This window comes from Acaryochloris marina MBIC11017 (assembly GCF_000018105.1).
Classification (GTDB): domain Bacteria; phylum Cyanobacteriota; class Cyanobacteriia; order Thermosynechococcales; family Thermosynechococcaceae; genus Acaryochloris; species Acaryochloris marina.
Map to the genome: position 1 here is coordinate 1 of NC_009927.1, position 56,000 is coordinate 56,000.

General features: G+C 45.6%; 62 protein-coding genes and 6 pseudogenes (1 of these 68 running past the window's edge). 41 read left to right on the top strand and 27 right to left on the bottom strand.

Going from position 1 to position 56,000, the window contains the following annotated elements:
* Positions 1-65 precede the first annotated feature (65 nt).
* A pseudogene (locus AM1_RS30415) lies at positions 66-1,190 on the top strand (ISL3-like element ISAcma10 family transposase); the annotation flags it as partial.
* A 178-nt stretch (positions 1,191-1,368) separates the two neighbouring features.
* Here AM1_RS30415 and istB (AM1_RS30420) read toward each other — a convergent pair.
* The gene (istB, locus tag AM1_RS30420; RefSeq protein WP_012168214.1) at positions 1,369-2,187 is read right to left on the bottom strand and encodes an IS21-like element ISAcma26 family helper ATPase IstB; all 819 of its coding nucleotides are present in this window, start codon (positions 2,185-2,187) and stop codon (positions 1,369-1,371) included.
* 382 nt (positions 2,188-2,569) lie between these two features.
* Positions 2,570-3,622: pseudogene (gene istA, locus AM1_RS43480) on the bottom strand (IS21-like element ISAcma26 family transposase); the annotation flags it as partial.
* Positions 3,623-3,859: 237 nt separating this feature from the next.
* Between istA (AM1_RS43480) and AM1_RS44540 the strand changes: the two are divergent.
* The 3 genes and pseudogenes from AM1_RS44540 to istB (AM1_RS30435) all read left to right on the top strand — a co-directional run.
* Positions 3,860-3,985 (top strand): annotated as a pseudogene (locus AM1_RS44540) (transposase); the annotation flags it as partial.
* A 103-nt stretch (positions 3,986-4,088) separates the two neighbouring features.
* The gene (locus AM1_RS30430; protein WP_041661213.1) at positions 4,089-4,343 is read left to right on the top strand and encodes a hypothetical protein; all 255 of its coding nucleotides are present in this window, start codon (positions 4,089-4,091) and stop codon (positions 4,341-4,343) included.
* A 12-nt stretch (positions 4,344-4,355) separates the two neighbouring features.
* Complete coding sequence (gene istB / locus AM1_RS30435; RefSeq protein ID WP_012166887.1) at positions 4,356-5,213, top strand: IS21-like element helper ATPase IstB; 858 nt, start codon at positions 4,356-4,358, stop codon at positions 5,211-5,213.
* Positions 5,214-5,429: 216 nt separating this feature from the next.
* Here the strand turns inward: istB (AM1_RS30435) and AM1_RS30440 are convergent, their stop codons facing one another.
* Both AM1_RS30440 and AM1_RS30445 read right to left on the bottom strand, forming a co-directional pair.
* Positions 5,430-7,103 (bottom strand): ISL3-like element ISAcma23 family transposase, encoded by a 1,674-nt coding sequence (locus AM1_RS30440; RefSeq protein WP_012166248.1) that lies wholly within the window; start codon positions 7,101-7,103, stop codon positions 5,430-5,432.
* 319 nt (positions 7,104-7,422) lie between these two features.
* A complete protein-coding gene (locus AM1_RS30445) occupies positions 7,423-7,962 on the bottom strand; it encodes a hypothetical protein (protein ID WP_148215844.1) in 540 nt (179 codons plus the stop codon).
* Between the two features lie 355 nt (positions 7,963-8,317).
* Between AM1_RS30445 and istA (AM1_RS43485) the strand changes: the two are divergent.
* Both istA (AM1_RS43485) and istB (AM1_RS30455) read left to right on the top strand, forming a co-directional pair.
* Positions 8,318-9,187: pseudogene (gene istA / locus AM1_RS43485) on the top strand (IS21-like element ISAcma38 family transposase); the annotation flags it as partial.
* A gap of 616 nt (positions 9,188-9,803) precedes the next feature.
* Complete coding sequence (istB, locus tag AM1_RS30455) at positions 9,804-10,553, top strand: IS21-like element ISAcma38 family helper ATPase IstB (protein ID WP_012166892.1); 750 nt, start codon at positions 9,804-9,806, stop codon at positions 10,551-10,553.
* 464 nt (positions 10,554-11,017) lie between these two features.
* Here istB (AM1_RS30455) and AM1_RS30465 read toward each other — a convergent pair whose 3' ends face one another.
* The 7 genes from AM1_RS30465 to AM1_RS41505 form a co-directional block, all read right to left on the bottom strand.
* Positions 11,018-12,238 (bottom strand): S1 family peptidase, encoded by a 1,221-nt coding sequence (locus tag AM1_RS30465; protein WP_012166895.1) that lies wholly within the window; start codon positions 12,236-12,238, stop codon positions 11,018-11,020.
* A gap of 334 nt (positions 12,239-12,572) precedes the next feature.
* The gene (locus AM1_RS30470; RefSeq protein WP_012166896.1) at positions 12,573-13,772 is read right to left on the bottom strand and encodes a winged helix-turn-helix domain-containing protein; all 1,200 of its coding nucleotides are present in this window, start codon (positions 13,770-13,772) and stop codon (positions 12,573-12,575) included.
* Positions 13,769-13,837, bottom strand: coding sequence for a hypothetical protein (locus AM1_RS44545; RefSeq protein WP_390610079.1), 69 nt, complete (start codon positions 13,835-13,837; stop codon positions 13,769-13,771). The genes AM1_RS30470 and AM1_RS44545 overlap by 4 nt, the downstream gene beginning before the upstream one ends.
* 31 nt (positions 13,838-13,868) lie before the next feature.
* On the bottom strand, positions 13,869-15,227 hold the full coding sequence (locus AM1_RS30475; RefSeq protein ID WP_238549345.1) for a PAS domain-containing protein: 1,359 nt from the start codon (positions 15,225-15,227) through the stop codon (positions 13,869-13,871).
* The gene (locus AM1_RS43490; RefSeq protein ID WP_012166898.1) at positions 15,197-15,592 is read right to left on the bottom strand and encodes a PAS domain-containing protein; all 396 of its coding nucleotides are present in this window, start codon (positions 15,590-15,592) and stop codon (positions 15,197-15,199) included. Before AM1_RS43490 ends, AM1_RS30475 begins: the two co-directional genes overlap by 31 nt.
* Before the next feature lie 93 nt (positions 15,593-15,685).
* Positions 15,686-16,039: a hypothetical protein gene (locus AM1_RS30485; RefSeq protein WP_012166899.1), complete on the bottom strand. Its 354-nt coding sequence runs from the start codon at positions 16,037-16,039 to the stop codon at positions 15,686-15,688.
* Between the two features lie 31 nt (positions 16,040-16,070).
* Positions 16,071-16,217, bottom strand: a complete 147-nt coding sequence (locus AM1_RS41505; RefSeq protein ID WP_148216032.1) for a nucleoside/nucleotide kinase family protein — start codon at positions 16,215-16,217, stop codon at positions 16,071-16,073.
* A 118-nt stretch (positions 16,218-16,335) separates the two neighbouring features.
* Here AM1_RS41505 and AM1_RS30490 point away from each other — a divergent pair, with 118 nt between their 5' ends.
* The 4 genes from AM1_RS30490 to AM1_RS44315 all read left to right on the top strand — a co-directional run bounded on the left by AM1_RS30490 (position 16,336) and on the right by AM1_RS44315 (position 18,413).
* On the top strand, positions 16,336-16,674 hold the full coding sequence (locus AM1_RS30490) for a DUF1816 domain-containing protein (protein WP_012166900.1): 339 nt from the start codon (positions 16,336-16,338) through the stop codon (positions 16,672-16,674).
* Between the two features lie 412 nt (positions 16,675-17,086).
* Positions 17,087-17,710 carry a lipid-binding SYLF domain-containing protein gene (locus tag AM1_RS30500; protein ID WP_238549347.1) on the top strand — a complete coding sequence of 208 codons (624 nt, stop codon included), beginning with the start codon at positions 17,087-17,089 and terminating at the stop codon, positions 17,708-17,710.
* A 127-nt stretch (positions 17,711-17,837) separates the two neighbouring features.
* Positions 17,838-18,182, top strand: coding sequence for a phosphoribosyltransferase (locus AM1_RS44310; protein ID WP_012166903.1), 345 nt, complete (start codon positions 17,838-17,840; stop codon positions 18,180-18,182).
* A 12-nt stretch (positions 18,183-18,194) separates the two neighbouring features.
* Positions 18,195-18,413, top strand: coding sequence for a phosphoribosyltransferase like protein, putative (locus tag AM1_RS44315; RefSeq protein ID WP_012166904.1), 219 nt, complete (start codon positions 18,195-18,197; stop codon positions 18,411-18,413).
* Between the two features lie 45 nt (positions 18,414-18,458).
* Here the strand turns inward: AM1_RS44315 and AM1_RS30510 are convergent, their stop codons facing one another.
* Positions 18,459-18,716 (bottom strand): DUF1816 domain-containing protein, encoded by a 258-nt coding sequence (locus tag AM1_RS30510; RefSeq protein ID WP_012166905.1) that lies wholly within the window; start codon positions 18,714-18,716, stop codon positions 18,459-18,461.
* A 489-nt stretch (positions 18,717-19,205) separates the two neighbouring features.
* Here AM1_RS30510 and AM1_RS30515 point away from each other — a divergent pair, with 489 nt between their 5' ends.
* Both AM1_RS30515 and AM1_RS30520 read left to right on the top strand, forming a co-directional pair.
* A complete protein-coding gene (locus AM1_RS30515) occupies positions 19,206-19,853 on the top strand; it encodes a ParA family protein (protein WP_012166907.1) in 648 nt (215 codons plus the stop codon).
* Entirely contained in the window at positions 19,846-20,796 is a 951-nt protein-coding gene (locus tag AM1_RS30520; RefSeq protein WP_012166908.1) for a ParB/RepB/Spo0J family partition protein, read from the top strand. Before AM1_RS30515 ends, AM1_RS30520 begins: the two co-directional genes overlap by 8 nt.
* Positions 20,797-21,007: 211 nt before the next feature.
* On the opposite strand, the pseudogene AM1_RS44550 reads toward AM1_RS30520, so the two are convergent.
* Positions 21,008-22,206: pseudogene (locus AM1_RS44550) on the bottom strand (ISAzo13 family transposase).
* A 290-nt stretch (positions 22,207-22,496) separates the two neighbouring features.
* Between AM1_RS44550 and AM1_RS30535 the strand changes: the two are divergent.
* The 7 genes from AM1_RS30535 to AM1_RS30565 all read left to right on the top strand — a co-directional run bounded on the left by AM1_RS30535 (position 22,497) and on the right by AM1_RS30565 (position 26,925).
* Positions 22,497-22,967 carry an ASCH domain-containing protein gene (locus AM1_RS30535; protein ID WP_012166912.1) on the top strand — a complete coding sequence of 157 codons (471 nt, stop codon included), beginning with the start codon at positions 22,497-22,499 and terminating at the stop codon, positions 22,965-22,967.
* A gap of 24 nt (positions 22,968-22,991) precedes the next feature.
* Positions 22,992-23,510 (top strand): GNAT family N-acetyltransferase, encoded by a 519-nt coding sequence (locus AM1_RS30540; protein WP_012166913.1) that lies wholly within the window; start codon positions 22,992-22,994, stop codon positions 23,508-23,510.
* 180 nt (positions 23,511-23,690) lie between these two features.
* On the top strand, positions 23,691-24,281 hold the full coding sequence (locus tag AM1_RS30545) for a TetR/AcrR family transcriptional regulator (protein WP_012166915.1): 591 nt from the start codon (positions 23,691-23,693) through the stop codon (positions 24,279-24,281).
* 108 nt (positions 24,282-24,389) lie between these two features.
* A complete protein-coding gene (locus AM1_RS30550) occupies positions 24,390-24,797 on the top strand; it encodes a hypothetical protein (RefSeq protein WP_012166916.1) in 408 nt (135 codons plus the stop codon).
* Positions 24,798-24,892: 95 nt separating this feature from the next.
* Complete coding sequence (locus tag AM1_RS30555) at positions 24,893-25,516, top strand: carbonic anhydrase (RefSeq protein WP_012166917.1); 624 nt, start codon at positions 24,893-24,895, stop codon at positions 25,514-25,516.
* A 121-nt stretch (positions 25,517-25,637) separates the two neighbouring features.
* The gene (locus AM1_RS30560) at positions 25,638-26,090 is read left to right on the top strand and encodes a hypothetical protein (RefSeq protein WP_012166919.1); all 453 of its coding nucleotides are present in this window, start codon (positions 25,638-25,640) and stop codon (positions 26,088-26,090) included.
* Positions 26,091-26,187: 97 nt separating this feature from the next.
* Positions 26,188-26,925, top strand: coding sequence for an SDR family NAD(P)-dependent oxidoreductase (locus AM1_RS30565; RefSeq protein ID WP_012166920.1), 738 nt, complete (start codon positions 26,188-26,190; stop codon positions 26,923-26,925).
* A 166-nt stretch (positions 26,926-27,091) separates the two neighbouring features.
* On the opposite strand, the pseudogene AM1_RS41515 reads toward AM1_RS30565, so the two are convergent.
* A pseudogene (locus AM1_RS41515) lies at positions 27,092-27,232 on the bottom strand (transposase); the annotation flags it as partial.
* Between the two features lie 191 nt (positions 27,233-27,423).
* On the opposite strand from AM1_RS41515, the gene AM1_RS30570 reads away from it, so the two are divergent.
* The gene (locus AM1_RS30570) at positions 27,424-28,518 is read left to right on the top strand and encodes a GNAT family N-acetyltransferase (protein WP_012166921.1); all 1,095 of its coding nucleotides are present in this window, start codon (positions 27,424-27,426) and stop codon (positions 28,516-28,518) included.
* A 250-nt stretch (positions 28,519-28,768) separates the two neighbouring features.
* On the opposite strand, the gene AM1_RS30575 is transcribed toward AM1_RS30570, so the two are convergent.
* A complete protein-coding gene (locus AM1_RS30575) occupies positions 28,769-29,176 on the bottom strand; it encodes a RidA family protein (protein WP_012166923.1) in 408 nt (135 codons plus the stop codon).
* Positions 29,177-29,498: 322 nt separating this feature from the next.
* On the opposite strand from AM1_RS30575, the gene AM1_RS30580 reads away from it, so the two are divergent.
* The 4 genes from AM1_RS30580 (at position 29,499) to AM1_RS30595 (ending at position 32,441) form a co-directional block, all read left to right on the top strand.
* Entirely contained in the window at positions 29,499-29,756 is a 258-nt protein-coding gene (locus tag AM1_RS30580) for a hypothetical protein (RefSeq protein WP_012166924.1), read from the top strand.
* Between the two features lie 447 nt (positions 29,757-30,203).
* A complete protein-coding gene (locus AM1_RS30585) occupies positions 30,204-30,623 on the top strand; it encodes a hypothetical protein (protein ID WP_012166927.1) in 420 nt (139 codons plus the stop codon).
* A 46-nt stretch (positions 30,624-30,669) separates the two neighbouring features.
* On the top strand, positions 30,670-31,224 hold the full coding sequence (locus tag AM1_RS30590; protein WP_012166928.1) for a hypothetical protein: 555 nt from the start codon (positions 30,670-30,672) through the stop codon (positions 31,222-31,224).
* Positions 31,225-31,466: 242 nt separating this feature from the next.
* Positions 31,467-32,441, top strand: coding sequence for an ABC transporter ATP-binding protein (locus tag AM1_RS30595; RefSeq protein WP_012166930.1), 975 nt, complete (start codon positions 31,467-31,469; stop codon positions 32,439-32,441).
* Positions 32,442-32,616: 175 nt separating this feature from the next.
* Here the strand turns inward: AM1_RS30595 and AM1_RS30600 are convergent, their stop codons facing one another.
* Positions 32,617-33,333 carry a hypothetical protein gene (locus AM1_RS30600; protein WP_012166931.1) on the bottom strand — a complete coding sequence of 239 codons (717 nt, stop codon included), beginning with the start codon at positions 33,331-33,333 and terminating at the stop codon, positions 32,617-32,619.
* A 15-nt stretch (positions 33,334-33,348) separates the two neighbouring features.
* On the opposite strand from AM1_RS30600, the gene AM1_RS30605 reads away from it, so the two are divergent.
* The gene (locus AM1_RS30605; protein WP_041658446.1) at positions 33,349-34,404 is read left to right on the top strand and encodes an IS630-like element ISAcma14 family transposase; all 1,056 of its coding nucleotides are present in this window, start codon (positions 33,349-33,351) and stop codon (positions 34,402-34,404) included.
* Between the two features lie 73 nt (positions 34,405-34,477).
* On the top strand, positions 34,478-35,788 hold the full coding sequence (locus tag AM1_RS30610; protein ID WP_012160919.1) for an IS701-like element ISAcma8 family transposase: 1,311 nt from the start codon (positions 34,478-34,480) through the stop codon (positions 35,786-35,788).
* On the opposite strand, the gene AM1_RS38275 is transcribed toward AM1_RS30610, so the two are convergent.
* Complete coding sequence (locus tag AM1_RS38275; RefSeq protein ID WP_063710576.1) at positions 35,760-36,503, bottom strand: hypothetical protein; 744 nt, start codon at positions 36,501-36,503, stop codon at positions 35,760-35,762. The genes AM1_RS30610 and AM1_RS38275 overlap by 29 nt on opposite strands.
* Before the next feature lie 63 nt (positions 36,504-36,566).
* On the opposite strand from AM1_RS38275, the gene AM1_RS30620 reads away from it, so the two are divergent.
* From AM1_RS30620 to AM1_RS30640, 6 genes are all read left to right on the top strand, one after another.
* Positions 36,567-37,238, top strand: a complete 672-nt coding sequence (locus tag AM1_RS30620; protein ID WP_012166934.1) for an ABC transporter permease — start codon at positions 36,567-36,569, stop codon at positions 37,236-37,238.
* Between the two features lie 4 nt (positions 37,239-37,242).
* Positions 37,243-37,779 (top strand): ABC-2 family transporter protein, encoded by a 537-nt coding sequence (locus AM1_RS44095; RefSeq protein ID WP_012166935.1) that lies wholly within the window; start codon positions 37,243-37,245, stop codon positions 37,777-37,779.
* 16 nt (positions 37,780-37,795) lie between these two features.
* Positions 37,796-38,038, top strand: a complete 243-nt coding sequence (locus tag AM1_RS44555; RefSeq protein ID WP_390610081.1) for an ABC-2 family transporter protein — start codon at positions 37,796-37,798, stop codon at positions 38,036-38,038.
* Between the two features lie 45 nt (positions 38,039-38,083).
* Positions 38,084-38,911: an alpha/beta fold hydrolase gene (locus tag AM1_RS30630; protein ID WP_041661255.1), complete on the top strand. Its 828-nt coding sequence runs from the start codon at positions 38,084-38,086 to the stop codon at positions 38,909-38,911.
* A gap of 48 nt (positions 38,912-38,959) precedes the next feature.
* Positions 38,960-39,508 carry a GNAT family N-acetyltransferase gene (locus AM1_RS30635; RefSeq protein ID WP_012166938.1) on the top strand — a complete coding sequence of 183 codons (549 nt, stop codon included), beginning with the start codon at positions 38,960-38,962 and terminating at the stop codon, positions 39,506-39,508.
* Positions 39,509-39,659: 151 nt separating this feature from the next.
* Positions 39,660-40,262 (top strand): SMI1/KNR4 family protein, encoded by a 603-nt coding sequence (locus AM1_RS30640; RefSeq protein WP_012166939.1) that lies wholly within the window; start codon positions 39,660-39,662, stop codon positions 40,260-40,262.
* A 43-nt stretch (positions 40,263-40,305) separates the two neighbouring features.
* Here the strand turns inward: AM1_RS30640 and AM1_RS30645 are convergent, their stop codons facing one another.
* Positions 40,306-41,457 (bottom strand): acyl-CoA dehydrogenase family protein, encoded by a 1,152-nt coding sequence (locus AM1_RS30645; RefSeq protein ID WP_012166940.1) that lies wholly within the window; start codon positions 41,455-41,457, stop codon positions 40,306-40,308.
* A 119-nt stretch (positions 41,458-41,576) separates the two neighbouring features.
* Between AM1_RS30645 and AM1_RS30650 the strand changes: the two genes are divergently transcribed.
* Entirely contained in the window at positions 41,577-42,299 is a 723-nt protein-coding gene (locus tag AM1_RS30650) for a winged helix-turn-helix transcriptional regulator (protein WP_012166941.1), read from the top strand.
* Positions 42,300-42,495: 196 nt separating this feature from the next.
* The gene (locus AM1_RS30655) at positions 42,496-43,740 is read left to right on the top strand and encodes an ISL3-like element ISAcma10 family transposase (protein WP_012166942.1); all 1,245 of its coding nucleotides are present in this window, start codon (positions 42,496-42,498) and stop codon (positions 43,738-43,740) included.
* A gap of 24 nt (positions 43,741-43,764) precedes the next feature.
* Here AM1_RS30655 and AM1_RS43510 read toward each other — a convergent pair whose 3' ends face one another.
* Together AM1_RS43510 and AM1_RS30670 are read right to left on the bottom strand one after the other, a co-directional pair.
* Positions 43,765-44,835 carry a GNAT family N-acetyltransferase gene (locus AM1_RS43510; RefSeq protein WP_012166943.1) on the bottom strand — a complete coding sequence of 357 codons (1,071 nt, stop codon included), beginning with the start codon at positions 44,833-44,835 and terminating at the stop codon, positions 43,765-43,767.
* Positions 44,836-45,181: 346 nt separating this feature from the next.
* On the bottom strand, positions 45,182-46,267 hold the full coding sequence (locus tag AM1_RS30670) for a hypothetical protein (protein WP_238549348.1): 1,086 nt from the start codon (positions 46,265-46,267) through the stop codon (positions 45,182-45,184).
* Between the two features lie 330 nt (positions 46,268-46,597).
* Here AM1_RS30670 and AM1_RS30675 point away from each other — a divergent pair, with 330 nt between their 5' ends.
* The 4 genes from AM1_RS30675 to AM1_RS30690 all read left to right on the top strand — a co-directional run bounded on the left by AM1_RS30675 (position 46,598) and on the right by AM1_RS30690 (position 49,860).
* Positions 46,598-47,008: a VOC family protein gene (locus AM1_RS30675; protein WP_012166946.1), complete on the top strand. Its 411-nt coding sequence runs from the start codon at positions 46,598-46,600 to the stop codon at positions 47,006-47,008.
* Between the two features lie 44 nt (positions 47,009-47,052).
* Entirely contained in the window at positions 47,053-47,565 is a 513-nt protein-coding gene (locus AM1_RS30680) for a DUF1579 domain-containing protein (RefSeq protein WP_012166947.1), read from the top strand.
* A gap of 11 nt (positions 47,566-47,576) precedes the next feature.
* On the top strand, positions 47,577-47,936 hold the full coding sequence (locus tag AM1_RS30685; protein WP_041661220.1) for a VOC family protein: 360 nt from the start codon (positions 47,577-47,579) through the stop codon (positions 47,934-47,936).
* Between the two features lie 463 nt (positions 47,937-48,399).
* Positions 48,400-49,860 (top strand): hypothetical protein, encoded by a 1,461-nt coding sequence (locus AM1_RS30690; protein ID WP_012166950.1) that lies wholly within the window; start codon positions 48,400-48,402, stop codon positions 49,858-49,860.
* Here AM1_RS30690 and AM1_RS42540 read toward each other — a convergent pair.
* The 6 genes from AM1_RS42540 to AM1_RS30715 form a co-directional block, all read right to left on the bottom strand.
* The gene (locus tag AM1_RS42540) at positions 49,857-50,072 is read right to left on the bottom strand and encodes a hypothetical protein (protein ID WP_187152982.1); all 216 of its coding nucleotides are present in this window, start codon (positions 50,070-50,072) and stop codon (positions 49,857-49,859) included. The genes AM1_RS30690 and AM1_RS42540 overlap by 4 nt on opposite strands.
* Before the next feature lie 229 nt (positions 50,073-50,301).
* Complete coding sequence (locus tag AM1_RS30695) at positions 50,302-50,766, bottom strand: DUF488 family protein, N3 subclade (RefSeq protein ID WP_012166951.1); 465 nt, start codon at positions 50,764-50,766, stop codon at positions 50,302-50,304.
* On the bottom strand, positions 50,766-51,143 hold the full coding sequence (locus AM1_RS30700) for a hypothetical protein (protein WP_012166952.1): 378 nt from the start codon (positions 51,141-51,143) through the stop codon (positions 50,766-50,768). The genes AM1_RS30695 and AM1_RS30700 overlap by 1 nt, the downstream gene beginning before the upstream one ends.
* Before the next feature lie 233 nt (positions 51,144-51,376).
* Positions 51,377-51,910, bottom strand: coding sequence for a hypothetical protein (locus tag AM1_RS30705; RefSeq protein WP_012166953.1), 534 nt, complete (start codon positions 51,908-51,910; stop codon positions 51,377-51,379).
* A 702-nt stretch (positions 51,911-52,612) separates the two neighbouring features.
* Positions 52,613-52,828: a hypothetical protein gene (locus tag AM1_RS30710; protein ID WP_041661221.1), complete on the bottom strand. Its 216-nt coding sequence runs from the start codon at positions 52,826-52,828 to the stop codon at positions 52,613-52,615.
* A 76-nt stretch (positions 52,829-52,904) separates the two neighbouring features.
* Positions 52,905-53,087: a hypothetical protein gene (locus AM1_RS30715; RefSeq protein WP_012166956.1), complete on the bottom strand. Its 183-nt coding sequence runs from the start codon at positions 53,085-53,087 to the stop codon at positions 52,905-52,907.
* Positions 53,088-53,375: 288 nt separating this feature from the next.
* Here AM1_RS30715 and AM1_RS30720 point away from each other — a divergent pair, with 288 nt between their 5' ends.
* Positions 53,376-53,780 (top strand): hypothetical protein, encoded by a 405-nt coding sequence (locus AM1_RS30720; RefSeq protein WP_041661222.1) that lies wholly within the window; start codon positions 53,376-53,378, stop codon positions 53,778-53,780.
* A gap of 84 nt (positions 53,781-53,864) precedes the next feature.
* Positions 53,865-54,932: a PDDEXK nuclease domain-containing protein gene (locus tag AM1_RS30725; RefSeq protein ID WP_041661260.1), complete on the top strand. Its 1,068-nt coding sequence runs from the start codon at positions 53,865-53,867 to the stop codon at positions 54,930-54,932.
* 168 nt (positions 54,933-55,100) lie between these two features.
* Here AM1_RS30725 and AM1_RS44320 read toward each other — a convergent pair whose 3' ends face one another.
* A complete protein-coding gene (locus AM1_RS44320; protein ID WP_315897253.1) occupies positions 55,101-55,274 on the bottom strand; it encodes a DUF2949 domain-containing protein in 174 nt (57 codons plus the stop codon).
* Positions 55,275-55,531: 257 nt separating this feature from the next.
* Here AM1_RS44320 and AM1_RS30730 point away from each other — a divergent pair, with 257 nt between their 5' ends.
* A protein-coding gene (locus tag AM1_RS30730) for a hypothetical protein (protein WP_012166960.1) crosses the window boundary here: on the top strand, positions 55,532-56,000 show its 5' portion. 2 nt of this gene lie beyond the right edge of the window; 469 of the gene's 471 nt are visible here — the first part of the coding sequence; the start codon lies at positions 55,532-55,534; only part of the stop codon is in view: it crosses the right edge, with 1 base visible at position 56,000.

Genomic DNA, 56,000 nt, shown 5'->3' on the forward strand with positions numbered 1-56,000 from the left:
TTTAGTGTGTTTCCTTTTTCATCCCTATGGAATGATCTGAGGTAGTACTTCAGAGCAATGGCGTAATGGATAACTCAATTCGCATCCCGCTCAACCTTCCTGATATTCGAGTTCTAGAGCTATCGAAGACTGAGAGAGGGGATTGGCTCATCAAGATTGAGAGTACGCTTCAAGGAACAACCTGTCATCAATGCGGACGTGAGATTACTGACCTCCATTGTCATGATCAGCCTTTTCGGATTCGTCACCTGCCATTATTTGAAGTCCCCGTTTACTTAGAAATTCGGCCCAAGCGTTATCGATGCAAGTATTGCGATGACCATCCCACAACAACTCAACATTTAGAATGGCACGAACCTCGCAGTCCCAATACAAAAGCATATGAGCGTTGGCTTCTGCGAATCTTGATCAATTCAACGGTCTCAGATGTTGCCAGAAAACTAGGCGTTAGTGAGGATATCGTCAGTGGAATCATTGATCGTTGGATTGCCGCTCAAGTTGACTGGAGCGAATATGCAGACCTCAAAGTTATGGGGATGGATGAGATTTCTCTCAAACGAGGCCATCGTGATTTTGTGGTTTTGATCACGATTCCTACGACGGATGGGGTGGATATATTGGCAGTTCTAGCCGACCGTAAACAGCAGACAGTGGCAAATTTCCTTCAATCGATTCCCATTGATTTACGCCAAACCATTGAGCGCGTCTGTACGGACATGTACCAAGGATTTGTCAGTGCAGTCCGAGAACAATTGCCGCAAGCCAAAATTGTCATTGACCGCTTTCATGTGACCAAAGCCTATCGTAATTGTGCTGATACGGTTCGTAAACGTGAGGTCAAACGTCTACGACGAGAGCTCTCTAAGCAAGAGTATGACAGCATCAAAGGCGCGATGTGGCCTTTTAGAAAACGACCAGAGAATCTGAAAGAGTCAGAGCAACAACTCCTTGAGCGATTGTTTGCTTATTCTCCACAACTGAAACAGGCGTACAACCTCCGAGAGAAACTCACGCAGATATTTGAGGGCAGGTACACCAAGCACGGAGCTAAATGTGCCATCCGTGCTTGGTGTAAACAAGTACTCAAGAGTGACATCAAGGAATTCGATTGTTTTCTGACCACTATCAATAATTGGATGGACGAGATGACCAACTATTTCCTGGAGGGGTGGACCAGTGGTTTTGTGGAATATTGGATGTCAACCCCATAGGCGATGTCGCGACAACCACAAGGCGGATCAACCCCCAAATTTGAACCGTATTATTTGGCGTACACTCCCTTTGCGTTAGCTCTTTTTCAGACCTCATACGATACCTTCAGAACAAAACGACAACCCGTGATCGAAATGACAACCAGTGATCGCTCGATTATTTGGACTGGGATTTTTGAGGTTGAGACTGAGTTTGAGCCGTTCTCTGAGTCGCTGATTTGCGCCGATAACTATCGGCTTGAATTTCGATAATCAAGCCATGATGAATTAAGCGATCAATGGCAGCCACCGCCATCATCGAATCAGTGAAAATGTCATCCCATTGGCTGAAGGGTTGATTCGCTGTAATCAACAAACTTTTTCGTTCATAGCGATGCGCAATTAATTCAAACAGAACGGACGTTTCCGCTTCCGACTTTTTGCAATAGCCCAAGTCATCCAAGATCAACAGATCATAGCGGTCCAGTTTTTTGAGCATTGGATGCAGCTGCAGTTGGAGCTTCGCCTGTTGCAGTTGCTGGACCAATGCGTTGGCTGCAAAGAACTTCACCCGCTTACCGAATTCCAGCATCTTTTTGGACACCCCAGTGGCCAGATGTGTTTTTCCAACACCCGAGGGCCCCAGAATAAGGCAATTCTCGGCGCGCTCCAACCAACCCGGATCTGCGGCTAATTGCATCAAGGGAGCTGGATTGAGCTGGGGACAATGGCTAAAGTCAAAGTTGGTAAAACTTTTTGCGTTTGGGAGCCTGGCTTCGGTGAGGGCACGTTTTAGACGAGCTTGTTCTCTTCGTTGGGCCTCCGTTTCGCACAAGGCTAGTAAGAATTCCGCATAAGACCAGTTTTCCTGCATGGCTTGGGATTCGATAGATTCCCAATGGGTCAACATGTGGGAGAGCCTGAGCTTTTTTAAATAGAGGCTCAGGTGCTGGTAGGGGCTCAGCGGGGACTGAGCAGGAGGGGAGGAGTTTGTCATAAAGTTCAAGTGAATGTTGTTCAATGCTGAGTTCAGGAACCTGCTTCATCTGAGGCGGCTCAAACTGTTTTTTCAGGCGATTGAGGGTAAGGCTGGATGAGCGAAGCTGCTGCTGTAAGTACACTGCTACGGCCTGTTCTTTATCTTGAACCGCAGCAATATACAGGGCTTCCACGATGATCTTGGCAGCCTGCTCCAGGTCAAATTGGGCTTTGAGCTGTTCCCAGATTTGGCGGTATTCAGGATTGGGAAGTAGGTCTGATTGCCAGGTGCAATAGATAAAAGCACGAGGCTTCAATCGCATTGAACCAATAACATGGCGATAGTTGATGCAACGGTCGCGACGTTTGCCTTTGCCACTGACGCGCTTCCTCGGCAATTCCACCACCGGGTGTCGCTCCAGATAGCCGACAATCCGGTCATGGTATAGATGCAGTTCCAATTGACGACCAATCAGTCGAGAAGGGACGGTGTATAGAATGCAGCGAACATCGATGGTGCTGCGTTTGCTGACTTTAGCCGTGAGCACTTCATAGTCAGGGGTTCGATATTTGGGCAGTGGTTGTAGATGGTCTTTCTCTTGCTCATACTTGGTTTGGCACTGCTGATTCAACTTGGCAACCTGTGCATCAATTAAGGCTTGATACTCAGCAACGCTCGTAAAATCTGCACTGCCGCGCAGATAGATCGCCTGCTTAATTCGGTTCTTCAGATGACCATGGGGAGATTCAATGGAGCCATTCTCATGGGCTACACCTTTGTTGTTACGAGTGGGTTCTAGCCGATAGTGGTCACACAGTTCGTCGTACAGACGAGTGAGGTTTTTGGACCGGCGGCCGCCCATGTTGCGATAGGCTGCACTCAAACTATCAGTACGATGCTGTGTAGGAACACCTCCACAGGCTGCAAAGGCATTTTGCAATCCTTCTGAGAGGGCGACAAAGCTTTCGCCTCCTTCGATGATCTGGGCATATCGCCAGCCGCTGTATCCCAGACGGTAATGGTAAATCAGGTGCTCAAAGGGTTTGCCGGCAATGGTAATCGTGATGCCTTTGAGTTCTGTAAAATCGGAGAACCCTTGTACCCCTGGTTCATGACGCAATTCAAACATCACTTCAGGGCTTGGTCCATGTAAGGCTTTCCACGTTCTCACCCGACGTTGTAGGGTCCGCAGGACTTGGGGATACTGGCCTGGATACTTATCCTGCAGGTACTCATACAGGGTCATGGGTTTGAGGCGTGGGTCTCGACGCAGCATTGGTTCTAGCTCGTCTTCCCACACATCAGCTAAGGGGTCGGGAACGGTGCGTTGGTCCTGAAGGCGGCCGCGATTAGGTTGATGGGTGCCGGCCTCAATTCGTTGTCCGGTTCTTGTAGATATTTCGGCAATGTAAGCTGCATCAGCTTGTTTTAAGCCGAGGTCTCTTCCGTTCATATAAACACGAGTATGATAGGAATCAATTCTTTTGTTAGGCACTTGTACAGCCCTCTATTGATTAGGGATGTAAAAAGTGTCTTTTTTCTTGAGATTGAATTCTAGAAACGCGATCTCACACATCATTTCTAGGGAATTGAGATCTAGTTTTATCCTTCTCAGGGGATGCCTGGTTTCTTCATAGCTATAGCCGACGTGACATCGTCATTAATCCGTCAGCTCGATTGTCGTCTAATAGTGGAAGGATTTAATAACCGAGTCAAAGTCTTAAAAAGACGATGCTACGGTATTTTCGATATTGAAAGACTCTTCCAAAGGATTTCTCTTGACCTCAATGGGTATCAGACATTCGCTGTGACCTAAACACTATATCTAGCGGCTACCACGCTAATTCCCGGAGAGCCAGAAGTTTCTGGCATGGGCCCAGCAAGTTGGCCCAGCGACCCAGCAGCAAGTAACGGACATTTTGGATAAGAAACGCTATGACGAACAAGCCTTTCGGACCCTTCGAGGGGTCCAATCTCTCAATACAGCCTATGGCCCAGAGCGATTGGAAGCGGCTTGCAAACGAGCTAATGCCTTGGGGATGGTGGGCCGACGCTATCTCGAGTCCATGCTCAAACACAAACTCGAATCAGACCCATTACCCGGTGAGGAGCATCAGGTGGTCCCCCTTCACCATGCCAATCTCCGAGGGTCTGAATATTATCAATCGACGTAGGGGGAGACAACGATGCAAGCGATGATTGAACAACTGCAACACATGAAACTCACGGGCCTCTTGGAGGCTTGGCGAGAACAGCAGGCACTGCCTACCTATCATGATCTGTCCTTCGATGAACGACTGGCTCTAATGGTGGAGCGTGAATACATCCGACGACAAAACCAACGGATGCAGCGCCGACTCCGGCAAGCTCGACTACCGGTGCATGCCACCCTCGATGCGGTGGATTTCGATGTGCCCAGAGGACTCAAAAAGATCCAGTTCCTTGAATTTGCCCAAGGCCATTGGCTCCAAGAGAATTTGTCATTGATTTTTCTGGGCCCCACCGGAGTTGGGAAATCTTTCTTGGCGGCCGTACTGGCCCATCACCTGTGTAAGCAGGGCCATACCGTACGCTATATCAAAACCGCTGATCTACTTCTGGAGCTGAAACTCACTAAAGCCGATGGATCCTATCCTAAGCTGCGCAAGCAATTAGCGGCCTACGATCTATTGGTTCTTGATGAATGGCTCAGAGATCCCCTATCCCTCTACGAGGCCAGGGAAATTCTCGATGTCTTAGACGAGCGATTCCGCAAAGCATCGTGTCTATTCGCCACTCAGATCCCGGTGGAGCAATGGCATCCACAGATTCAAGATCCGACGCTGGCCGATGCCATTCTCGACCGCATTGTCCATGATGCGATGAAGGTCTCACTCCGAGGTGAATCCATGCGGAAACTGACCAGTAAATTGATACCCCAAAAGGAGAACGACAACCCTGCTCTATCTACAAAACAACAGGAGAATAAGACGGATGCAAAACCCAAAAATGAAACCTCTGCAAAATCGAAGGCTAAAGGACTACAGGAAACGACTGATGATTAAGCCTCACTCTGCTTTTCATGTTATGAATGATTTAGGCAATTCCAATGCCATTTGATTGAGATAAAGGGACACCTTCTGACCTGCTAATTCTAGATGCCGATATTTTTTTATCGGAAGGTGCCGAAGCAAATGGTCACTTACATGCCGAGGTTAGGATCTAGTCCACTTTTGGTGATGCTTGAGAAAATGCACGCAAAGCTATAAGCAGCAACTACTTCAGCTCATAAGCACCAAGCGTTTATTCAAAAGGTCGAGACCAGCCCTCCCATACATTTGGCGCTTCACCATTTTCAATCGATTATTTTGTCCTTCAACCTGGCCATTACTCACTTCCAGTGTTAGGGCAGCTTTGACCGCTTCGTAGTCGTCTAGGAGCCCTTTCGCAAAACTCTGAAAAGGTTTCAGTGCACTATTTTTAGCTCTGTCCAACCACGGGTCTAGATGTTGAGGTAATCTCTTCCTGACGATGAAGAGCAAGCTTTGAGCCAGATCAATGGCTTTTGAGAGTTCAGGTTGACTACTCAGCTGTTCCAAAATTGTCTCATCCTCTTCCGTTAGATTTTCCACCTTGCGCATCACCAACCAAGCCGCCCTCTGAACTGTCAAAGGCTTTTGGATGAGCTCTTGAGCCTCAGGAACAGGTCCTCTTCCTGGTAGCTCATTGAGGGAATCTCGTGGAGGCTGCGGGGGTAGAGACTGACGCAATTTGTGAGTGTAGCGAACGACCATCGTATAACTGCCCTTGAAGCCCTGCTGCTGAATCTCTGCTAATAATTGTTTGGAATTCTGACGACCTTTATTCCATTGTTCAAGCAGGTAGGCTTTGTAAGGGTTAAGACCACTCCATCCTCGTCGGGGATGGGTTTTATACTCTTGAAATGTATCAGCAGCTAGGTAGGTATACACAGTGCGTTTGCCAATCCCCAGATGATGAGCAATATCTTTGATCAGGTAACCTTGCTTGCGTAAAGCATGAGTCTGCTCGTATTTTTCCAATCTTCGAGCCCGATTTTGAGCCTTACGAGAATTAGGATCAACTTGAGGTTTCACCACAGGCTGGCTCATTGCTTCTGTGTCTTGATGCTCAGCAAGTGTAGCTTTCAGCAGGGTGTACTCGACTGTCTTGATTACTTGGGAATGAGAGCTAAACACGTTTTCTAGAATTTCTTCAAGGTTCTGGAGTAGATGAAAGCGGTCTGCAACCTGCAATGCATCAGGTGCCCCTTCACTTGCTCCTGATTTATATGCCTTGGAGCGATCACGAGAAATGACTTCGACACCAGGGTGCTCGTTCAACCAATCTGCTAACGTGTCTGCTTTGCGATCTGTTAACAAGACAATAGGTTGATGCTTTTCAAGGTCCACAAGAATGGTGCCATATTCATGGCCTCTGCGAAGTGCAAAATCATCCACCCCTAATATTTTGGGCGTTGTCACTGAGGGAAGTGGAAGCTTGAAGAGGGCTCTCAACATAGTATTGCGACTACTTCCATAATTGATTTGATAACTCAGCCGGGCTGCAGCTGCACCACCAAGGGCCAAGCCAATCGAACTAAGGTGTTCTGCAAAGCGAACTGTCCTCCGAGCCCAAGGAACCGCGACCTGGGGTAGTCGCTCAGTAAAAATGCGACGCTTACAAGTTTTATTGGAACAGAAGAACTTGCAAACTTGAAGCAGAATAGTCAGACAGAATTCCACACAGGGAAGATCTCTCAAGGTCCGCTCATAGCGACTGTGAACCCGGTGTGATGTTTGATGGCAGACTGGGCAACAAGCCAAAGCTTGAGTTGAAGAAACATGGAAGGTCATCTGATGGTTTGTGGAGTCAAGATCCCAACTGTCCAAGTGAAGGGTGTCTTGGCACGGAAGGAATTGTTGGAAGAGTTCCATAACCAGACCTGGCAAGGGTTTACTCCTCTATCCTCTACCGCATAGTTGGCATCACCAAAAGAGGACAAGAGCCCGAGGTTATAAAAATCAGTCAAATTGGTGAGGATTTCAGTGATTTTCCTGCTGGATATTTAGGATGGTTAAAGATCTGCCTTCGAATAATCACTTGATTCCTAATGTCAATGCAACGCCAAGATTCAATCACTGGTACGTTGAGTGATGTTGTGCTGGATGCTGTTAGCGTGGGCTGAGAATGTTCTAAATAATAATAGATCCTAAACCCCTAATGACGTGATTTTCCTACTGTCCAAAGAGTCTGCTAATCATCAATTTCAAACCTATCATCTTGGTCTGATTGGTCCACTTCAAAGGGTAAGGATGGTGCAGGGCGTTTAAGAATAGGAGGAGTAATGACGATGGAGGGTTTCTGAACTGTAACGTGGGATGGGACAGGTTGGGTGGCAATCACAGGCTTAGGAAGTGGTGCAGGCCGAACATTCGGCTGAGACGGTGGAGTTTTTTGCGACGGCTCAGGTTGGATTTCAGCGACAGGCTGAGTCGTGGACGGTTCTGCTGGCTTGGCTGGAGAGGACTCAGGTTTGGCTGGCGAAGTAGCAGGCAATGAGGTTGGAGGAGTCATTTGGATAATAATCGGCTCAGCTTGAGGTGCTTGAGGACTCACATGAGGTCTGTAGCCTAAGGCCGTCCCGGTAATCACACCGCCAATACCAACAAAGGTCAAAAAGCGTTTCACGTAGGTTTCGCCACCGTTATAGGCTTTCAACATTTCATCGACAATGCCGAAACCGGCTTTTGCACGTTCTTTCGGCCCTGGTTGTTGTGGGACGGTTTGATTCATGATCATCACCCGTTTTGTTCTTGATGTGTTTGGCATAGGCTGCTCACCCAGCCCTTTGGGTTGTAGACAAAGACCTTCCGTTATCGGTTTACGTCAGTGCCCACCTCTGCGTCTTACCCTTTAAGATCACGTCTGGCCAGTTGAGTGACAATTACGTAGACAGAGGTTGTCAATTGCATAGTCTTCTCTAGGAATCAGAATCTAGTTCAATCCAGAGATCACATCTGCAGAGAGAGCATCAGTCACTTTCGATTTTTGATAGCCCCATACAGGAAAGACACTAGGGTTTGTACTCCTACGCAATTAGGAACCTCTAGTGCCAGCTCCTATTAAACCTCAACAGGTTCATCTTTATATGCAGACAAAGCAATCCGGCTCTTCTCAAGAAACAGCAGCTGCTAAAGCCGGCATTTCTACCCGCACAGCCCACCGCATTGATAGTGGTACTCATCGTCCCCAACGAGGCCGCCCTCATGACTGGAAAACCCGTGAAGATCCGCTGGATGGATTATGGGAATTAGAACTTGAGCCGATGTTAGAGCGTGAGCCTCGATTAGAAGCGACTACTCTATTTGAGACCTTACAAGAGAACCATCCTGGGCAATATGATGACAAGATCAGAACCGTGCAACGCCGAACCGCTAAATGGAAGGCAGCTCATGGCAAGCCCAAAGAAGTGATGTTCAAAATTCAACATCATCCTGGGGAGATGGGACAGTCAGACTTCGCTCAGCTCAAAGGTTTCAGTGTGACGGTTCAGGGTGAAGCCTTTCACCATATCTTGTATCACTATCGACTGAGCTATAGCGGCTGGCAGTACGTGCAGGTGATTCAAGGCGGAGAAAGTTTTATCGGCTTATCCCAAGGGCTACAAAATGCTCTAACCGCCTGTGGTGGCGTGCCCAAGATTCATCGTACCGATAGTCTGAGTGCGGCTTATCGCAATACTGGCGGCCGCAATCCCCAGCTGACCCAGTTGTATTCGACTCTGTGTGACCATTACCGGATGCAGCCAACACGCAACAATCTGGGTGTCTCTCATGAGAATGGCGGAATAGAGGGGTCTCATGGCTATTTCAAACGACGCCTGTGCCAAGCCCTATATCGTCGAGGCAGCTTTGACTTCGAATCCGTGGCCGCGTATCAGCAATTCATTGAGCAAGTCATCGCTAAGCTGAATGCCAAGTGCCAAAAAAAGTTTGCACTGGAGCTGCCCACCTTACAGCCCTTGCCCAGATACCGAACTCCTGATTATGAAGTGCGCAGTGCCAAAGTCAGCTGCAATAGCACGATTGCCGTCCGCTGTGTCCTTTACACCGTCCCCTCTCGCTTAATTGGCCACCGCTTGAAATTACACCTATACCATGACCGCATTGTCGGTTTCTTAGGCACCACTCCCGTAGTGGAATTGGCGCGGGTCCATGTCCATGGCTCTGAGAAGAAAAGACGCGCTCGCAGCATCGATTACAAGCATGTGGCAGAAAGTCTCAGGAGAAAGCCAAATGCATTTCTCTACTGCCAATGGCAATCAGAGTTACTGCCCAATCTTCAGTGGCATCAGCTGTGGGAATCACTCAAAGCTAGCTTTGAGCGGGACCAGGCCGCACGATTAATCACCGAAGCCCTCTACATCGCCGCGACCCAAGATCAAGAATCCCAGGTGGCCGACTACCTGCAAACCCAACTGGACCAGTCCACCCTGACTTTGAGCGGGTTAAAACAGGCCTTTGAGTTCCAGCTTTCGACTGAGCAATACCCTGACGTCCCTTCACAGCAGCACAATTTATCTGACTATGACCAATTCCTCACCCTCGGATCTGGACAACCCATACCAGTTGCTGATGACAACCCTCAAACAGCTCCGGTTAAGACATTTCCTCGACGAGTGGCAGAGCATCGAGCATCAAGCAACTCAGGAGAATTGGTCCTACGCCCAGTTTCTATTGGCTTTAGCTCAAGGCGAAGCCAGCCGCCGAGAACAGAATCGGATCTCCCGCGCGCTGTCCGAAGCGCAACTTCCTTACGGAAAATCCTGGACCAATTTTGAGTTTGACCATATTCCCAGTCTCAATCCAGCTGCTCTGATGGAGTTTTCCCAAACAACCCACTGGTTAGAGTCAGGTAGTAACATTCTAATTTTTGGGCCGAGCGGAACAGGGAAAACACACGTCAGTTCAGCCTTGGGGACTTCCATGATTGAGTTGGGCAAGCGGGTAAAGTTTCTCACCGCCACAGCGCTGGTGCAACAACTGCAGCTGGCCAAACTTCAGCTGGAATTGCAAAGTCTATTATCCAAGCTCGACCGCTATGATCTGCTCATCATTGATGACCTAGGCTATGTCCAAAAGTCCGATGTTGAAACCTCGGTCCTGTTTGAGCTGATTGCTCATCGCTATGAGCGAAAGAGTCTACTCATCACAGCCAATCAGCCTTTCAGTCAATGGGACAAAATCTTTCCCAACTCGATGATGACCGTGGCTGCGATTGATCGCTTAATTCACCACGCCACCATTTTCGAGATGCAGGCAGAAAGTTTCCGCAAACAAGAAGCTGCCAAACACACAGCCAAGTCTCAAAAGACTGACAGATAATCCCTTGCGCGCATAAACCCCCTTTTCCCCACCATTAATAGAGTTGCTTATTTGTAAGCAGCCCTATTAATGGTGGCTTTATGGATAATTGTCATTTGTTCACCGGCGCGATCACCTACCGCAAAGATCATGATTTGTCGATTGCATGATGGTATCGCCAAGACCAAACTCGACTCACGAGCCATTATCAAAAGTATGAAGACAGAGCAAAAAAAGTTGGCCTATCTAATTGACATTAGACATCTGGCCATGAAGTCAATGTGAAGGTTGAATGAGAAGACTCTCATAGGAGTATTGTGGAATAACCACTAATGCTGCAATCTCCAGCGTCCCTCACCCAAATCGGCTATTGACCTCATCCATGATCGACATCAGGCTTTTCTAGGTTTTCCATCACTCATCCTTCTCCCAGAGGTCTCCCTGAATTATCCCAAGCAATCACTCCAGCTTAGGGATTTTGGCTCCTATCGTGAAAACTCAGGTTGTTTTAGGAAATTGATCGTCATCTCATATCCTTCTGGGATATTTTGCTGCTTAAATAGTTGGGCAGCAGTTTGTATATCCTGTTTGCCTTGAGTAAGGTTCCCGATTAAAACGTAGGTAGCTCCCCGGATGGCATAGGCGGCTGCAAACTCACGATTCAGTTCTATCGCTTTGTTGTAATCTGAGAATGCCCTGGAGTATTTCATCAAGTAAGTGTAGCTGATTCCTCGACTAACATAGGCAGCTGCAAACTCAGGATCTAGCTCAATCACTTTGTTTAAGTCAGCGATCGTTTTTGGGTATTCCTTTAAGTTGAGACGGGCAGTGCCACGTCTGAAGTAGGCAATTACATAGTCAGGATCAAGTTCTATGGCTTTGTCTAAGTCAGAGATCGCACCCAGAAAGTCACCTTTCTTTGACCTATGGGTTGCTTGTAAATACCAATCATCTGCTTTTAATTCAGAACCTTTTGCTGCTATTGGCGGATCCACATCACTCAATTTCTGACTAGTGTTGTTTGTCAAGTTTAGAAACGTATTGATAGGAATGCCTAGATTAAAACCCGATTTAATATGCACAGTTGCCGATTGCTGTACTTGTTGTTCTGCATCCGCACGACCATGAATACCAATCAATCTACCCTGACGATTCAATATCGCTCCACCACTCATCCCTGGTAAGGTATTGTTGCTATACACTAAGCCATAACCATCTGCCAAAGGACGTTTAGTGTTTGACGTCACTTCTCCTTTGGAGAAATTCCATATGGCTTCTGTGATCGCCTTTGTAGGGGTAGAAAATCCAGAGACATAAATGGACTCCCCAGCCTTCACTTCAGAGGAGTCTCCCAACTTTGCCACTCGATAAGATATTGTGCTAGTAAACTTAACGACAGCTAAATCTATACCAGGAAATTTTTGGATACGATTGTAATTCAAGGGGTATCGTTGGTCATCAAAGGTGACTAATTCATAGGTATCTTCAGTAGCCACGACATGAGATGCCGTTAGTACAGTATAGGTATTGCCCTGATGTTTAATTAAGACCCCTGACCCCGGATTTTGGCCATCAATGCGAACGGTGATGGCTTCAGCAATCGCACTGACGTCAGTTGCCGTTAGTGCGATTGCTGTGGGGAGGGGTATAAAAACAAATGCTATTACACCTAAGGCTAGAGGAGCTGGAGAATTAAGCGATCTCATCACTGATCAAGGTGATTACAGATGGGGAACTGAAATCCTCCTAGACCCAATCTTTTTGACGTAGGTTCCAGCAATAAAGGTGAGCAAACGTTAGTACTGTGAATTCAGAATCCACAAGCAACTTGCAGGGGATAAAGCCCTGAATATACTCTATGTAATATTAATCAGAGCCACTCTGACAGAGATTCTATTTAGATTTAATCAATTTTGATATTGGGGCTTGGAGATGACGAACAATTTTAGGTCATTACTCACCCGCTAGAGAGTGTCTGCTTTCTCTCGCAATAACAGCTACTAATACTGCCGAAAAAGCAGCTCATATCCACATTTAGTGTCAAATCGTCAAGTCATTGATCAGAGTCTGCAATTCTGGTTTAGCTTGTGCGGGGGAGGTTCTGTGTAACCTAAGCTGGTCGCAGTGATTGAACTGCAGAAATGATTCTAATTCCTTGCGTAGAGCAGGAAACAACACCTCAGTTTTCAAGACGGTGGGTTCCAGGGCGAGATGATAAATATGTAGCAGTGATTCAGCCCTCTCGGTCCTGCAGTCCATTCGAGCGACCAGCTTTCCGTCCCACAGAATGGGTAGTGAGAAGTAGCCGTATCGGCGTTTGGCCTCAGGAACATAGCACTCAATTAAATAATCAAAATCAAACAGCGCTTTGATGCGTTTGCGCTGAATAACAAGATTGTCAAATGGTGAGAGTATTTTCAGCTTGCTGCGGGCTAAGGATTTACTGAGCAACTCCAGGGAGGTTGGAAATGCATAGTAGAGCCTACCAGCGACACGAATCTGCAATAGCTCGCCGGTAGAAACCATGTCCTCCAATGTCTTATCAACTAGCGGCTTGATGCCTTTCAACAAGTAGGTAATTTCGGCAGACAGCCCTAATCCGTTACCACGCAAATATCGTGTAATCAGAAATCGGGCGTATTCCTCTGGAGTAGGCAGGGTGGTATCTGTCCCTTCTGGCAACACCCGCTCGGTGAGATCATAAACCTTGTGAAAATTAATACGATACGGAACCATGAGATCCCCCTGCATAAACAGATATTCCAAGGCGCGTTTGGCAGGCTTGGTTTTCCATGCACCGATCCTTGTACCACTATGCTCAAAATCCTTAGCCATCAACGGGCCTTCGGTGGCAATGCGTTTGAGCACCCATTTCAACATCTGCTCATCGCGCTGATACCAGTGACGCTGATCACCACTTGCAAACGCATATTTGCGAGGCAGGCTGAAGCGGTAGTCACGAAAGGGCAGGTAAGCGGCGGCATGAGACCAGTATTCGAAAACCTGTTTGTCAGAAAGTAGCTGATCGAGCTGGGAAGCCTTGTAACGAGGATTGCGATTCCATAGAGTATGGTGATGGGCACGTTGAACAACGGAGATAGTATCAATCTGGATATAGCCAAGGTGCTCAATCGCTGATAGTGTCGCTTCAATGGCACGACCGGATTGATTCCTCGGAGGTAGCCTTTGTGATAGCAGGACTAGTTTTCTGGCTTGTTGAATGGATAGTGATTCTTTCATAACTCAGCAATCTCCAGCGTTCCTCGTCCGCATCGGCCATTGACCTGATCCACGATCGCCATCAGGCGCTTTTACACTATAGAAACGTTGTTGACTTTAGCTGAACGTGGGTTCAGTCGTTTCTTGAACAGTGACATTTTCAAATGCAACTCCCACGCAGTCATTGGGTAGAGGAAATGCCCTTAAGGAAAACAGGTTCTCATCACCTTCAGGAAAGGTATAAGGTACATTCTCGATAGAACGGGGGTGTTGAGTCCGAATTATTTCAACAAGAGATAACAATATTTCAGGGTGCTTTTCGACAAAACTGGGGAAAATATCACTCATCTGTCTACCGATTTCTTCGTGCAGTTTCATCTTCAATATGCTTTCTGCAGCTGGGTTGGTAGACACCAGCTCAAGATGCTCTTCGGACTCCAGATTTTGTGAATGCCAGACTAAAATACCCAGCTGAATATTTGAGATAATGCTTTCATAGAGCTTGATTCCAGCTCTATCAATCTTTGACTGTCGACGTGCTTCTTGCTCCTTAACCACTAACGCTTCTTTCTGGTTTTTAGCTACTTCCAACTGGGTAGTACGTGAGGTGACTCGTTCTTCTAAGTCTCGGTTGAGTCGGGCTAACTCCATTTCTGCCTGTTTTTGACGGGTGATATCCTGATGAGACCCGATCATTCGTATGGGCTGTCCATTGTCATCCCATTTGGTCTGACCCCGTGCCAAAATCCACTTATAGCTGCCATCCTTACAACGCATTCGATATTCGGCTGTATATCGAGGCATACTTTGCCTAAGGTGAGCTTCAATAGCTGCGGCAACTTCTCCTAGATCATCCGGGTGAACAAGCTGCCGCCATCCTTCGAAGCTATTTTCCACCTCATGATCGGCATAACCGAGGGTCTGCTTCAATTGCAGAGACATGAAGGCTTCGTTAGTGACAATATTCCAGTCAAACAGCCCATCTCCTGTCCCCTCCAGGGCCAGCTGCCACCGCTCTTCACTCTTTCCTAGTTCAAGTTCAGCTTGCTTGCGCAGGGTGATATCCTGTATCGCAACTACGGCCCCAAGTTTTTGGCCATCTTGGGCAATAATCGGATCGCCACTTGCCAATATGGTGCGCGGTTTTCCTTGACTAGGCTTCACTACTATTTCTGCGTTGTGAACCGACTCTCCCTGCAAGGCCCGATACAAAGGAATGTCATCTTGGGGTAAAGAGGTTGTACCATCAGCTTGATATAAATGATAGTAACTGGCCCATTGTTCAGCCGGAATTGGACATAGCGGAAGTCCGTGCAACTCTTGGGCAGAGCTGTTAAAGAGAGTCAAAACCCCTTGATTGTTACAAGCGACAATGCCATTTGATAGATTATCCAGTAATGCTTGCAAAAACTTTTGGGTATAATCCCATTCGGATTGCAGTGGTATTACAACATCCGTTGACTGCAACGTACCCACCCAGCCACACCCTGAATTAGAAAAGGATCAGGCTTGCCCTTGATTGAGCATAGGTGAAGATGAAGGACAAATGGTTGTTGTTGTTGACATGCGTTTGTCCATTGTTGAAAGCTAAGATCGCGGTCCTCTAACAAGACAGCATTCCAAAATGCTTCTCCCAAACTTTCAATAGGAGCATGTCCCGTTATGAGCTGCCAACGCGCACTAAGGGAGATGATTTGACCTTGATCGTTCGCTTGCCAGACTGTCACAGGTAGCCTATCTAGTAATTGCTGTGGCTTGAGTTGAAGCGCATGCTGCTTATCACCTGATGTTTCGGATAGAACGGAATCAGACGAGAATGGGAATTCAGGGCCGGACGTCATAACACTATTTGCTGCATAACATTAGCTTCACTACTAATAAAAAATTGGCCAGCAGTTTTCGACAGGTGTAAATGGGCTACTTGATGCTAGCCATCAACAAACCATACCCTGACTGATTAGTTCTCTGTCATGACAGTAGTCAACCCAAGCCCCTATCAAATCTATCTCTTTGACCTTTCCCCAGAGCTTGATGAACTCAACTTCTGCATGTGACCAAGATGTGAAATAGCCTTCTTTGATGGCCCAATGGCACAACACAATATTTCTAAGTTGAATTTTTTGAAAAGGGCTAAGTAGGATGGGCATGAGGGGGTAGCCTTCATCTTTTGCAAATACTGCCAGGTCTAATAAGGTGTATCCCGTCACTTCGCAAAGTTTGTCGAAAAGAGGTGTAGGGTGATTTAGCATCGCTGTATTTTCTACGAGAAAAGGGGGAGCCATCTGCATAGATATAGGAATGACCCAGCAGAATTATGCATCACTTATTATTTATTGATGATTGGCTTGACCTTCCTAAAATCCTCCGATTCATCCGCAGATCGTCTTGTACCTCAACGTAAGCGTTGAAGTCCAGATACTCCAAGATTTCGGGTAGTGTCAGTACGAAAATCCCTTCAATGAGGATCGGATGGGGATGGACCTGAACTCACCAGACAAAGTTGGAAAATCTTCACACAATACTCAGGTTCAGCCTCTAACCTCGGTAGTAAGAGTAATCAATCTCCACTGACTGGAGTCTTCAAGTGATTAAAAAAATGAGCCCAAATAATTTTAATACAAGAGCGTCAAAAACCTCAGATAAGAATGATAATTTATGTTCAGGTTGGTGGTTAGAGGTGGGTACTGCAAATCCTCCCTGTATAGATTTCTATGGGCCTTTTGAAGGCAAAGCTGAGGCTGAGGTTGCAAAACTGGAATATGTTCAAAAATCTACTAAAACATCTCAAATCGTTTTTTCTCACAGCAAATTTTGCCAGCCACGTCAGCGTACACTTACCCAGAACGACTTTACCATTCAAGACTTAAAAGATTGTCCTCCCACATTTTTCAAAGTCGTCTTAGGTGGCCATCGCATTTATTAAACAAATAAGTTAGGGATCTGTAACTTTGACCTATTCCAAGGACTTCCAGGTTTGAGAACATCTTATGAGTATGTCTCTACCATTCTGCTTTGACTTCCACTGCTTCGTTAGAAAAGCAGGAGAAAAGTCCATGTTAACTATGCAGCAAGTAAATCAGATCTTTCATAAGGTCACTGCTGATTCAGTCAGATGTGGAGCGCTAACTATATTCGCTGTGGCACAGGCACTATTCATCGGTGTGATGTGATGCTACTCACCCCATCAACTGCTTTTAAAGACGATGAAGCAGGTAGCAAAATCCTCTAAGAGTCTAAAATTTCTGATAACGGATATTGGTGTTATGAAGCTTAACTGGTTTAAATTTCTACCCCTGTCAGCATGTCTATTACTCTGTATTTTTCCGCGAAACGCAATGGCTCTTGAATCTCATGATGAAGTGCAAGAATCAACTAAAGTGTTTACGGAAATCAATCGCGAACCTAAAACTCGGATCCCCTCAAGTCTCCTACAACGTAGTCAAGCGATCGCCATTCTTACCAATGTCACCCAAGGGGGATTCATCTTTGGAGTTCGACGGGGCGATGGCGTCATCCTCATTCGCAAGCCGAATGGTGGTTGGAGTAATCCAGCCTTTATTACGATTACGGGAGGTAGTTTTGGTCTACAAGCAGGTGCTAGATCCAGTGATGTCATCCTGGTCTTTCCCAGTCAAACTGCGCTAAAGACTGTGCTTTCTGAGGCATTTGAATTTGGAGGGAGCGTCTCGGGAACTGCAGGACCTGTGGGAGAACAACCCGTTGAGTCTTTGGAAGGATTCAATGGGGATAAAGTCTATACCTACTCCCGCAGTGAAGGGCTCTTTGGTGGGGTGACTCTGGAAGGTTCCGATCTAGATGATGATGACGGTCTGAACAAGGAATTTTATGGGCAGCCTATTACTGCTACTCAAATTTTTCAGAGGTCCTCTATGCAGGCACCTGTAGTTGTTGACTCACTGAAACAGGTTCTTCAACAAGCTGAAGCTGGGATTCGTTGACCATCACTCAAGCTCAGTATTTAAGATATTGGGGGTTCGAGTCATGATGCCACTTCTCCGTAATCGTGCCGATGCTGGTCAACAGTTAGCAACTTAATTAACTCACTATGTAAACCAATCCAATGTTTTGGTAATTACCTTACCTCGGGGAGGTGTCCCCGTTGCTTTTGAGATAGCAAAGGAACTCAATGCACCTTTAGATCTCTGCCTAGTGCGTAAGTTAGGTGTCCCTGGCATGAACGAGCTGGCAATGGGAGCAATAACTTCAGATGGGGTAATACTGCTGAATGATGAGGTTGTCAGTGAACTAGATATTTCTCCTCAGATTATTGAGCAAGTGGCAACCAATGAGATGCGAGAATTATGCCGCCAAGCTTATCTTTATCAAGGTGATCGTCAACCATCCCGTATTCATGATCATATCCTTATTCTTGTTGATGATGATGGGATAGCTACAGCTACAACGATTTGAGCTGCTATTGTCATGCTTCAGAAGCAGCAGCCTTGTCAAATCGTTGTAGCTTCTCCAGTGATTGAAGCAGGGACTTATGAAACATTGAAAACTGAGGTGGAAGAAGTGGTGTTTCTGATAAACCCAAAGCCTTTGTACTCGATAGGCTTCTGGCATGAAGACTTTTCTCAAACATCTGATGAAGAGTTGAAACAGTTGTTAGCTATTAAATATCGATCCAAGTATCGTTAAAAAGCGTTACTGCGTAGTATCTGAAGTTCTGCCACTCCTAGACAGTCAGCACGAATACTCCATCTCATTGCAAATGGTCAAATGGGGTGGATGACAACGCTGAATATGGGCAACTATGTTCTGTGCCTGTTCTGCCTCTAAATCTTCTACATACCCAAACAATGCTGCTTCTGCTTCCTTGCGAATCAGAAAGGGACCAAAAAAATAAGTACATATCGGGGATAACGTTTTGATTTCAACCCACCAGGCTAGACCCAGGTGATTCGATAGATCAGCCAGGAAACTTAATAGAGTAGTCATCATATTTGTAGGGGTGTATTTTACAAATTACTCTTTATCATTCATTCGTCAAGACTAGAAAGAAAACTTGAGAATTATGTGAGGATTGAGATCGTTCTAACAAAATTTAGCTAAGGCTCTTAACTTCCTTAAGCTTCCAGGAATTACTCAATATGCATGACATAGATAACCTTGTCGAGTGACCAGACCTCAGTCGCTTCAGATGATCGATCATCAGATCTGTGTCCAGGGCTTCTGGCAAATCATGGTTGCCACAGGGGATATAGCGATAGTACCGATCTTTTCGAATGATAAGGGCACGACCATTACATCGATTCAATTAAAGCGTTAGTCAGGGTGTTTTTGCCTCGGCCACTACCCCCATCTATGCTGATGATGGGGGTAGTGGTTTAATTTAGTCTTTTCAGGTAAAAGATAACGATTACATTTGCAAAAATTCAGATAGAGTATAGTATCTGTTTGGTTAGGTTCGAATATAGAAACCACTGCTCTATGCAAACTCCCAAAATAATTGCATTTGCGAATCAAAAAGGTGGATCTGGAAAATCTACAAGTGCTGCCCATGCAGCATATTGGCTTGCTCAAAAAGGTCTCTCAGTATTACTTGTTGATGCAGATGGTCAACAGAGTAGTTCTGCATGGCTCAATGAGCTTGAACTAGACTATCAAGTACTTATAGATCCTGAGCAATTATTTGAAAGTCTACCTACATTCTCTGATGACTATGACGTTGTTGTAGTTGATGGACCAGGTTCATTGTCAGAAGTCACAAAAGCCATATTGTCTAGATGTGATTTAGTATTAGTTCCTACGCGGGATTCCATTATTGATCTAAGAAGTACTGGTAAAATCGTCCAATTCATAAAACATGCCAAAGAGCTTCGGGGAGGATTTCCTAAAGCAGCAATTTTTTTAAACGCTACTAGAAAATCATCTGTATTGCTTCGTGAAGCACAAGAAGCACTTGAAGATGTTGTAATTCCATTAATGCAAACGGTTATTTATGATCGGCAATGCATTAAAGATGCTCCTGGACAAGGTAGTACTGTCTTCAAAATGAAAGGTAAACCTGCAAAAGAAGCTTCTAAAAACTACGAAGAACTTTTCACTGAAGCTATGGAGATTTTTGGTAATGACTAGAAGAACATTAAAGAAAGCAATTCAAGCAGATAATCAATTATCAGATTTTGTTTTTGGCAATGTTGAAGTTGCTGATGGAGATCTCAAGTATATCCCCCTTAACTCCATTAAAAGAACTACATTGCAACAGAGGAGATACTTCGATCAGAAACAAATTGAAGAATGGGCTAAGCATGAAATCAAGATCAATGGTATTCGTTCTCCGCTTTGGGTAAGAAAACTCCCTAAATCTAATAGAAAGCAAGAATATGAATTGGTCGCAGGAGAAAGAAGATATAGAGCTGCTGAATTCCTGAATTTGCTAGAAGTCCCTGTACGCATTTTTATCCTTGATGATAGACAGGCATTGATGGCTTCATTAGTTGAAAACATGCAACGCCAAGATTTAAGTCCACTAGAGGAGACAGAAGGAACACTTGAATTCTTATCAATGGAGTTAGACCTTCCGATTGAAAAGGTCACCAAATTTCTCTATCAAATGAACAATGCATCCAAGGGAACTGTTAACCAAAACGTTTTGGTTAGTGACAACGCTCATAAAGTTGAGAACGTCTTCAAAGTATTGGGCCGCTTGACTTGGACATCATTCGTTTCATCCAGGCTACCTCTCTTAAAGAATCCAAGCGATATCCTCAATGCCCTACGCTCTGGAGAGATAGAGTATACAAAGGCCATGGCTATTTCCAAGCTTAAGGATAAAAAGACAAGAGTCAAAATATTAAAGAAAGCTATCAATGAAAGCCTGTCTCTGACCGAAATCAAGCAACTTATCAATAGTTACCGTGAACCAGTAGATCAGCCTACAGAACTTTCGCTGGATACTGAAGTTAAGAAAGCACTAGCAAAGTTTAAAAAGTCAAAAGTGTGGACTAATCCCAAAAAGGAAAAGCAAATAAGAAGACTTCTCCAGCAATTAGATAAATTAATGGATGACGACAATTAACCACCTAGTCTTGAGACCTATTATGGGAAGGCTGCCTAGCGACTGAGGGTAATGGCAGCTACTCCAACCACAGAAAGCCATAGAATTAAGTACGACGATGATCAAATATTTGGTTGAGGACTTGCCAGAGTCCAATTAAGCAAGACCATTTTGATCAAACGCTAGGTTCAAGTCTGCCCTTTAGGGTGATTTCCTGAAAAGAAGCCCCGTACTAAATTGGATGAATTAGGATGTCCCACTTGGGTAACTGAGGATGTCTCTCCAATCGTTTCTCAATGCCTTTCATTGCTTGTTTAGTAAGCGAAATTCCTGTTTCATAAATCTTCTGTGTCACAGTTACAACGGGGTGATTACCCTTCCAAGTCATGGTGCTAGCCCATCCCAACAGGGTATCAACATCAGTTAATAAGGTTCCGTTCCAGTGTTGCTCCAAAATCCCCCAACATCGCTCAATGGGGTTGTACTTGCTGTGATAAGGCGGATAGTACAGGAGTTGAATCGCGGTGCCGATGTGATCGCTAAATGCCACCAGTCGATTGAGGAACTGAGTGCGTACCCCACTATTCTCAGGACCGATATCCAACTTGATCTGGATGAGCTGCAGGGTTTGCTGTTCGGTGGGGGCCAGGGTGTTCCACCAATCCTGAAGATTATCGACCATAAAATCGCTCGTTTTGTGAGAATGGCCAAAAATGATATGTAATGTATCGGCGTCCTCCTCTAGGATGCCGCAGGGAACATATTTTGGCCCACTACCCATATCGTGATCACAGGCTTTCGTTTGGGTTCGAGTCTTGCCCCGACGAGAGGACTCCCCTAGTTCAACGGTGGCTTTGCAATCGATGCTCAATCGTTTGACGGTACCGTCATGGTCTTTCAGGTCTTTGTGTTTGAGGTTGGCAAAGATGGCATCGGTTTCCGGCAGTTTTTTGGGGGTTTAGCTTTGAGGACACGGCGGAGTCGATAGCCTAACCGATTCAAGACGACGGCCATGGTACTCTTTGCCGGTACAGACTTGGGGGGAAATCCTTGCGCTCTCAAGTGGGTGATAGCGGCAGCCGCTGTTAAGCGGGTATAGGCAGTTGAGCTGGAAAAGGTGGGGTCTTGTTGGCAATGGGCTTCTGCAAGCTCCCGTAAGGCGGCTGCGACCTCTGGGTGAAGGTCTTCCCAACGTTTCCTGCCACAGAAACCCGACTGAGCACCCACACAAATCATGCCTGTTCGCTTCTCACCTAAACCTGTTGCCACCGTATTTCGACCCCAGCCAAAGATAATTTCTGTGAGATTGGGGTTCCCGTCGCAGTATTTGAGGGCGATGTCTGCCTGGAAAGCCCGGCGGCGGGCTCCTGTCATTTTCGAGGAGGCAAATTTCAGATCTTCAAGTTGATTCCAGGTTAATTGGTCACGCATGCTCAGAGTTAGATTCAATGCATCACTATTACATTCTGTGGTCAGAAGTATGTGAGGTCTTTCCTAGAAATCGCCCAAATGGTGCAGATGGCAGGCAATCATTATTTCTAGGGGACAGTGGGTGCGCTACAGTACCCCCGATTCAGAAGGCGCTGAGAACATCGCTGTCTATGTACCTGCATTTTCCCCGATAATGTTCATCAAGACTGATGACATGCTACGCCAGCAACAGTATTTCAACTTTAAATCTCTCTATCTCGCATAAATTCTTCTAAAATTGTCAAATACTCATGGAAAAGCCTGCTATTGAGCACTATTGGCAAAGCTATTGCCAAACCTTATCTCCTGATGAAGATCTTGACCAACCCTATCTAGTTGAACAATTTGGTGATAGCCCTGAAATGGCTAACGAGTTGGGGCAATTGGTACTAGCGGGAACTAAGACTGCAACCTGCTCAGCACTTTGGGAATGGGAAGCAGAACACAGTCCCCTACCTACTGTTGGCTTGAAAACCATTGTTGTGGATGGGAGCGAAACCCCCTTTTGCATTATTGAGACAACCGAAGTGAACATTTGTCCATTTGATCAGATTGATGCTCAATTCGCTTACGACGAAGGGGAAGATGATCGCACTCTGGAATCCTGGCAGCGAGAACACTGGAAATACTTCTCTCGGGCCTTACCCAAAATTGATAAGGAGCCGACTCATAACATGCTGCTTGTCTGTGAGCGCTTTCAAATTGTGTACCGCACACACTGAAATTTTGAACAATTCTCTAAGTCCATGAAACGAATTCAACTTGCTAGCGAATCTGATGTATTAGCGTTAGCCAACCTTTATCGACAAACGGTTTTAACTTGGGGGCCACGATATTACACTCCTGCGCAAGTCACTGCTTGGGCTAGTTTTACCTCTGAGACAGACCAATTCAGAGCATTCATTCTCCAGGCAACTACCTTTGTTGCAAGGAACCACACAGGAATCTTGGGATTTGCAGGCATTGCTGAAGATGGACATGTGACATCAGCTTATGTACGACAAGACTGCATCCATCAAGGTATCGGCTCGGCGCTGATGAGAAACCTTTTGGAATATGCACAAAGCCGATGTATACAGCGACTTTATGCGGAAGCCAGTGAGTTCAGTCTCGGGTTGTTCAAGAAGTTTGGCTTTCAACTCTACGAAACAGAAATGGTAGAGCGACATGGGGTACAATTCCAGCGTTTTTTAGTCGAGCTAAAACTCAACGATCAACGACGCCATTGCCGGAATGATAGTGGTCTTCCCCATGATTGTGGATGAGACCGCTGAACCTGAAGACGATCCAGTCCTGGCACCCTATAGAAAACTTGTTTTATCCAATATTGCCCTAAGCCACTCTTGGAATCAACCTGGTTATTTAGCTCATCCTAAACATTACAATCCACTGATTAGCTATGCCATTACTTGACATTTATAGACGACCGGTCATATATTATCTCTATGGCTAGACCTAAACGCAATGAACATATTCGTGAACAGCTCCTAGATCAAGGACTCAAACTGTTCCTCACTCAGGGGTATCACGGGACGGGGATTAAAGAAATCCTCGATCAAATCAATGTGCCCAAAGGCTCTTTCTATAACTATTTTGAGAGTAAAGAACAGTTTGGAGCTGAAGTGATTCGCCACTTTACTAAGGGGGTAATCGCCAACATGTCAGCGTGTTTACATGATCCAGAAGATGATGCAATTACTGCCCTCCAGCATTTTTTTGAGCAGGAAATGCACCGCCATGAAGATTTGAAAGCAGGGTGTATGCTGGGCAATCTCGGAGCAGAACTGGGGGGAAGTAGCCAATTATGCCAGCAAGCCATGATTGAAGGGTTTCAAGGGATGAAACAGCAATTTTCATTTACTCTGCAACGGGGGCAGAGCCAGGGCAAAATTCGAGACGATATTGATATTGAAGAACTGGCGGATTTCCTCGTCAATGCCTATGAAGGAGCATTACTAAGAATGCAAGTTGAGCAGTCGGTGCAGCCGATACAACAACTAAGTTTGCTCCTCAATAGCTATTTAGCAAAGACCTAAAACTTCTTGGGATTGTAGGCTTTCCATTTCCGCCCCCCAAAGAGCATTGATTTAAAATTCGTCTACTCAATAAAAAGACGACCAGTCGTATATAAATAGGAGATACTCGTGAAAAGTACACTTCGTTGGAATATCCCCAATCAAGAATTTGAGGATGGCAGCAAAATCTCTGACTGGAAGCAGATCGAAAGTAGTCCCTGGCATTTGCAAATCGAAAGTGGCTATGAAATGACCTTTGGCATCTATGAGCATGATGGTCAATTTTGGAAGTTATATCAGGCCCGCTGGGTTGTGGAAGGGACCACTGAGTATCTGTATCGGTATGGGGGACAAGCTTGCCGAATGACTCAGGTAGAGTACAAATCCCAGGCAAGATCGCCCCATTCCGGTCTACTGAAAAATGTTGGAGATCTGGAATGGATCAGGACTTATGAAGTAGATGCGCAACTACACAGGGTTATTCAGGTTGGTCGCCGTGATCTGAAGTATGACGATCATTTAGACCTTGTTCCCTAAATCATTCTTCTCACTATTTCCTCGATACCGTCCATCCCTATTCAGGTTGGCTCGAAATCTACATAGCTCATTGATCAACAACAAGAAGAAAGATCATGAATTTACTAACACTCCAAAATGTGCAAAATTTTGACGCCTACGTTTTTTCTAAGCAGCCGGATTACCACGAACCCACTGTACGTCAGGAATTTGCCAAGGCGGTTCCCCTGAGGACTGTGGTGGTTTACTGTTATGACCCTCGTGCAGTAGGTGTTCCAGCCGCTGTCGCAAGAGAGTTTGATGAGGTTTACCCTGGCGAAATTCTTACCGATGAGCAGGGTAACAAAATTGCTTCTACGACTACTTTATTCGAGGTGATTGTTGCAGGGGGCCGCGCAATTGATGCATTGCGCTCTATCACAGTCGCTCAGCATCTATTTGGTATTAAGAATATCGTGATTGTGCACCACACCCATTGCGGAGCAACTTCATTTACCGCTGATGGGATTGTGAATGCCTTCCAGAAAGAGCAAGGTAACGATATATCCACGTTATATGAGCAGGACAGCATCTGTATCAGCGATTTTGTCACATCGCTCCAGCATGATACTCGCTTGGTGAGAGCTTCAAAAGGGACACCTCACAACGTCGATATCTACGGTTACGTCTACAACATCGACACGGATGAATTATCCCTCGTTACTCAAGATAAGGGTGCACCTGTCCAGATTGGAGCCTAAAACTATGACGAAAGCAGATCGAGAAGTCGCAGTTATCACTGCCATTGGATTAGGTTTCGCTATCATCGCTCAGATTCTATTGATCATTTAAATATAGTCCGCAAGGACTAAGGGGATTCCCATGAGAACAGAAAAACGCCTGGAAATCAGCTTAGCGATTATCCGCATTAGCACTGCAATATTTCTACTGGTTTGGTCCACTGGCAAACTCCTAGCCCCAGCCCTCACCCAGAATATATTCTCGAAGTTTTATTTTTCAGAGATTTCACTCGTGATGAGTTATGCCGTGGGTGTGTTGCAAACTATTCTCGTCTTGCTATTTCTGGTGGGACTCTATAAAACCTTTTCATACGGAGTGGTGCTAGGGATGCACAGTGTCTCTGTGCTGTCTACTTACGAAAAGCTATTCAATCCCTACTACCCACCCAATATCTTATTTTGGGCAGGGGTTCCTGTTCTAGCTGGATTAGTAGCCTTATTCCTATTACGAGATCACGACCATTGGCTAACTCTGCAATGGCGAGCATTCACCTCATCTAATTCCATTAAGTCGCATCCTCACTCCCTACACTAGCAAGATGACACTCATATAGGGCGTTCGCCTCCATCCTGATGAAAGTTTAGATGATCTAGATATCTATCCACCAAAAATATCTATATTAGGAGAAATCATGGCTAAACCAATCTGCTTAGTTACTGGGGTAGGCGATGGTACTGGAACTGCAATTGTCCGACGCTTTGTTGAAGGAGGTTATCGGGTCGCGATGATTGCCCGCAATCGAGATCGCCTCCGCCAACTTGAACAGGACATGACCGACGTTAAAGCCTATGTCTGCAACGTTGGCGACTTAGATGCACTGCTTGTCACGCTCAACAGCATTCGTAGAGAGGTGGGTTCTCCCTCTGTCCTCATTCATAATGCAGTTAGAGCTACCTTTGGTACCTTTCTAGAAGTACATCCTGAAGAGCTAGAGCGAAACTTTCGGGTAAATACCACCTCATTGCTGTACCTTGCCCGTGAACTAGTTCCCAATATGATGGAGAAGGGAAAAGGAACCATCATCATCACTGGGAACACCGCCGCCCACCGAGGAATTCCGTCCTATGCTTTGTTCGCTCCAACCAAAGCTGCACAGAGGATCTTGGCTCAAGCCTTAGCTCGGGATTTGGGACCAAAGGGTATCCATGTGGCTTACATTACAGTTGATGCGGTGATCGATACCCCTTGGTCAACTAACTTACCTGTTCAGGGCCTGGCGACTGAACCACTAAACCAGCACTCAAGTCAGTCTAAAGACTTTTTCTGCCAACCTGTAGACATTGCTGAGGAGGTGTTTCACGTTGCTCACCAATCAAGCTCCGCATGGTCTTTTGACGTTGAAATTCGTCCTTTTGCTGAAAAGTGGTAAGCAATGTCTAGCACCTTCTTTATCAGAGGAACCATCTCATGAACGACTCAGCTTAATGGCTTCTCCTGCTCTACCATCAGTGCCTTGGTGTTCTCACTGACCTAAGTATGAGACCTACACCTCCCGTCCAGTCCTTCACACGGGTCTACTTCGGGCATGATTGTAGCGTAATCTGACGGCGATAATAAAGGGTATCAAAGGTTGCACTGAAGGTTTGCTGGCAGTGGGTGCAACGGTAACGTTGGCTGCCTTTACTGGTTTTACCGTGCTTGTGGGTCTTTGGATGACCACATAGAGGGCATTGCATCAGAAGATAGGAAAACTCAACTCCCTATAGGTTTAACAAACCCACACTTTTTTGATGCACGACCCTCAAAAACGGCCCCAGGATCATAGGAGTCTATTTGAGTTGAGGTAGATTATTTTGGGTTCGCAGGGTACTTTCAAAAATTTGGGTACTAATATGCCACTGAGCCATCTATTCGTGAGAGAAGCATAATGCCTCAGGTATCCGATGCTATTGTTCGTCCAATGCGAGATGACGAGCGACAAAATGTGCATGCCCTGATGCGTCGGGCTTTCCCACTTCTTGACCAATGGGCCTTTTCTTGGACGCCATATGTTCTAGTCGCTGAGCAGGGTGGACAACTTCAAGGAGCGATTGTTCTCAAACTATTCGCCCTTCCCCGCAATCGCCAAGCAGGTTCGATTGCCTGGGTATTTACAGCACCAGAGGCCCGTGGCAAAGGATTTGGTCAACGTCTTGTAGAGTCTGGAATCGACTTCTTCGAGAAGCAGGGGTGCGATCAGATCCTAACCACTGTTGAGGGCTTTAATACAAGTTCAAGCAAGCTATTTGCCACGCGCGGGTTCAAAATACTACCTCCTGAAGACCAGTTCAGACGTTACGGGTTAGCAACATTAGTTGTGTGGGCAAAGCTCTCTCATTATTTTGATCTGGGTCACTTCTTATGGGCACGTCCTGTTGCACCAGCAGTAGATAGTCCCTCTCTGCAATGGTGGAGTACCATTACCGCCAATTCTTTGATTGGGCTATTGATGCTGTGGCGAGCTAGCGGTTTTAGAGCCTTTCATCCAGAGATGTGGCTGGTTCTACCAGGAATATTCTTAGTTCTGTTTGGCCTGCGACATCTGGGCATGTGGTTAACAGCACATCGACAAGGGCTAACGGTGCGGTTTCGTACCTGGGAGTCTGGATTTCTGCTCAGCACAGCTATCTCACTACTCTTTCCTGGGGCAGTCTTCCCGATTCCCGGTAGCCTCTATCCAATAACACATCAATGGCGATATCGAGACTTGCTTCCCCAGTTGGGCTGGATGGCAGTGGCCGGAACCCTTCCAGTATTAATCCTTGTATGGGGAGTCTGGGTCTTGGGTGAGTTGAATGAACCATTACCTTATGTGAGAGCTTGGCTGGAAGCCGTGCTCTTAGTAGGCAAACCCTTGGTTCTTTTCGATATTGCTATGCCATTTTTCCCGTTTGTCAGTTTTAATGGGCGGCAATTGTGGGACTGGAACAAAACTGTTTGGGGTATTTTGGCGATGGCAACAATCACAATATTTCTGGTTTAGACCTGATTTTTCTATACGAGGTATCCAAGCTAGAGGGTTAGGGAATTGCAATCAACGCCCTTCAAGAAACGAGGTAAATGCCGTGAAACAAGAATCTCCGGCTATATCCGAAGGATTAGAGGGAGAGCGTCAAGTTTCTTGGAAATTCACGCAAGGCTTCATAGTCTGCGAGGATCATGGCTTGTTTACGGATGGCGATGGCTTCCTTTGACTGCATCGCCCAGCCTGGGAAAAGGGCTTGCGACTGGGGTCATGAAGGCAAACGAGCAATCATTTCAATCTCCAGTTGCAACTCGGGTCCAGCTAGAGCGGCAACGCCCACACCTGTGAGACTCGGCTTAGCACCATCGAACATGGCCAGTAGATGTGGCATCAACTCTTCTATGCGATCAGGTGTCAGATCTACCATGTAAATTCGCACCATAACGATGTCCTCTGACGAAGCACCAACTGCATCGAGAGCCGCCTTTGCATTCTTGACAACAAGTTCTGCCTGTCCTGTGAGACTATCTGGAACTGCTTCACCGCTAGATTGCCAAGCAACCTGCCCTGAAATGAAAGCAAGCCTACCTGGTTCCATGATTGTTATCTGCGAGTAGCCAAATGCAGATGCATCGGGCAAAGAAGCTGGGTTCAGATAAGTCAGTGATGGTGCCATAAATGAATTTCTCACAAGTCTTGGATAAAGGGGATCTAAAAATAGCGAGAATGCAACTACCACAAAGTTCCTAATGGTCTTGCTACATAACCCTAACTACAACCGAGTTTAATTCAGACAACTCCAACTTGTTCAGGCTCGGTTCTCGTAGCGTCATGGCAGACTTTAACGGAGGTGAACTTACCCTAGATGTGGGTCCTCTGTTGATCAAGTAGTTCAATAAGCTTAATAAATTCTCACATTATTCACCTTTGCCTCGTAGGCTCTGAAATATAGCCCATATACCAAGACTGCTATCCAGTAGTTTTGTCAGGAGGTATCCATGATGAGACTTAAACTAGTCCCTCTCTTTTTGATGATGGCATTGGCAACTGTCTTAGGTGCATGTGAAAAAGCAAATCAAGACGTTCCTGCACCACCTGTTAACCAAGGTGATACTCCTCAAGGTGGGGCTGAACTCAACCAATCTGAAGATGAGTCAGCACCCTCCATTCAAGAAGAAGCACCTGCACCTGAAGCACCACTGACTCCTGATGGAGAAGAAACCTCGCCTGAAAATTCTGATGAACAATCTCCTTAGGAACCTTCATCTGTCAGATCTAAACTGACATTGCATTAGTGTGACTACTAGCCTGGTTTTCTAAGGCATTTTGGGAGAAATCATCCATAATTTTCAACCCACTTTGGCTGCTGAATATCACGCAAGTCATTACCCCCATATGATTTGCCAGAAATAATCCATCACAATCTGCTCGTATCTGTCCTTAATCTCTTATCGAAGAAGGACAGTTTTCTGCGACCCAACTATTGCTATGCCCCCGATGGCAAAGAAATCCTCATGAAACGATTCAAGGCTCAATTTCCCATTCAATTGGTATCAACAGTTATTGGTTTGTCTAGTCTTCTGGCAAGTTTGCCTGTAGCAGCTAGAACACCTTCATCAGTTATAAATTTTGATGGAGTTGATACCTAAATTGCTCAAGTTGATGAGAGCGAAGCCCAGAAAGAGGAACTTTCTCCTGGAGTGATGAAGATCCTCTGCAAGAACTTTTCTCTCAACTCTCGCTGTTCAGGTACAAGTCAATCAGATACGACTCCGTCATCTGAGGAAGCACCTGATGTTGAAGGGGCGGCTGATACTCCTGAAAGTGTTGAGTCCGAAAACTTAGAACCTGAAGATTCTACTGCTCCTGATATGGCTTCTTCTGATACAGAGCCAGAAGAAGCTCCAGTAGATAGTTCTACGACTGATGATATGGATGAATCTACAGAAGGAGGAGCTGAACAGCCTGATGGAACAATGGGCTCCCCAGAAGAAGGCACTAATTCTCCAGACACGATGCCACCGGACAATACTATACCGAATGAGCCAACCGCTCCAGACGACACTCAAGGACCACCTGTCACACCTCCAATGGTTCCAGTACCTGAAGGCGGAACTGAATAGCCCTAGAGCTAGTAATACCAGACAATCTGGAAATCATTTATAACTTATGAGTAATTCACCCTATCCTTCTAACTCAGATCCGAGTTTTCATGAGCCGTCCCTAGAATCATCGAATGCGACCCGGTATACGGAACTAGGTCGGACGGTTCAAGCTATCAGAGTTGAGAATACCAGGCTCAATTCTGATGTTCAACAACTGCGTGGCCGTACCTCATCTCTCATAGGCCTACTCATAGGACTAATATTATTGACGATTGGTGGTTTTGCCTGGCTAGCAATTAGCTTGCAAAATTTAGAAAAAGAGGAACAGCAAAGGGCCAATGGAATCGATCCAGCTCTTGCTAGCCAGGTTGAGCAACTAGAGAAACAGGTGAACGATCTCCGTAAGTTCATTCCCGGAAATTTATCGGACACTTTGCAATCCAACCAAACTACATTGGCACAACTGCAAACCCAGCTTCAACAGGTTACTACTCAGATTAAGACACTGGAGAGATCGGCTAGTAATAGCCAACCTCAATCCAATACTCCACCCCAAACTGCTCCACCCTCTAATCAACAATCCTCGGAATCTCCACAACTGAACAATAATCAGGAATAGAGCTTTTCAAAGCAAGATGATTTAAAACTGATGATATGGGTTCAAGAATGCCAATGATCGCTGCTTGATCTTTACGATTTAAGCTCACTCTTTCCCTTAATCCGCTCTATCATCTCTGGTGGCCGCAGGCCAGCATTAGATAACCATCTCCCAACATTAGAAGTTCCAGAACTCCTTCAATAATTTCCTGCTTCTTATACTACATTTGTAGTATACTATGGTTTTTTTCGGAAGTTGGGGTCATGGTTGCCATACACATCGATCACCTCTACAAATCCTTTACCTTCAGCAGAGGTTGGGGGAAGCATCGTAAGCAAACTAATGTGGTCGCTGTGGATCGGATCAGCTTGAATATCCCATGTGGGCAAGCAATCGCCTTCATTGGCCCGAATGGGGCGGGCAAATCGACCACGATCAAAATGCTGACAGGAATTCTTCATCCCACTGCTGGAAAAGCAATGGTTTTGGGCTATGTACCCTGGAAGGATCGTCAATCTCTAGCTCGTCGAATTGGTGTCGTGTTTGGTCAGCGTTCCCAACTCTGGTATCACTTACCACCCCGCGATACCCTCGAATTACTTGCCCGAATTTATGACCTCGAACCTAAAGTTTTTCGACAGCGACGTGATTCGCTAGTGGAACGGTTCGGCTTGAATGAGTTTTGGTCAACTCCAGTGAGAAAGCTCTCTCTAGGTCAACGTATGCGGGCGGAGGTAGCGGCCAGCTTACTTCATGCACCGCAGATTCTGTTTCTTGATGAACCCACAATCGGACTAGATGTTCTGGCCCGGCAAAAGTTGCGAAATTTAATTTGCGAATGGAATCAACAAGAAGGTACGACTGTTTTTCTCACGAGCCATGACACGGGTGACATAGAACGGGTTGCACAACGAATAATTGTGATTAATCACGGGCAGGTTATGCTGGATGCCCCGGTCTCAGAATTGCGGCGTCGATATCTGAATGAGAAAATTCTCAGCGTCAAATTTCATACACCAATCTACGAGTTTCCTACTCTGCAGGGTGTTCGCCAGTTAGAGGTTATGGACTTTGGGCTCAAACTGGAGATCAACACTCGCTTGATTCCTATCGAGCAAGTGATCAGTCAAATTCTCCAAATAGGATCCGTCGCAGATGTTGCGATCGAAGATCCACCCCTGGATGCAGTGATTGCTCACATTTATAACCAGCCCGCCTCGGAGGGACTATCACTATGAAATCACTCTACAAATACGGTTGGATTGCCTGGACATCAGCGCGATCCAACATGGCTTACTTGGGTGAAGTCGTTGCCCGGACACTATTCTTGGTCCTTATCCTGTACATTTTTTTGCAATTGTGGAGAGTTACACGACTATGAAGGTTACTCCATTGACAGTGATTTGATGCTGTTTATCCTGGCATGATGCACTCCATGACTTGCTCTACAGATTGTCCTTGATTGAAAAGGACATGGACAAACTCAACTAACTGCTGAACGGATTCACGAGTGAGGCTATAGAGCTTTTGACCCACAGTAGGCTCGTCATTTTGAGCAAACTTCAATCTCTCAGATTTTCTTCCAGAACAACTGGTGTCTTGGAGTATCGACTGCGCTACACAACTTAAACAGAAGTGGCGTTTAACCGCTTCCTCCTTGCGGAGCTGAGCTGACTCAAAGCCAACCAATTGCTTGGAGAACTCATGGAAAATTTCACAAGGCCAACGATAACTCCAGGTGGCAAACACCCTTGAAGCATCCCAATGCAAAGCATCAGTGAGTAAAAATCGAGGGGAGTCGCTGAGATCTTCGGTTTCATGGACAATGACCAACCGTTTGCGACCATATTTTCTGAGGCGAACAGTTTTGCTAAAAGCCCAAATCTCTCGGGTTTTGCCATTCCGGCAGCGGACTCTCTTGTGACGGAAACTTTCAGGATGGTCAGCCTTCAATTGTTGAGCGACCCCATCTACTCGTTGCCATTTCCCTTCCCAGAAAATGTTGCGAGAACACTCTATTTCACTGACCCAATGTTTCTTGGATGCCTCAATGACTTGCGTTATACTGCGGACGACTTGTGACTTAACATTGTGGTAGAGAGATTTGGCACACTGGGAGTATCCCCGCACCTATCCTCCACTCCCATGATTAAAATTGATTTCACCGCAGAGGAAATCCAACAACTCAATTACGAACGCTATCATCACCCTCACCCACGGGTGCAGCGACGGATGGAAGTGCTCTACTTGAAGAGTCAAGGTCTTTCCCATACCCAGATCTGCCAGCTTTGTCAGATTAGTCGCCCCACTTTAGCCAAAACTCTTCGTCAGTATCAACAAGGAGGGATTGAAGGGCTGAAGACCCTTGAATATAAAGGTCAACCGAGTCTACTCAACGCTCATAGCGATAGTGTGAGAGCTTACTTTGAGCAACATCCTCCCCGCACCAGTGCAGAAGCTCAAGCGGTCATTGAGCAATTAACAGGCATCAAACGCAGTCCCACCCAAATCAAAGCCTTCCTCAAACGCATCGGTTGTCGTTATCGAAAAGTGGGGTATGTGCCGGGAAAGTCGAGTCTGCCCGAGAAAATTGAGGAGCAAGAGCAGTTTCGACACACTCGCCTTGAACCCTTATTAGAGGAAGCTCAACGCCAAGAGCGTCTTGTCTTTTTTGTGGATGCTGCTCACTTTGTTCACCGTGCTTATCTAGGGTTTGTCTGGTGCATCACTCGGATCTTCATCCCTTCTCCTTCTGGTCGCCAACGTTTCAATGTCCTGGGCGCGCTCGACGCTATCACCAAAGACCTAGTCAGCGTTACCAACCACACCTATATCAATTCTCACAGTATGTGCCTGTTACTGGCCAAGCTGGCGCTACTTGACCCAGTCATACCCATCAGCGTGATTTTAGACAATGCGCGATACCAGAAATGTCAGCTTGTAACGGACTTTGCCGAGATCGTCGATATTGAGCTGGTCTATCTGCCCTCCTATTCACCCCATTTGAATTTGATTGAGCGACTCTGGCGTTTTGTACGCAAGGAATGTCTCTATTCAAAGTATTATGCTGATTTTCCCGCCTTCAAAGGGGCCATTCAACAGTGCATCGACCAGTGTAATGGAGAGCATAAGGCGAAACTCACCACCTTACTATCACTCAAGTTTCAGTCTTTTAAGAAAGTTAATATCTTAGCCGCCTAGAGTATAGCCCTCTTTTATCACTTTAGACAGATAAAAAATAGACTATTCTCAGTTTCTATTTTTCTAATGAGTGATGTCAGCTTCAAGAAGTCCAGAACCAACCATTGGCTTTGTTGATGAGTACTGCCAACTATTTGCAGAGTTATTTCCCCAAGTCCGCAGTTATGAAGCCTTCAAGCATCTCCATCTGGGGATGATTAGTGATATCAAACGTAAATCATTGCCCGCCATTGCAAGAGCAGTGGGCTTGGAGAACCATCAAAGCCTGCATCATTTTCTGAGTGAATCACCTTGGGTAGCGTCACATTTGTCTGACAAGAGATTGGACATCATCTTGAAAATACTGGATGGGCGCAGGTTAATTCTATTGATCGATGAGACGGGCGATTGCAAAAAAGGCAAGAGTACCGACTATGTGAAACGGCAGTATATCGGCAATGTGGGCAAGAAAGAGAATGGCATCGTCGCAGTCACTGCCTACGGGCTGTTTCAAGGGATGATTTTGCCTTTGTCCTTTGAAGTGTACAAACCCCGAGAACGTCTTAAAGAGGAGGATGAGTATCTCAGCAAACCCCAAATTGCTGCTGGAATGATCCGACAGTTGCAAGGGATGGGCTTTTGCTTTGAGCTCGTCCTGGCTGACAGCTTGTATGGGGAAGCTCAAACAAACTTTGTGAATGTCTTAGAGGAGTTAAAGCTGCCCTATATCCTAGCGATTCGTAGCAATCATGCGGTGTGGTTACCCGCAGAACAAGCAGTCTTTGCCGAACCGTGGCAGTCATTTGAACGAACCTTCAGCAATGGCACCACTGAAACTCGTTACAGGCAAGAGATCATTTATGGCCAGCGACACCACCAGAAGCGCTATTGGCTATTAACCACGGACCCCCAAACGCTACCAGAGAACTCAACCTCTTATGTCATGGCAGCGGCACCCGAGATCAAGCTGGATGAAATTGGGGATTGCTATGGCTTCAGAACTTGGATTGAGTATGGTCTCAAACAGTCTAAAGATACCTTGGGTTGGGCTGATTTTCGCATGACGCACTACGAACAAATTGAAAAGTGGTGGGAGATAGTGATGAGCGCTTTCTTGATGGTGAGTTTGTTCGCTGATGTCTTCAATGACTCTTGTCCAGTGGCACATCAACACTTTGCGCAGCATCCTTGGTGGGATAACCAAAACGGGTGGAAGAATCTGCTCAATAATGTGCGCTTGATCATTCAACCGTTAATCAGTTGGAATCTTCTAAAGCGCTGGTTAGAAGTCTTTCCCAGCCGTGCTTTGAAAAAGGGGTTTGAGCAACTCACATCAAAGATGGAGGCATTTTGCTGTCCACTGGTGAGGAAATTGCTCAAGCATCCTGATTTTCTCTCTGTCTAAAGTGATAAAAGAGGGATAGCTCTAAGGTTAAGACCCCTTGATCAAATGCATAATCAGCGTCTGGGAAGTTTCTTTCCGCTTCAAGTTGTCTGACGATATCGACCGCCAACTCAGTGCGCTTACGATAGCGTAGGCGATTCTTTTGGTAGTGGAGCAGCTCTAACAAGCGTTGGTGGACTTGCTCCATACTCTCGTAAGTTTCGCGGCGGGTCATTCTCAAATAAGCCAACTCTTCTAGTTGATAGTTGGGCTGCTGAACCTCAACGGCTATCCCATCTAATCTTTCTGGATTGGCTGCCACGGCAGTGACAACGGTTTGATAGCAACTCCAACAACGATTGACATGATCATAGGCGGCTTTATCACCAAAGATCTCTTGACTGTAGGGATGGTGGGAATAGGTCCAGTCAAGACTAATCACTTCCCGACCTCGTCCCCGGTGTTTAGGGCCTAACACATTGCGATGATGGGCCATAAGCTCTTGATGATGCCAGCCCGCTTCAAAGATCGCTTCATGCATGGCTCGATAGCTGACCTGTTCTCCCTCTGGCCACACCAGTTGACTGTATATCCCTTGTAAGGTTTTGTTGGGACTTAAGAGCAAACCATTCAGATACCGACTGATGTGGGCAAATCCATCATCACGGCAGAAGACGCTTCGCAAAGACGCCAATGATTTGGCAATGGTCGGTGCTATTCCAACTAGAGGCAGCATAGGGTTTGAAGGGATAAGGCAACTACCTCAATTTGACCAGGTCAGTGCCTAACCTTCAAAGTCGTGAGAGTTACCTATTCAGAAGTACAGGCGCAGCAGCTAGGCGGCTTCACACTACCTCAAATGCTGTGGTATTTGAGTGTGACTGAATCACTAGCGATTTCCGCTCCACGCATTGCCCAAGATGTTGACCAAGATGTTCGAACAGGAGCATTGACTGTGCAATTGGTTCGTCCCATTTCCTATCCAATGTATCGACTTTGGTCATCAATGGGTGAACGCTGTGTCCGATTTGGATTCAATTTTGCCGTGAGTGCTGTCCTTGCCTTATTCTTTGTCGGCGCAATCCCAATGAGCATCGGAGGATGCTTACTTTTTCTATTAGTGTTGCCCATCGCATTTATTTTGGATTTCCTAGTGATGTTCTTGATTGGTTTGGGTGCGTTTTGGTTGGAAGACACCAGTGGGTTAGTGCTCATTTATTCCCGGTTACTGTGGCTCCTAGGAGGATTGATGATTCCATTAGAGCTATTTCCTGAGTTCTGGCAAGGAATCTTGCATAATCTTCCATTTGCCCTAGTGATTTATGCTCCAGCGCGGTTATTCGTTCATCCTTCGATAAGTGATACACTCGCACTTTTAATGCGCCAAGGGGTTGCGTTACTGATGCTGACGTTGTGTGTGCAATGGGTGTATGGCCTTGCCATCCAAAGAATACATGCCAATGGAGGCTAAGGGCATGAAAGCTCTACTGAATTATCTGAATTTAGCGATCGCATACGTTCGACTCAATTGGAATGCTCACATGGAATACCGTGGCGCATTTGTGTCACAACTATTGGCCATGCTTCTAAACAATTTGATGTGGGTTGCGTTTTGGGGACTGTTTTTCACTCGCTTTCCAGTCTTGAGAGGTTGGACGGTGCAAGATGTAGTAACTTTGTGGGCGATCGCCGCCGCCGGATTTGGCCTTGCCCACGCGATTTATGGCAATGCGCTGCAACTAGCTAAATTGATTGCCCAAGGGCAACTCGATGTGTGGATGCTATATCCACGCATGTTGCTTCCCCATCTATTACTAGGACAGATGAATGCGACTTCCTGGGGCGATCTACTCTTTGGGTATGGGGTGTATCTGGGTTTTGTGCATCCAGATATCGTTCATTTTGTCTGGTTTATCGGTTTAACTACTTCTGTTGCTGCCTTATTTGTGGGGTTTAGCGTTCTGACAGGTAGCCTGAGTTTTTTACATGGGCAATGCCTCGGCGCTGAGTGATCAGTGGCGGATGGCAATGCTCACTTTTAGTACCTATCCTGGCACCCTCTTTGATGGGGCAATCAAGCTGCTTCTTTACAGCTTCATACCAGCAGGATTTGTAACTTATTTGCCCGTCGAGGCATTGCGTTCTTTATCCTGGGTTCATGCAATAGGGTCAGTTATGGGATCGGTGACTATCCTTGGGATAGGCATTGGAGTTTTTTATCATGGATTACGCCGTTACGAGTCCGGTAATCTCATCAATATGAGAGGCTAAAATTAGCCGTGTTCGGTACTCCTAATTATTTTCACCCAAATGGATATGACCGAAACCTTCCAACTCAAAATAGGTAGTGCGCAGTTGGCTGGTGAATATTCTGGCCACGGTAAGCCTTTGATCTTTCTACATGCTGGGGTTGCTGATCGGCGGATGTGGTGTCCCCAAATTGATACCCTAAAAAATTATTTCCAAACGGTTATCTATGATCGGCGAGGATTTGGCAAAACGACCTGCTTGGATGAAGCCTTCTCCCATGTCAATGATCTTAGGCAAGTTATCGAACAACTAGGTCTTACAGATGTTGTTCTCATTGGCTGCTCACAAGGGGGACGAATCGCCTTGGATTTTGCCCTTGCTTACCCCCACCAAGTTACTGCGCTAGTGCTCATTGCGCCTGCTGTGAGTGGTGCTCCTGAACCCATAACATTCCCTCAAAATATTCAAGCACGTATTAATGCATTAGATGAAGCTGATGAAGCAAACGATTTAGAGTTGGTTAACACCATTGAAACTGATTTGTGGCTTGACGGTCCCACTAGTCCGTCTGGAAGGGTGGATGACTCATTAAGAAAGCTGTTGTTGGATATGAATGGCATCGCTTTGAGGAAACCGGAACTCACTTTGGAGCAAGAACCCACCTCAGCTTATGAGAAATTACCCAATCTATCGATTCCAACACTTGTAGTTTGGGGGAATCTGGACTTTCCGCATGTCAGTGAACGTTGCCACTACCTTGTGAATACTATTCCTACTGCCATAGGAGAGGAAATGCCTAACACCGCTCATCTACTTAATCTTGAAGAACCTGAGTACCTTAACAACTTGCTTCAAGCATTCCTAAGCAGTAGTAACGAACTTAAAAATACATAAATACTATCGGATTGCTGTAATAAAGAAATATTGGTTTTTTAATTTAAAATGCATACCTTTTTAGAGACTGAACGGTTAGCACTAAGGCAATTTACCTTAGAAGATGTAGACTGCTTAGTTGAACTCAATAGTGATCCAGATGTTGTTCGTTTCGCCACTATAGATAAACAAGTTGATCCAGCATCTATCCAAACTCAGATTCTTCCAAAATGGTTGCAGCACTATGAGGATTATGAAGGATATGGTTTCTGGGCAGCAATTGAGAAATCCAGTCAAACCTTTATTGGTTGGTTCCTTTTCCGACCTGCCGTACATGCACCTTATTTTGATCCAGCACTAGCTGAACCCACCGATATTGAATTGGGATATCGATTACGAAAAGACTCATGGGGCCACGGTTATGCCACTGAAGGGTCTAAAGCGCTAATTCAAAAAGGCTTTTCTGAACTTGGAGCAAAGCGTATTCTGGCTGTAGTTTTTTCTGTGAATGTGGCTTCGATCCGAGTATTAGAGAAATCAGGGTTACACCTTGATATGCAGTTTATTGATAAACATACAGGCCAAGAGGTAGTTTTATATGCTCTTAATCACTGTTAACAAACGACACCTTCCACGAAGTCTGATTCAATAACAATCCGACTGTTGCTTGAGGATATAAACAAGATAACGAAATACTCTAATTTCATTCCTGTCCAGGCATTATATTCGTTCTTCAAATATCTAAAAAATATCAAACTAGAGTATCAACATGATCGCTGAAAGCTGGGAGAGAATTATCGAGTGGGGAAATCGCAATGCCCCAGAAATGCTTAAAGATCTAAACCCTGGAGCATCGGAAGAGCAAATCGCAGCTGTGGAAGCAGAACTCGGCCAACCCATCCCAGCAGACTTTCGCGCAAGCTTGCTCATTCACAATGGTGAAAGTGACGGATGGCCCTGCAAAGTATTTGCTGACTATGGTGCTTACCTTGGAACTGAAAGCATTCTTGAAAGTTGGAAACAGAGAAAGCAAGTTGCTGCTGAAGTCGAGAATTACGCAGATGAAATGCCTGATCCAGAACAACAAATTCGTGATGGCATCATCTTTGTTGAAGGACCAGTGCGACCAAAGTTATTTTTACCTGAATGGATTCCGATCATGGACTGCAATGGCGATGTTTTTTGGGCGCTGGATATGAACCCAGAAGAAGGGGGAGTTTCAGGCCAGGTTATTGCCGTTGATTGGGAAGGCTGTTCGTGGAAGGTCATCGCAGATTCTTTCAGATCGTTTATTCGTGATTACGCCCAAGAACTGGAGAATGGGGCATACCGAGTCGTTGATGAACAGCCGACCAAAGAGGACAACCAATAACAAACCATTTGGATCAAACAAGGAGAACACATCAAGGTCACTTCTAGAGTATTTCTGGAGTATTGCCCAACGCTAACTGACCCGCCAGCTTACGCTGTACCTCCTCACGCATGGGATGATAACGAGCGCCTTGAGCATCACGAAATAGTTTTTCTAGGCCATAAGGACGATGAAATGCCAGTCCACCCGTAATTTCCATAGCAGCATCCACTACCTTCAACACCGACTGGGTGATCAAAGTACGACCCGTCATTATCTGGTTGGTAGTTTCGATACTTGGTGATTGAGAGGCTGCTATAGCAATCATCTGCTGCTGCACCAATTTTGCGTTCGTTAATTCATTCTCTAAACCGCCTACCAAGTAACAAACGTGATCGTCATCTCGTCGTTTTTGAGCATTCTGGATTGTTAGATCCCTGGCTGCTTCAGCAATGCCCACGTAGACCGAGTAAATGATAGGAATGGCAATCAGTGTAATTAAATGGAATGCAGGATGCCATTTGCCAGCTGGTCGCCGCAGGGAAATAGCTTGCTCCGATACGAACACATCTTCTAGGAGCACGGTGTGTGAACCAGTCCCTCGCATACCCATAGCTTGCCAGACTGAATCAATAGACACACCTGGCGACTTCATAGGTAATGCAAAATGTAAAACCGTTTTGCCCGCTGTTGGGTCATCATAGATTGCACTGGTGATCAGTAAATCACCAGTTGGCGAACCACTCACAAAACCCTTTCGGCTATTTATGATAAAGCCCCCCTCTGAGGGGGTTGCGGTCCCCGAACCGTTGAGCCAATCCGCACCACCCGTACTGAGCAACATAATTTTCTCTTGAGCAACACGGGTTAGTAAACCCTCAACAGCCATCTGTTGATGCTGCCACTTCCAGGTCGGAATCATAACTTGATGGGTATGCATCGATAGGGCTAGGGCAGTTGAACTGCAGTGTTGTCCAAGAATACGCAAAACATTGCACATCTCAGCATGGCTAGCCCCACCACCACCTAATTGAGTAGGTACTCCAGCAGCAGTAAACCCAGCTTCCTTGAGGCGCTTAATATTCTCAAGCACGTACTGATCAGAGATATCAGCAGCTTGTTCACTTTCCGCGAGTTGGGGCCCCAAAGCCTCTGCTAGTGCTAGCCAACCTGTGGTTTGAGGGGGCTTGGAAGGTGCCTGTTGTATGTCGAGCATGATCCGTAGTTCCTGTTTAATTTTGGTGTTAATTCCATACTGCTGCCAGAAAATCTGTGGTACAAGATCATAATCTGAACTTGCAAACAATCTGCAACACAGTTTTAGGGAATAGAGTCATGGGCAAAAGCTATGGGCAATACTGCCCCGTTGCTAGAGCAGCCGAAGCAATTTGCGAACGCTGGACCCCCTTGGTTTTACGGGAGCTAATGTCGGGTAGCTGTCATTTCAACGAAATCAGTCGAGGAGTACCCTTGATGTCCAGGGCACTCCTAATTAAGCGACTGAAAGAACTTGAAACTGCTGGCATTATTACTCGCCAAGATAAGAAATCTGGACAAGGCTCCATCTATCAACTCACCCCTGCTGGTGAGGCTCTGCGCCCCATCATTAAAGGAATGGGTGAATGGGCTCAACAATGGGGAAGTGATCGCTTAACCCCGGAGCAACTCGATCCCGATTTATTTATGTGGGGCTTGAGACGGGGGTTCAATCTGGAGGCTATGCCAGATCATAAAATTGTGCTTCAGTTTGACCTACGGGGGATTCCCCGACAACGGAAAACAAAACGAAGCTATTGGGTCGTTACCGAAAAACACCGGGTTGATGTTTGCATCCAAGATCCTGGCTTTGATGTGGATGTGTTGATTGCAGCAGATTTAAGTGCCATTATTCACGTCGTGATGGGGTATGACCCTCTGGATCTAGCTCTGAGAGCCAAGACTATTCAATTTGAGGGGAATCAAGATTGGGTCGGCCAACTACCAACATGGCTATTCCTTAATGGCGAGCGACGATATCTATCAGGTCTAGCGACGGCAACAATAGGAACAATGTTATAGTGCCAAAACTCGTTTTAGATTCATTCAGATAGTGGTGCATAACATACAAATTCGGCACGCCTGAGTCTATTCAGGCACACTCTGTTTGAATATAAACGGCTCTCTGGGAATTAGCGTGTAGCAGTCCTACATTTAGTGTGTTTCCTTTTTCATCCCTATGGAATGATCTGAGGTAGTACTTCAGAGCAATGGCGTAATGGATAACTCAATTCGCATCCCGCTCAACCTTCCTGATATTCGAATTCTAGAGCTATCGAAGACTGAGAGAGGGGATTGGCTCATCAAGATTGAGAGTACGCTTCAAGGAACAACCTGTCACCAATGCGGACGTGAGATTACTGACCTCCATTGTCATGATCAGCCTTTTCGGATTCGTCACCTGCCATTATTTGAAGTCCCCGTTTACTTAGAAATTCGGCCCAAGCGTTATCGATGCAAGTATTGCGATGACCATCCCACAACAACTCAACATTTAGAATGGCACGAACCTCGCAGTCCCAATACAAAAGCATATGAGCGTTGGCTTCTGCGAATCTTGATCAATTCAACGGTCTCAGATGTTGCCAGAAAACTAGGCGTTAGTGAGGATATCGTCAGTGGAATCATTGATCGTTGGATTGCCGCTCAAGTTGACTGGAGCGAATATGCAGACCTCAAAGTTATGGGGATGGATGAGATTTCTCTCAAACGAGGCCATCGTGATTTTGTGGTTTTGATCACGATTCCTACGACGGATGGGGTGGATATATTGGCAGTTCTAGCCGACCGTAAACAGCAGACAGTGGCAAATTTCCTTCAATCGATTCCCATTGATTTACGCCAAACCATTGAGCGCGTCTGTACGGACATGTACCAAGGATTTGTCAGTGCAGTCCGAGAACAATTGCCGCAAGCCAAAATTGTCATTGACCGCTTTCATGTGACCAAAGCCTATCGTAATTGTGCTGATACGGTTCGTAAACGTGAGGTCAAACGTCTACGACGAGAGCTCTCTAAGCAAGAGTATGACAGCATCAAAGGCGCGATGTGGCCTTTTAGAAAACGACCAGAGAATCTGAAAGAGTCAGAGCAACAACTCCTTGAGCGATTGTTTGCTTATTCTCCACAACTGAAACAGGCGTACAACCTCCGAGAGAAACTCACGCAGATATTTGAGGGCAGGTACACCAAGCACGGAGCTAAATGTGCCATCCGTGCTTGGTGTAAACAAGTACTCAAGAGTGACATCAAGGAATTCGATTGTTTTCTGACCACTATCAATAATTGGATGGACGAGATGACCAACTATTTCCTGGAGGGGTGGACCAGTGGTTTTGTGGAAGGATTTAATAACCGAGTCAAAGTCTTAAAAAGACGATGCTACGGTATTTTCGATATTGAAAGACTCTTCCAAAGGATTTCTCTTGACCTCAATGGGTATCAGACATTCGCTGTGACCTAAACACTATATCTAGCGGCTACCACGCTAATTCCCGGAGAGCCATATAAACTGATGAACTAATTCTCCAGAGTTCACATCTGTGACCAAGCCATTATCTTTAAACCCAACTTTCGTGGCAACGATTTTGGATACCTCATTGGCTGGTGCTATCGGAGCAATCACCCGAAGATAACCAAGCTTGTTTAGGGCATATTGAGAAAGCACAGCGGCAACTTCCGTGGCATATCCTTTTCTCCTGGCATCAGGCATAATCGCATACATGATCTCTATCGTCTCTTCATCATGTGGAGTCAAGCCGCAGAAACCAATGAAGGTAGATGTTTTCGGGGCTTCCACTGCAAAGGCTAGCATTGGATGCTCCGTCCCATATGACGTAATGGTAGCTTCAAGCAAGTCCCTGGCCCCTTGACTACTTTTTTGCTCATCACCAAAGGTAAGAAATCTAGTGGACTCCTGATCAGTCATAAAACGGGTAAACGGCTCAATATCTCCTCGTGTAAATGGTCGAATCTGCAAGTGCTCTGTATTAATCGGTTCTCCAACGAAAGTTTTAGCGCTCTTTGGTCGCTGTCTGAATTCAAGAGTTTCAGATTCAAGGCTAACGGTTCTAGTATCTTTACTTTCAGCAATTTCCATCCTGAAAATTGGTAAAAATCGACCTGGAATACTATCTGACTCTTTTTCTCCAATGAGTTGGGCACCGACTGCTAGATAAAACTCTTCAGCATTTGGATCACCTTGGATGATGAGTGACCTTCCTCCTGACTCTCCGATGAAATCCCTAGCATGAGTAATCAAAGCACGTCCAATACCCGAACCTATGTGCACAGGATCAACAAATAAGGCTTCCAATTCAAATTGCAACGATGACAAACGTTCGACACCATAAAATCCAACAACTTCATTCGCCATTTCTGCGACGACATAATGAAACTTACTATCTTGAATCATCTCTGATGTCACAGTTAACTCATCCCTGCAAGCTTCCATGAAATCATCAGAGTAACCCCAATAAGATTTTGAGCGCATAGCAAGTCCACTCAGTTGAATCGCTTCTTCCGGCTTAGCTTCCCTAAGAGTTAAGGAGTTGGTCATTGCTCGGGGAGTGGATCTATGAAAATACGGTCAATCAAGATCATGCAATTTAACGGGTTAGGCTTCACCAGCAAGTTTAAGTTCTGAATGCAACCAGAAGCTTTGAAGCTCTTAGTGTCCGAGAGCAAACCATTGTCATGCCTCACCTTCTAGCCTAGATACTAAAATATCGAAATGCAAAACCTCTTCATTCATAATTACGCCAAAGAATTGGAGAATGGAGCCTACCGATTAGTTGATGGACAACCAACCAAGGAGGAAGATGAATAATTGATTTTCCTTCATCTCTAGTGTTATTCATCAAGCAGGAAAAAGCTTAGAATTCAAGCCTGCGCTCACCTCAAAACTAGGATCGAGGAAGAGACAGCCATCTTTGCCATACGTTAAAAGAGGGGCGATGACGGCCTTTCTCGTCAATCAGTCCACAGTCTTTGGATAAACTGGCAAAACCATGAATATTTGAATCAAACGCACCACCCGTACCATCCAACTTGGCTTGTAATTGATCCAAATCGCGATATCCCCAGTACAGTACAAACTCTGCCTCCAATCGATGGGCTTCAGAAAGCAAGAATTCAATATATGCTGCTTGCCACTTCTCTCGTGCTGGAATCAGTAAGCGTTTCTTACGAAAAGGAATAGGGATTCCCTGAGTTGGATGATAAAAGTCTTCAGCCAAGAAATTAGTTTCAACGACAGCGAACGGTATATCTGGTGCGATTTCCTTTGCTCGTGAAAACCAATCTTTAGGAATATCCGCAGGATTGCCTCCAGTCATAATAAAGGGGAAGGTACTCACCGCATACATATCCGTATAGGGTAATAACGATTGAGTCACCTCCGCTCGTTTACTCATCTGTTCGTCATTTTCTAGCACAAATTCAATGAGTATCGGCAGGGATGGGAACTCCCGTTTTAATACTGGGTAAATCTGCTTCACCGAACGGAGTAGACTTTGGAAGCGAGGATCATCAACGTTAACAAGGCCAGAATCTACCTCTGCTACATACATAAAATAATCAGGCTGAAACCGGGTAATGAGATCTCGACACCAATGAAGATAAGCCGCAATCACTTCTGGATCATCGAAAGTCTTATCTTTCCACTTGCCTGTTCTTGGAACTTCGTATTCTCCTAAATAACCCGAGAGACTCACCCGATCACTCCCTAAAAGACTCGTCCCCAGGAAAATCTTTTGGTGAGGTTTAATGCCGTTGATTCTTTTTTGGATTTCCTGCTCCTGTACTGGATGATAGGGTTTCTTTGCTGCTGCCTCATTCCAGGGCACAAAACCATCAAAATAGAAGCCAATGATGTCACTGTTTTCCCCGATCACCCGGAATGTTTCTTCAAAGGCTTCATCGCTCCAGTCATAAGGCTGATAGATAAAACCTTGATAAAAAGAACGCTGTTCTGGATGGGGTTGGCTCATATTCTTAGTTGTTAGACGACTGTCTAATACCACTGCCAGAAGGGTGATTGCTAGCAATCTCAAAAGGAAGCTGGCTCGCTTTGATATCTGCATATTACTTTTGGCACTCTCGACATCTTTAAACCGGGGGGTGCCTCAAACATGAACTATTTTCAACTGTCCAGTGATGATAGAACATCGCCGATCTGCTTTGTGTATTTTTCTTAAGTTTGATTTTGCCATTAATCAGATTTTATAAGATATAGTACGTTTGAACTATATCAAGAATAGCGATTGCCTCATTTCATAAATGTGAGTTCTTTAATCCGTATTTAAATCTAGGAGGGCATAGTGCAGTTGAATCCATATCTATTTTTCAATGGACAGTGCCAGTCAGCTTTTCAGTTCTATGAACAGTGTTTAGGTGGCAAAGTCGAAACCATAATGCCCTATGAAGGTTCACCGATGGAGGATCAGGTACCACCTGAATGGCGCAATAAGGTAATGCATGCCGAACTTACTGTGAACAACAGGGTTTTAATGGGGTCTGACGGTATGCCTGGGGAATACGAGGTCCCTAAAGGTTTCTCTGTCTCACTCAATATGGACGACCCTGCCAAAGCCGAACAAATCTTTCAAGCCCTAGCTGAGAACGGAACAGTGTCAATGCCAATTCAAGAGACATTTTGGGCTATACGTTTTGGCATGGTTACTGACCAATTTTCCATACCCTGGCTAATTAATTGCGATAAACCAGCTTGATGATTCTCCAGGATTACTGCACTAATAACTAAGGAGAGAAAACGATGGAAACGACTACCCCACAACAAGAGCTAACCATCAATCATGAGCCCCAAAAAGAACACCAATGGCTCCAACAACTTGTTGGTGAATGGACCTATGAATCAGATGCGAAAATGGGTCCAGATCATCCCTCCGAAAAATCAACCGGGACTGAGACAGTTAGTACCATTGGTAACTTTTGGGTTCAATGTGAAGGCCAGGGTGAAATGTGTGGTGGTCCTGGAACGACAATCATGACTCTGGGTTTTGACGTCCAAAACCAAAAGTTTGTGGGGACTTGGATCGGTTCGATGATGGCCTACCTCTGGCAATATGATGGTGAACTTAATGACACAGGAAAGGTGTTAACGCTCAGTTCACGGGGACCCAGCATGGCAGGTGATGGAACCATAGGCCAATACAAAGATGTGATCGAATTAAAGAGTGACGATCATCGGATTATGACTTCCCATGCGTTGGGTGATAACGGGCAATGGTATCAGTTCATGACCACACTTTATCACCGGAGCAAATGAGAAACAGAACAATGAATAAGCATGAAAAAATAAATTATGTTGAGTTTCCAGCAAAAGATATGGAGGCAACGAAAGAGTTTTTCAGCACAGTTTTTGGTTGGTCTTTTATTGATTACGGCCCTGAGTATACAGCCTTCTCAAATGAAGGCATTGATGGCGGCTTTTTTAAATCTAACTTAACGGCTACTACTGATAAAGGTAGTGCCCTTATCATTTTCTATAGTGAAAGCTTAACGAAGACCCAATCAAAAATTGAGCATTCAAGAGGGTCAATTACAAAGCCCATTTTCTCATTTCCGGGTGGTCGTCGTTTTCACTTTAGTGATCCAAATGGTAATGAGTTTGCCGTTTGGTCAGATGTTGATACATGACAAACGAACGACTCAAACCGTTCAGATTTCTTCCCACTACAACTAGCTTGCTGTAGGACTGACTTCCTGATGCAACTCAGACATAAATGACGTTCAGCCGCTTCTTGATTACGCAACTCAGCCAACCCAGCCCAGGTGATAGACAGGATGAGCTTGCATTCCCCAAAGCTGGATTGTTTCCCAAACTTGCTATGAAGAATAAGAGTAGACGGGTCGCCAATGGTCAATATGCCGTCTGAGTTTGGGGCTGTCCCGCCTATCCGTGCTGTTTAGCTCGAAAATCTGATACCTGACTCTAGCTGCACTCTCTTGTGCCCGTTCCAGACCGTAATCAGACCAGATCATGTACATTGGCTGGACATAACTCTACTCTGAATTTAAGCAGCAGCCCTTCGACTAAAGTCGGCTTCCTATCGTTCACTTTTAATGGCACGATTCAGCTAACCTTGAGCCTTAGCAAGTGATGAATATCAAACGCTGGTGGTGGATTTCTTCTGGAACCTCAATCCTTTTTATTGCCCTCATTGGGTTGATGTGGTTTCGGATTGATAGTTCTTATCAGCCTAATCTAGAGCAGCTTGCCAATGAAGCAGATATCATTCCTCACCTCAAAAGACGGGGTATATCCCTAAATAAATCTGAGGCGATTCCAACAGGTGTCTTTCTGCAATCTCTCAAGTTCAACAATGCTACTGAAGTCAATGTTACGGGCTACATTTGGCAGATATATGATAAGTCAATCTTTGCCAAGGTCCCCAAAGACCAAGATGTGCCAGTGGGATTCATCTTGCCAGAAGCAGTGGATTCGGGTAACAACCTGGATCCACAACAAGCCTACCGACGCTCTATTAGTGATACAGAAGAAGTGATTGGTTGGTATTTTGAATCAACTCTCAAGCAGCGTTTCAATTATAAGAAGTACCCGTTAGATCACAAAACAGTTTGGATTCGTATTTGGGGGAAAGACTTTGCCCGGAGTAATATGTTGGTCCCTGATCTGAATGCGTATAAGTCCACTCAAGCTGGGGATACATTCGGGCTCGATGACAGTATTGTCTTAGGTGAGTGGGAAGTCGAAGAAACGTTTTTTGACTTCAAAACACCACAGTATGACATGGATTTTGGCTTAGAAACACCACTACCCCAAACCCCAGAGCTATATTTTAATGTTGTGCTTAAACGAGAGTTTTTGGGAGCCTTCATTGTCAACCTAGTACCCCTTCTAATTTCAGCCATCTTGCTGTTTGCGACACTACTCACCATTACGGTTAAAGAAGGCCAAGCCGATATTTTTGGCTTTAGTACGTCAGAAGTCCTCGGAGTTTGTTCCGCCCTCTTCTTCGTAGTTTTGTTATCCCATATCCAGATTCGACAGGAGATCCCAGGATCTGACATCATTTATATTGAATACTTCTACTTGGCTATGTATGTTGCCCTTTTGGGTGTAGCGGTAGATTCCTACTTGTTTACTCATGACAGCTATTCAAGCCAGTTTAAGTTTATTTCCTACGAAGACAACATCTTCCCTAAGCTGATCTTTTGGCCAACGCTACTGGGAACTTCAGCGTTCTATTCATTTCTGATTCTGAAACCATTTCAGCCTTATAAATCAAATTTCCTTCAACCCCAAACAACCCATATTCTGCTTCCTTCAGATCGGCCTTTAGTACAACGAGAGATTTTTAACACACCTCCATTGGAGTTCGCTCATACTGTGCGCAAGAGTCTGCCTGTTACCACTCTTGTAAATCCGCCTAATGGGCAAAGCTATCACCAATTTTCCTCAACTTCTCGTACAGAGCAATCCCATCTAACTTTCCTTGCTCAATCCTCCAGCCTACAAGTGACAGATCTGGGAGCGTCGAGGCACCGGATACCTGGAGGGGCAAGACCATCTGGGTGGCGCTCACGGTCCTACTCCTAGCAGCACAACCAGAGGCGCACAGCAGGGCGTAAATCCCTGATTTTCACAGAGGTAAAGTCTTTACTCCACTTCCCGGATTTGTCCTTGGAAATCATCAGAACATGTTTCCTGGAGACTGTTGAAAACACCTTGAGACGGGTGCCGTTTTGTCTTCTGAGTGTTCCGAGGAAGTACACCAGGTGATGCTGAGGCGAATACACTAAATTGCGCATGGAAACTGTCTCCTATTTCTATTCATAAGCAAACAGAAGGATGACGATTTCACCCTCCTGTTGAAGTCTTAATCTTGTTGTGGCGGCTATCGCTTTGCTATCAGGGGAGCCGAATGTAGCTGTGGGCAGACTTGGTAAATTTCACTTAGCGGAAACTGATGCGTTGTAGTAGGGCAACTTTCTTGCCGTGGGTTGCCCTTGATATTCGAGGTGTAGATGAGTCTAGTATTTATATCGGTGTAGTTATCCACTCACGACAATCAGGGCAATAACTTTGGTCGATTCCAGGAATGATTAGAGCTTGGCAGTTAGGACATTTCAGACCCAGATCAGCGGAAATATCGCGGCCACCATAGCAATCGGGTCGATGCTTGCGAACCACCTTCATAGCCAAGTTTCGGTGACAGAATTCACCCGCCTTTTCCCAGCACAATAGGGTGCAATCTCCCTCTGGGGTTAGGGAAGCTAACCAAGAATTCACCTGGGGCCATGCCTGCTGGAGTTCCTGACGATATCGGTCGATATATCCTGCCTCAGTGAGCTGTTGATGCTTCCAATCATCAAGCAGAGTTTGGGACGGAGCCAAAAAGGGTAACTTGGTATCAACTTGGAAGGATCGGGGATGCGATCGCGAAATAGACACCAGCAAACCGTGATGGTTCTGAGGCTCGAAGTAGGATGCAGAGTAAAGCATCAGAACACGGCTTTAGATCTATTCTCGATTGCAGCCTGAAGGCATTCTTCCAAATCATCCCCAGTCCAACCGACATTTTGCAATTGACTGATCTGGGTCTTGCGATATCGACTTTGCAAGGTGTTCATTGTCGGCAACTTCTTCAGTAGTTCTTGACTGGGTTGGATACCCAGATTACGAGCGCGTTTTTGGCAGAACCACTTGAATTGCGTTTGATGGTGATTGCCAGTGGGCATGGCTGAGATCGCAAGGCGGTATTGCTTACAACCCCAGCAGTGCGTCATAAGCGGAGTCTTAAGGACATAAGCCCCTGCTTTCTTCTGCACATTCCAATCCCTAAGCTTGATCCGAGTCGGAATTTTGGTTTCAGTTTGCATGATAGATTTCTCCCTAGGAAACAGAAGCAATTAATTGCTTCAACTGAAGGTGAGTCTTTTAACAGGGAATCGCCTTTTTATTGGTCTATTGGTTCGACAGCAAAAGATTTGTGAACATCAAATAAATTATTTTGCCGTCGTGGTAAATTCTGATGCGATTGTGAACAGCAATCTCTTTAGGGGCGACACACTACACTCCTGGTCGCCCTTTTCCATATCTATGATGAGGGTCGTTAACCATTTATCCCAGCTACATTAGCCATAGCTCTTTGGGCAATCGACTTCCAATTTGTTTGGTCATCCCAGCGATAGTAAACCTTCTCAGAACCCAACCACACAGAACAAAACAACACCTTCTCCTCTTGATCAGATGGAGTGGCTTCAACGATGATGGGTTGTCGGAGTTGCTCTGGTGTAAGCATTGCGATCTCACTCAGGAATCCCTTAGCAAACACTGACCGATAACCTGCCTCCAGGGTATACAACCGATCAGCCTGAATTTTAAATCGAAGCTTATGACTTTTTTCGCCTCTGTATTCCTTTGGAGGGAATTCTATACGCACCAAGTACCCCGTTAGAGCTGGGTATTCCAGTTCTTGTGGCTGGGTATTAACGTCGAGGGTATACCAAGTTTTGGTATTGGCCCGGTTACAGAAAATTGCCAATCCACTGGGGCTTTGGCCTAAGCCGAGAGGTCGGTTGAATGAAGGCTGAGAAAGTCTTTGAGACTCAGAAGTTAGTGTAGGTGGTGGTACTGAAACGGTCATATGATTTTCTCCAGATACGCGAAACCCCCAGCGAATAAGCCAGGGGAATTAGTAGGTGTGAAATGAATTAATAGGTGTGAAGTAAGGGAAATGATTTGAGCTAGTTTGTAGGTGGATGCGATTGCAAATGAACCGCCAGTGTTCGCATCCACTGAGACCAGGATTGCAATACCTTACTCCAGTAAACTAACCGCACCCTCATCGCAGCCACGTACTCCCTGATGACCGACCCAAGGTTTTCCTGGGTTTGGGCCTGATGCAAATCAATCACCTAGAACGTGCGGCCATTCCAGGTCAGGATTTGAGCAACGTGGATTTTCATGGAATTGCCTCCGGGCATCATGAAAAAGGCCCCTTGGTGGGGGATACCAGGGGGCTGAATAATAAAGATAAGAAATCAAAGAGAAGGTTTTGGGGAAGGGGGTACTTTTAATTGGGTTGCAAGGCTTGGAGATATCCCTCCAATGATTTAAAAGGGAAAACCCCGGACAGGAGATGCCGGGGTTTTAGAGAGTAACCGAAGATCGAGTGACAAACCCAATCGGTGAGAGAAGAAACTCAAAGATGAAGTATTGAGGCTTAAATACTAGATAATGCTAATTATTGTTAGGTTTTAGACTACATTTATAGACCTAATCAAGTTGTAAATTTGGGTACATATTAATCAAGGTCTTAACCAATCGGGGAAAAGAAAAGCTGGTATCAAGCCGTGGGAGCAGCAAACCCTATCTTGGTCCGATCCAGGATGGCCTGGACTGCTCTGATACCAAGGGGATTATCAAGTCTGAGACTGGGATTTTGAGAATTCGGGTCAAGAATCCAGGCGATACCCTTAAAGCGTCTGCCACACTCCACAGCAGCATCAACCCTGATTTGGTCCTCAACCCAGACAAAGGCATAAGTGATTTCAGGAGGCATGGGTCCAGCTTCAGAAAAGGACATGGCAAAACACCCCGGCAGAAAGAGCCAGGGCGCGGAATAAGAACGGAGTGAGCTAGTTATCCTCTGGATGGGTATCTGGTACGCAATCCTTAGAATCTCCAGAATCAATAGTGTCGTGAGAATAGCCATCCTGGAAAAAGGCTAGAATCCAGTTACCGGAAACAGCCTTATTGCGTTCAGACATCTCAGCATCAGTCCAGGGTTGCCAAGCATGGGTCAGTGGATCGTTTAACATTTGAAGTACCTCATCTAAGTGAGCGTGTTAGAGCCGCTGAAGTCTCCTGCCAAGAAGGTCAGCGGCTCTTTTCGATGAAAAGTTTTTGATTTTGTCTCTAGTTTTTAGCCTTGGTGGGCATCGGATTACTCCGCTGTCTGCGGAATTCAGCAGGGTAACCAGCACTAAGTAGAACTCACTTATTTAGTTGTCTCATTTCGATTACTCTTATTGTATACTAACTCGTATACATTCACAAGTAATTGCTCCCTAAATTTTTTGTGATAACTTGAGGGCATGAACAAAGACATGCCACTCGATAACCTAGGCCAAATGTCTGTTAACGACCTGAGTGAATGCGTAGAAGCTGGTTTAAATGCAGGGGCCTACGCAATTGCTCAAGCTGGCCTAGCCCTGAGAGAGATCCAACGCCGTGGAGAATATCCAACCACTTTTGAAGCGTTCGTAAAAGATAAATTTGCCCTAACTCGCGCTAGGGCCTATCAACTGATGTATGCCGCTGACATTATTGCTGACTTAGCTAGTGTCTTTGAGTCCAATAAATTACCTCGCTCTGAGTCCGCTGTTCGTCCCATGATTGGTCTGACTAAACAACAGCGAATTGAGGTATGGCGACGTGCCCTTAAAGGTAAACAAAGATCTCCTGGCTATGGAACGGTAAAAGCGATTGTTGAGCAGATGCAAGCCTCATAAATAGCTCAAAGACAACGGCTTTCTTGAGCGACTTGAAATGAGCACTCGATAGTATGTTGCTTGTCCCGCTGTATGGTCTTTACCATGCCTAATCAAACGTCTCTCTTCTCAGAGAGCAACTATGCCGATTTCCTTGATGGGCTAAAACAGCGTATCCGCACTGCTCAGGTCCAAGCACACTTGGCAGTCAACCAAGAGCTGGTATTGCTCTACTGGCAGATTGGACGAGAAATTCTCCAGCGTCAAAAGTTAGAGGGCTGGGGTAGCAAAGTCGTCGAACGGTTGGCCAAAGACTTAAAACGAGAGTTCCCAGACATGAGAGGGTTCTCCCGCTCAAATCTCATGTATATGCGAGCCGAGGCATGGCCTGAAGAACAAATTGTCCAAGAGGTGCTTGGACAATTTCCCTGGTACCACAACATAGCTTTGCTAGAAAAGCTCAAATCTAGAGAGCAACGGCTTTGGTATACCCATGAAATTGTAAATAACGGCTGGAGTCGCAATGTATTGGTGCATCAAATTGAGAGCAACTTATATGAGCGCAAAGGGAGTGCTATCTCAAACTTCGAACGCACTCTTCCCCATCCTCAATCTGACTTGGCACAGCAAATCATCAAAAGTCCCTATAACTTCGACTTTCTCACCATCAGTAATGATGCTCATGAGCGAGAACTTGAACGAAGTCTCATAGTCCATATTCGTGACTTCCACATGGAGTTAGGGCTAGGTTTTTCTTTTATGGGAAGTCAATATCCTCTGGTAGTCAGCAATAAAGAGTATCGGCTTGACCTCCTCTTCTACCATGTTCATCTCCACTGCTATGTGATCATTGACCTCAAGATGGGGGAATTCATTCCTGAGTACCCTGGGAAGATGGGATTCTATATTGCTGCCGTGGATAATATGCTTCGCTCTGATCGCGATGACCCCACCATCGGCATCATCCTTTGTAAATCAAAAGAGAAAACTATTGTTGAATTTGCCCTTCAAGGAAATCAGCAACCAATTGGCGTCTCAACTTACCAGATTCAGTCACAGCTTCCAGAAAATTTTCAAGACAAACTACCTACGATAGAACAGCTAGAAATGGAAATAAGCAGTGTTGTTGAGGACATTGAAGACAATGACAATAGCACTAGGCCAAACAGCTAAACATTCCCGATTCGAACAATGCCTAGGGTAGGCGATGGGCTAGAGTCAGCTAGTGTTTGATGACTCATGATTCCCTTTATCAGGGTGATAGAGTTGCAAATAAAGCCAACTTTTGCGCTATTGCTACATCTCTACTGGCAAACATTTACATTATGCTGCCAGTTTTTTCTAGTTTCTCCTAGTGGTAGCCATATCAACTTTTTTTCTCATCCGCCACTCAAACGCTTGCCCTAGCTGCTCAAGGTCGAGTAATCCATATTGCCAAAGGATGATGTGGATCCGACCTTTTGAGGGTCTAGATGACGCAAGGCTAAATCTATTGCTGCACCAGAAATGGTTAATTCATCTTGTATCTCTGGATTTCCGTAAACTTTCGGATACAGGATACATAAGAGATTATTTACTATGGGGAAATAAATAGATAAATATATATGGTAATAAGTAACTATGTCACAGTTAGAGACAGACAATCTTCCTATAGATGAAACTGATATCTTGCCTGAAATTGACGAGCTAGATGATGTAGACCTTGATGATATGCTGAAAGATTTACAACAAGACTGAGGCTTGGAAATATTAATCGACAAGATTAACCATACATGGATCCAAATAACCTAGCCGTTTGGAAAAACGTGGAGGCTCGTCTGGGGACTCCTTTCAGAAAAAATATGGTGGATCTCGTGTTGGAAATGGCCCGAGATCGCACCACCGATCCGCATCAGATCGCAACTTGGATGGTGACGACCTCTACCTACATCTGCTCTGCCATTTTTGGGACTAACGATCCCATGCCTTTGCTCTTTCTATACGTCCGGGCACTAGATACCCAATACCCAGACACCATGCAGGAAATTTATGAAATATTTTCTAATGAAGGTCTAGAGAAATATGCTCCCTCATCTCTTAAACGTGGCGACTTAACAAGTATCCTCTGGGCTGCTGGTTCGACCTTTGCCAACGGTGAATTAAAACTGATAGACGACGAGATCCATATCAACCCAAAAGGTTTACAGCGACTGAGGTCAATTTGGCAAGCACCTTCTAGACAGACCAACAATCGTCAAAGCT

Coding starts and splice junctions, on each gene's coding strand:
- istB (WP_012168214.1), bottom strand. CDS start 2,187: ATGACAAACTCCTCCCCTCCTGCTCAGTCCCCGCTGAGCCCCTACCAG.
- istB (WP_012166887.1), top strand. CDS start 4,356: ATGCAAGCGATGATTGAACAACTGCAACACATGAAACTCACGGGCCTC.
- AM1_RS30440 (WP_012166248.1), bottom strand. CDS start 7,103: ATGGAACTCTTCCAACAATTCCTTCCGTGCCAAGACACCCTTCACTTG.
- AM1_RS30445 (WP_148215844.1), bottom strand. CDS start 7,962: ATGAATCAAACCGTCCCACAACAACCAGGGCCGAAAGAACGTGCAAAA.
- istB (WP_012166892.1), top strand. CDS start 9,804: ATGACAACCCTCAAACAGCTCCGGTTAAGACATTTCCTCGACGAGTGG.
- AM1_RS30465 (WP_012166895.1), bottom strand. CDS start 12,238: ATGAGATCGCTTAATTCTCCAGCTCCTCTAGCCTTAGGTGTAATAGCA.
- AM1_RS30470 (WP_012166896.1), bottom strand. CDS start 13,772: ATGAAAGAATCACTATCCATTCAACAAGCCAGAAAACTAGTCCTGCTA.
- AM1_RS43490 (WP_012166898.1), bottom strand. CDS start 15,592: ATGACGTCCGGCCCTGAATTCCCATTCTCGTCTGATTCCGTTCTATCC.
- AM1_RS30485 (WP_012166899.1), bottom strand. CDS start 16,039: ATGCAGATGGCTCCCCCTTTTCTCGTAGAAAATACAGCGATGCTAAAT.
- AM1_RS30500 (WP_238549347.1), top strand. CDS start 17,087: ATGGCTCTTGAATCTCATGATGAAGTGCAAGAATCAACTAAAGTGTTT.
- AM1_RS44315 (WP_012166904.1), top strand. CDS start 18,195: ATGCTTCAGAAGCAGCAGCCTTGTCAAATCGTTGTAGCTTCTCCAGTG.
- AM1_RS30510 (WP_012166905.1), bottom strand. CDS start 18,716: ATGATGACTACTCTATTAAGTTTCCTGGCTGATCTATCGAATCACCTG.
- AM1_RS30515 (WP_012166907.1), top strand. CDS start 19,206: ATGCAAACTCCCAAAATAATTGCATTTGCGAATCAAAAAGGTGGATCT.
- AM1_RS30520 (WP_012166908.1), top strand. CDS start 19,846: ATGACTAGAAGAACATTAAAGAAAGCAATTCAAGCAGATAATCAATTA.
- AM1_RS30535 (WP_012166912.1), top strand. CDS start 22,497: ATGGAAAAGCCTGCTATTGAGCACTATTGGCAAAGCTATTGCCAAACC.
- AM1_RS30540 (WP_012166913.1), top strand. CDS start 22,992: ATGAAACGAATTCAACTTGCTAGCGAATCTGATGTATTAGCGTTAGCC.
- AM1_RS30545 (WP_012166915.1), top strand. CDS start 23,691: ATGGCTAGACCTAAACGCAATGAACATATTCGTGAACAGCTCCTAGAT.
- AM1_RS30555 (WP_012166917.1), top strand. CDS start 24,893: ATGAATTTACTAACACTCCAAAATGTGCAAAATTTTGACGCCTACGTT.
- AM1_RS30560 (WP_012166919.1), top strand. CDS start 25,638: ATGAGAACAGAAAAACGCCTGGAAATCAGCTTAGCGATTATCCGCATT.
- AM1_RS30565 (WP_012166920.1), top strand. CDS start 26,188: ATGGCTAAACCAATCTGCTTAGTTACTGGGGTAGGCGATGGTACTGGA.
- AM1_RS30570 (WP_012166921.1), top strand. CDS start 27,424: ATGCCTCAGGTATCCGATGCTATTGTTCGTCCAATGCGAGATGACGAG.
- AM1_RS30575 (WP_012166923.1), bottom strand. CDS start 29,176: ATGGCACCATCACTGACTTATCTGAACCCAGCTTCTTTGCCCGATGCA.
- AM1_RS30580 (WP_012166924.1), top strand. CDS start 29,499: ATGATGAGACTTAAACTAGTCCCTCTCTTTTTGATGATGGCATTGGCA.
- AM1_RS30585 (WP_012166927.1), top strand. CDS start 30,204: ATGAAGATCCTCTGCAAGAACTTTTCTCTCAACTCTCGCTGTTCAGGT.
- AM1_RS30590 (WP_012166928.1), top strand. CDS start 30,670: ATGAGTAATTCACCCTATCCTTCTAACTCAGATCCGAGTTTTCATGAG.
- AM1_RS30595 (WP_012166930.1), top strand. CDS start 31,467: ATGGTTGCCATACACATCGATCACCTCTACAAATCCTTTACCTTCAGC.
- AM1_RS30605 (WP_041658446.1), top strand. CDS start 33,349: ATGATTAAAATTGATTTCACCGCAGAGGAAATCCAACAACTCAATTAC.
- AM1_RS30610 (WP_012160919.1), top strand. CDS start 34,478: ATGTCAGCTTCAAGAAGTCCAGAACCAACCATTGGCTTTGTTGATGAG.
- AM1_RS38275 (WP_063710576.1), bottom strand. CDS start 36,503: ATGCTGCCTCTAGTTGGAATAGCACCGACCATTGCCAAATCATTGGCG.
- AM1_RS44095 (WP_012166935.1), top strand. CDS start 37,243: ATGAAAGCTCTACTGAATTATCTGAATTTAGCGATCGCATACGTTCGA.
- AM1_RS44555 (WP_390610081.1), top strand. CDS start 37,796: ATGCTCACTTTTAGTACCTATCCTGGCACCCTCTTTGATGGGGCAATC.
- AM1_RS30630 (WP_041661255.1), top strand. CDS start 38,084: ATGACCGAAACCTTCCAACTCAAAATAGGTAGTGCGCAGTTGGCTGGT.
- AM1_RS30635 (WP_012166938.1), top strand. CDS start 38,960: ATGCATACCTTTTTAGAGACTGAACGGTTAGCACTAAGGCAATTTACC.
- AM1_RS30640 (WP_012166939.1), top strand. CDS start 39,660: ATGATCGCTGAAAGCTGGGAGAGAATTATCGAGTGGGGAAATCGCAAT.
- AM1_RS30645 (WP_012166940.1), bottom strand. CDS start 41,457: ATGCTCGACATACAACAGGCACCTTCCAAGCCCCCTCAAACCACAGGT.
- AM1_RS30650 (WP_012166941.1), top strand. CDS start 41,577: ATGGGCAAAAGCTATGGGCAATACTGCCCCGTTGCTAGAGCAGCCGAA.
- AM1_RS30655 (WP_012166942.1), top strand. CDS start 42,496: ATGGATAACTCAATTCGCATCCCGCTCAACCTTCCTGATATTCGAATT.
- AM1_RS43510 (WP_012166943.1), bottom strand. CDS start 44,835: ATGACCAACTCCTTAACTCTTAGGGAAGCTAAGCCGGAAGAAGCGATT.
- AM1_RS30670 (WP_238549348.1), bottom strand. CDS start 46,267: ATGAGCCAACCCCATCCAGAACAGCGTTCTTTTTATCAAGGTTTTATC.
- AM1_RS30680 (WP_012166947.1), top strand. CDS start 47,053: ATGGAAACGACTACCCCACAACAAGAGCTAACCATCAATCATGAGCCC.
- AM1_RS30685 (WP_041661220.1), top strand. CDS start 47,577: ATGAATAAGCATGAAAAAATAAATTATGTTGAGTTTCCAGCAAAAGAT.
- AM1_RS30690 (WP_012166950.1), top strand. CDS start 48,400: ATGAATATCAAACGCTGGTGGTGGATTTCTTCTGGAACCTCAATCCTT.
- AM1_RS42540 (WP_187152982.1), bottom strand. CDS start 50,072: ATGCGCAATTTAGTGTATTCGCCTCAGCATCACCTGGTGTACTTCCTC.
- AM1_RS30695 (WP_012166951.1), bottom strand. CDS start 50,766: ATGCTTTACTCTGCATCCTACTTCGAGCCTCAGAACCATCACGGTTTG.
- AM1_RS30700 (WP_012166952.1), bottom strand. CDS start 51,143: ATGCAAACTGAAACCAAAATTCCGACTCGGATCAAGCTTAGGGATTGG.
- AM1_RS30705 (WP_012166953.1), bottom strand. CDS start 51,910: ATGACCGTTTCAGTACCACCACCTACACTAACTTCTGAGTCTCAAAGA.
- AM1_RS30710 (WP_041661221.1), bottom strand. CDS start 52,828: ATGCCTCCTGAAATCACTTATGCCTTTGTCTGGGTTGAGGACCAAATC.
- AM1_RS30715 (WP_012166956.1), bottom strand. CDS start 53,087: ATGTTAAACGATCCACTGACCCATGCTTGGCAACCCTGGACTGATGCT.
- AM1_RS30720 (WP_041661222.1), top strand. CDS start 53,376: ATGCCACTCGATAACCTAGGCCAAATGTCTGTTAACGACCTGAGTGAA.
- AM1_RS30725 (WP_041661260.1), top strand. CDS start 53,865: ATGCCTAATCAAACGTCTCTCTTCTCAGAGAGCAACTATGCCGATTTC.